This window comes from Chitinophaga sp. CC14, from assembly GCF_048957795.1.
Classification (GTDB): Bacteria; Bacteroidota; Bacteroidia; order Chitinophagales; family Chitinophagaceae; genus Chitinophaga; species Chitinophaga ginsengisegetis.
The window spans coordinates 1,038,087-1,095,757 of record NZ_JARBFY010000001.1; the positions used below are offsets into that span (position 1 = coordinate 1,038,087).

Sequence of the window (57,671 nt, forward strand, 5' to 3'; positions counted from 1 at the left end):
CTGCTGCATGCGCTCTACCTCCGCGGCAGAGTGCCCGTGTTTGCTTAAATAGGGTCTGCCGGCTTCTGAAACAGGATATATAAAAGAAGACAGGTAGCGTAAGTATATCATGGGCAACGGGTCCATATCATGCTCCGCCGCGGGCCTGAGTTGCAGCTGTGCCGCAATCCGTTCTTCAAACTGCCACCACGGATTTCCTTCCTGGCGGCTGCATAAATCAGCTATCCATTTACGGAATTGCGGGCGGAGCGATAGCAGGTATTGCATATCGGGAGCGCCATCCCTGGTGAAATAGGTAGCGAGATAGTTATTCTTTAAAATGGTATCATACCAGCTGGTCAGAATGTCTTCTGTATATGGGGCCAGGATGTTTCCTGCCATCACCAGGTATTGCTCGTCCTCATGGGTAAACAACAACATCCTTTTTAGTCTGACCAGTGTTTGCGCATCCAGTGAGGGTTGGGGGTTATCAGCGCCAGCTGTGCCTTGATGCATAGCGTCATTCATACAGTTTAAATTTTGGTTTCCTTCACGGATTGGTTATTACAAATATAATAAGGTTACCTAACTAAAACAATAATATAATGACGTATATTCCTATACGTTAGCTATTAAATATATTATTAAAAAATTATTTGTGATTCTACAATGAACTATATAGCTTTGATAATCTGGTTGATAATATCCTTTCATGATTAATAAGCTATACGCAATAACAAAAAACGGTTGGCCGCCGGTAGTGGCAGCTGTACATATACCTGCGGATGTACCCGGCAAACGGACATCGCGCACGTTGTATCTTTCCGTTGCAGCCATACTGGCGGCGGCAGCAGGCACTGTTGCCGCATGGGCCATTAGCGTTATCATCCATGCAGTTACTTCACTGGCTTATTATGGAGAAATGAGTACTGCTTCCACCGGTATTGAAAATACAGAACAGGGATGGTGGATCATTGGTATTCCGGTAGCAGGCGCACTACTGCTCGTTGCCATTGCCCGTTACACCTCTCCCCTGCTTCGCGCAATGGGATTAACCGTGGCCATTGGCGCCGGTAATCCGTTGGGGATAGAAAATGCCGCGATGTTATTTAACGGAGGCTTAGGCGCATGGATAGGTAAATTATTCCGTTGTACAAACGATGAATGCCGGATCCTTTTTACAGCCGGCGTGTGCAGCACATTAGGCAGTCTCTTTGGTGCGCCGGTAGCGGCGGTATTCCTCGCCCTGGAAGTGTTTCTGGCGGAATGGACGCCTGGCAATATATTACCGGTTGCAGCGGCGGCGGCCACCGCTGCTGCAGGAAGTTACCTGTATCGTGGTACCAGCCCGGTACTGAGCTTCACCCCCCTGCCGGCTATGAATGCAAAGGCCGTAGCAGGTTATATGATAGTAGCTTTACTGGTGGGCTTGTGGGCGAGACTAAGTATAGTATTGTATCGTCTTGTTGAAAAATGGTTCGGAAAGCTAACTAAATACAATACATGGTATCTTTTACTGGCGGCATTGCTGACAGGCATCATCGGCTATATTTCCCCGCGGATACTGGGTACCGGCGAAGGTTATATCCGTGACCTGCTGGAGGCACATGTTACGTTAGCCATCCTTTTTGCACTGGCCTTTCTGAAATGGATCGCCTGGCTTTTCTTTTCGGGCGCCAATAAAACCGGCAGCGGCATCATTCCATTGCTGGTCATAGGAGGCGCTATGGGTTTGTTGATTGGCGCACCGCTGCAAATGGCTTTTCCTTCTTTAATGATCAACGCCGGAGTAGTGGTAGTAGTGGGCATGGGCGCCATGCTGGCGGGTACAACCCGTGCGGTGTTAACGGCTATTATATTACTGCTGGAAATGACCCATGATATCAATGTGGCTCTTCCTGCAATATTGGCCTGCATACTGGCTTATGGCATTGCCATCTTCAAAAGTAAAAAAGCGCAAAACGATTAACCGCTCTGCGCTTTTTTATTTTATTCGTGTCCCGAAACAAACTTCAACCCTACAATAGATCCTATTAGTAACATCAGGAAAAAGATACGCAACATAGCGGCAGGTTCTTTAAAAAAGATCATACCGGCAATAGCAGTGCCGGCAGCGCCAATGCCCGTCCATACTGCATAAGAGGTGCCTATAGGAAGACCGCCATTAATGGCTTTATTCAAAAAGAAAAAGCTCAGACAGATACACACCGCAAAGCTGACAGAAGGCCACAACCGGGAAAAATTTTCGGAATACTTTAATGAAATAGTAAAGCCTATTTCAAACAGCCCGCCAATGACAAGGAATAACCAAGGCATAATTACTGAATTTAGAAAGTAAGAAAAAAATATTGGAAATGAATGGGTATAAAACGCCCGCTCCCTGTGGATCAGAGACCGTAATTAAACACTGCGTAAGCGATAGATGTGCCGAAAGAAGTAAAACGCATGCGGCAAAGGTAGCAAAAAATTATCTAAACAATTCTGCGAAGCGCCTCACGCCTGCTGAGTGGTGCGAGTGTATGGCTGTCAACAAATTTGCGTACACTGTTGGGATTTGTTTTGCCATACTCCCGCAATGCCCAGCCAATGGCTTTCTGGATAAAAAATTCTTTGGAGTGGGCGCATTGTTTTACATAATGGTATAACAGCTGCTCGTTGGTATGTTGCTTGTATGCGTTCTGGTGTATAATGGCCGCGCGTTGCAACCACATATTTTCGCTGTTGATCCATTGGTTGGTAATAGCCGGCGATGCTTCGTGAAACTTTTTCAGCCACGGACCTGCGAGGCATGATACTATAGCGTCCACGCTGTCCCACCACGATTTATGAACAATCATGTATTCAAAGAGATGGATATCTTCTGCTCTCCATTCTTTGTTTAACAGTTGCATAAAATCTATAGCAGCATACTGATACTCACGTTCCGGTTTTTTCCATAATGCTTTTACCAGGGCCGGCATTTCGCCGATGGCCGGCAATCCATATCCCGTTTTTAACCCTTTGTTGATAAGGCGGCGCTCCGGCGCAGTAATGCCCAGGTATTCAAACTGGTTGCGCATGTATGCTTTCATAGCAACGGCATTGGCCGGATTGGCCGCCACCAGATATGCATCCGTGATCAGGTTAAGATAGCGCATGTATCCTTAGCTTTTAGTGCCGATATAACGGTAAAGGTTAAACGTTTTTTGTTGCAGCAGTTGCTGTATTTCCTGTTGAAGAATTTGCTTGGAGATATCTTTCATACGCCTGTGCTGTATCAGTTGCCAGGCTTTTTCTGCCAGTAGCAGAACATGTTTTTGTTGCTGATGGGAGATGATGGCATGATGTTTTTCAATGGCTTCAATAATTTCGTGTATGCCTGACTGTTGGGTAGCCACCGATTTGATCACCGGGATTTCCCAGTCGCCACGATGCTTACTATGCGCAAGCAGCCGTAAATTTTTCACAAAGGCATCGGCATTATCCCGGTCTGCTTTATTCACAATAAAAATGTCTGCGATTTCCATTAACCCGGCTTTCATGGTTTGTATTTCGTCGCCGGCTTCCGGAACTACTACCACAACCGTTGTATCTGCCACGCCGGCTATTTCCACTTCACTTTGGCCCACGCCTACGGTTTCTATAAAGAGGTAGTCGAATGCGGCTGCTTTAATAAGGTCGCTTACTTCTATAATTTTAGAGCTTAATCCGCCGAGGGCACCTCTGCTGGCCATAGAGCGGATAAACACGCGCGGGTGGTTGAAGTGTTGGCTCATCCTGATCCGGTCGCCCAGCAAGGCGCCGAAGTTGAACGGGGAAGAAGGATCCACTGCTATGATAGCCACGCTTTTATCCTGTTCCAGTAATTGAGTGATGAGTGCATTCACAAGGGTGCTTTTACCTGCACCGGGAGGACCGGTGATGCCCACCACCTTGGTATGGTCATTCACAGGTATTTGTTCCAGCAGCTGTTCATATCCTGTTGCTTCGTTTTCAACAAGGGAAATGCAACGGGCCAGTGATTTGATATTTCCGTTTAAGAGTCCGGGTATATGCTGCGGGTACATTTTACTGTTTACAGAATTTAAAGAACAAAAATAAGCGGTATTCCCTGTTTACGCGATCAATGACCGGTAAATATTGAGGTATTGTTCCCCTATTTCCTCCCATCTGAAGCTATCAGCGTGCTTTTTAAGGGCAGCCATTGGTTGGGTGGCTTCGTAATGGGCCATCCCTTTATTGAAAACCTCCTGCATGTAGGCAGGGTCAAAATTTTCGAAGTAGTAGGCAAGGTCGCCGCCAATTTCGGGCAGGCTGGTTTTGTCTGAAAGAAATACCGGTTTCCCATAGTGCATGGCCTCTATTACAGGAATGCCAAAGCCTTCTGCGATAGACGGGAAAACAAAAGCGGCGCAATTACTGAAATACCAGTATTTGCTTTTTTCATCTATAGGACCAATGATTTTAACCCTGTCCTGAACGCCGTAGGCGGCTGCTTCCTGCAGGATCTGTTTTTGATAGGTGGTATTCGCATTCCCGGCTATAATCAATTCATAATCAGTGTCTTTTAACAACCGCGGAATAACATGAAAATTTTTCTTCGGTAAGATGGTACCAATTGTAAAAAGAAACGGCCGGGAAGGGCGGTAAAGCGGTTCATTAAATGATGGGAATGATTTTACATCACAGCCATTATAAATAACGCTCAGCGGGGTATCTCCTATTTCAAGATGCTGCAAAACATCTTCTTTTACATAGTTTGAAATAGTAATAAGATGATCGGCTTTGTTGATCATCCGCTGTACTTTTGCCAGCTGGCCCGATATTTTATGTTTGTAATTAGGCTTGTATAAGAAATTGAGATCATGTATAGTTAATACCCGTTTGATATCAGGTGAAGCAGGGATATAGTCGGATAACTGGTAGGTGGTATGCCAGAGCTGAATGTCTTTTGAATAGGGCATCCACAGTTTATGCCATGCTTTTTGTTTGTAATGCGCGTGGTTTGAAAAAAGTGTTTCCTTGTAGGAGGGCAGGTAGAAGTACAACTCCTCGGGAGGAGAGATCAGCTTTGTTAAAGTTTGGCCAAGTTCACTGCAATAAGTATATAGACCGTTATTCGGATATTTCATTCTTTCACAGTCTATCACAAATCTTGGCATGTTAATCAGTTTGAATAATTGTCAGGTATATATTTATATATAACTAAATGCTTAAGCGAAGATATTACAACTTTTTACGAAAAAGCGATAATTATCTTTCGGCCATTTCCAGATAAATTTATCTTCCTGGCGTATATTGGTCGTCAGTCCGATGGCGAATAATTAATACAGATGACGAATTTTATCTCCATATTTCCGCTTGGAATTGTAGTGTATCCGGGAGAGCAGTTAAATCTGCATGTTTTTGAGCCCCGGTACAAGCAATTAATTGCAGCCTGTTTGGCCGAGCAAAAGCCATTTGGTATTCCAGTTGTAATAAATAAAAAAATTATGGAATATGGAACACTCGTCCAAATAAAAAAGGTAGAAAAAATATATGAGAGCGGGGAAATGGACATAATTACCGTCGGAGACAGTGTTTTTCGCATTTTGGAGCATGTTTCCGAGATCCCGGAGAAACTGTACGCCGGCGCCATTGTAAATTACCCGGAGAATAATGAAGCCGGCAATAACCGGTTACTGCAGGAGGTATTGCACGGTGTCCGGGAGTTGCATGCTATTCTCCAGATCCATAAATCGTTTAAAAAAGAAGACAGCCAGCTCAGTTCCTACGATCTGGCGCACCATGCCGGGCTATCGCTGGATGAGGAATATGAAATGCTTCACCTTTTCTACGAAGCGCAGCGACTGGAGTACCTGAAGCGCCATTTACACAAGGTAATTCCCATGATGGCGGAGATGGAAAGGCTGAAAGAGCGGGTTTTATTGAATGGTCACTTCAGGAACTTATCTGCCGACAATTTATAATTTTTATGAAGATGCCCGTCTGACTTGCTTTTCAGGGCATCAAGACCGCAACTTTAACGTGCATTTAACAGGTGGTTTTTTGGATTTTTTTGCTTCCCGCCTTAAAAAGTAGATATTTGCAGACCCATATTTTCACTGGAATAAGGGCTTAAACTCAATTCTGATACTAAATGCATTGGACAAAAGTCAGTATTCTTTGCCTGCTTGGAAGTTTTTTTCTATTGGCAAATAAGGCTATCGCACAGGACAACTCACCATACTCCCGCTACGGATTAGGAGATCTGCATAATAACCAGAACACGGTAAACCGTGGAATGGGAGGCGTTTCTCAGGCTTATAGTGATCCGCAATCAGTCAACTTTATTAATCCGGCCAGCTACTCCAGCCTGCTGCTCACCACATTTGACGTGGGAGTGGAAGGCGGCGCCCGCTCTATTAACGACAAGGGATCAAAATTTAGTTCCGGATTCGGTACCCTCTCTTACCTGCAGCTGGGTATTCCGCTGATTACCAACAAATGGGGCTTGAACCTGGGGCTGCGCCCGGTAACAAGGGTATCCTATAACATCCAGGAATCAGGTAACGGTACTTTCTTTGACACACTGAGGGTTCCACTGACCAGCAAATACGAAGGCAGCGGCGGTCTTTACCAACTATATGCCGGTACTGGTGTGCGTTTTGGCCACTTCAGCGTTGGGGTAAACCTGGGTTATCTTTTTGGCAACATCGAAAACAATACCCGCCTCACCTTCCCGGATCCCACCATGTATGCTTCCCACCGTATGTTCCGTACTACCTACAACAGCTTTTTTTATAAAGTGGGTGTACAGTACAGGGCTAAGCTGAAATCGGATATGGACCTGACATTTGGCGCCTCCGGAAGTTTGAAGCAGAACATGAATGCCCGCCAGGAAATACTTAATGAAACCGTGCAGTTTGATGCATCTTCCAATAACTACGTTACACAGGATACCGTTAAGTATACAAAAGGCGACAGGGGAACTGTGGTATTTCCGCAGGAATTTGGCGCAGGTATCATGCTCCGTAAATTTGATAAATGGATGATCGGGGTAGACTTTAATTCCAGCCAGTGGGAGAATTATAAAAATTTCGGTAACAAAGATTCCCTGCAGAATTCCTGGAAGCTGGCTGTCGGTGGACAGTTTGTACCCAATGCAACTGCACTGAGCGGTTACTGGAACCGGGTAGCGTATCGCCTGGGTGGTTACTACGGAAAAGACTACCTCCAGCTTCAAGGTGTGAATATGCCTACTTTGGGCTTCACAGTAGGTGCTGGTTTGCCTGTGCGCCGCATGCCTTACTCCAACCAGTACAGTATGATCAACCTGGCGTTTGAAGTAGCTCACCGCGGTAATAACGAAACCGTACTGAAAGAAAACATTTACCGTATATCACTGGGCTTTACCCTGAGTGATAAATGGTTTATCAAACGTAAATACGAATAACTTTTTTGCACATATACATGCAGCGGAGATATAAGCTAAGTTTAAATACGGACTACGCTTATATCTCCGCTTCGTTTTAAAGGAAGCTGAAAGCGAATTCCTATCTTTGAAGTATTATCCATTCAAATGATTAAAAGAGCCATTTTATTTTTTATAATAGCCATTGCCGTTAGTAGCTGCGAAAACGATATTGATGCCGTGATGGAGCTGGATTCCAAAAAAGCAGCCACGGAAAACGGGCAGGATATCGTGATCATATTCAGCCAGGGCGGAAAGGTAAATGCAAAATTAATGGGCCCCACTATGGAGCGTGGTTTGGATAAGCCAACCTATGTGGCCTTTAATAACGGGCTGAAAGTGTTTATGTATAATGATAGCCTGGGGCTGGAAAGTACACTATCGGCCAAGAAGGGAAAATTTATGGAAGATGACGGAGACGTATTCCTGTCAGATAGCGTGATTGTAATTAATAAGAAGGGAGAGCGGCTGGATACCAAAGAACTGAACTGGGATCCCAAGAGAAAGATCTTCTACTCTACAAAAGAAGTGTTTATTAAAACGCCTACCGACTCGTTGCATGGATGGGGACTGGAAGCTAACCAGGACTTCAGCGAAAAGAAAATACTAAAGGTTAGTGGTCCTATTACTGTCCAGGACAGCACCGCCGCCCTCAACTGATATCACTAACGTGAATATATACACGAAAGAACCCCACCTCTGCAGGTGGGGTTCTTTCGCTTTAACCTATTTTTTAACCTAAAATTTGGGATAAAAAGTCAATAATTATGCCAGTTTGCCGGGTTTTGCGCATTGTTTACTACCGTTCATAACATTTGAATACAATCATTGTTATGTAGGCATCTTATGATACCAAAACCTCAAATAATGGAATACAGACGACTGCCCCTGTACAAAGCTTTGTTTTAAACTTGCTAACAACAACCGGGATGGCTATATTGGCCGAAAAAATTAGCGCATGGAAACTATCAGCTGGCCCGATTTTGAAAAAGTTGAAATGAGAGTAGGCACTATCCTGGAAGTAAACGATTTTCCCAAAGCCCGTAATCCTTCTTATCAGTTGGTAATAGATTTTGGCCCGGAAACCGGGATCAGGAAATCGTCTGCCCAGATTACCCGTCTTTACCGGAAAGAGGACCTGGTTGGAAAGCAAATTGTGGCGGTGGTGAATTTTCCGCCAAAGCAAATCGCAAACTTTATGTCGGAATGCCTTGTTTTGGGTGCAGTGGGCGATAACAAGGAAATTGTGTTACTTCAGCCGGATATGAAAGTGGTCAACGGGCAACGTATAGCTTAATTGGATTTATAAATAAACCCGGAAAATACTTCTTCTATCTTATTATCAGGTAGTAATAGATATTTAAATTATATAATTCTAAATTTTAATAATATTATTATTAAAATAATATAATAAGACGTTATCCATTATCATCAGTTTACGAACAATAATACATCGTTCACGGAAATGAAACCTATTACTAAAATCGGCAGTATATCTTTGTTCTAGGTTTTTCATAGGATATGGTTAAAATTATTACAAGGGCGGTATTCTTACCAGCCCTTTTTTTTGCTTTTTACCCACCAGACCCCGAAAAAGGGTAAAATAACTGTTTAAACATCTAGTTAGGCTGATAATCAATTTATTGTGGGATTATACTCGCATACCAGCTTATCATGAAGTGTTTTTTGCCCTCATACGTTCACCTTCACTTTTGATACGTTTACCGGATAAAATATATCATTCACTAGAATGGCCATCGCAGTATGATAAAAATCGGCCACCTTTGGTATAGGTTTTTCAATAAAGATATGGTTAAAATTTTTCGGGGCTGTAGTCTTGCAGCCCTGTTTCTTTTTTCTGAAGTCCTATTTTTCCCTCTGCCTTCTCTTCTCCGGTAATTTTCCAAAACTCATTAACAACATTACGGCTTGACATACAGATACAAGCGTATATCTGTATGTCAAGCCGTAATGCTATTTTATAGTGTTGTACTTACTTACTGAACAGTGCAGGATAAGGTTTATCCAGCAGGTTATTATAAATAAACCGGTAAGATTCACCGGAAGAATGCACACTTTTTAAGCCACCCCATCCGTGACGTTCGCCCGGATACAGCATAAATTCAAAATGCTTATTAAGATTTTCCAGTTTATCGATCAGCTGGATGCAGTTCTGCATGTGCACGTTATCATCCATTGTACCGTGTACAATACGGATCAGTCCTTTATATTTATCGGCGTAGGTTATTACTGAAGTAGCCTTGTAACCTTCGGGATTCTCTGCCGGGGTATCCATATAGCGTTCGGTATAGTGGCTGTCGTACAGCTGCCAGTCGGTTACCGCGTAGTTAGCCATGCCATAGTTAAATACATCGGCGCCATAGGTGAGGGCCATGCAGGTCATGTAACCGCCAAAACTGCCGCCGGTCATACATATTTTGCTACTATCGGCCCAGGGCTGGGAACGGAGCCATATAGCGGCGTCCATATAATCCTCTATTTCATGTTTACCCAGCTGGCGGTGAATATAGCTCATGCCCATTTTGCCGAGCTGTCCGCTGCTGCGGTTATCAATAGCCACCTGGATTACACCTTCCTGCGCCCACCACTGTTGTACATTACCATATTTCCAGGTATCATAAACGGTACCGGCATTAGGGCCGCCATAAATGCTGATCAGAATTGGATATTTCTTACCTGGTTCCATATGCAGCGGCATGGTAATAGTGAGTGGAAGTTCCAGTCCGTCGCGGGTTTTGTATGTTTTCAGCGTTGTTTGGGCGAGGTTGTAATCGTTAAAATTTTCTCCTTTGCTGTCGCCAAGTTCCCGCACCAGTTTACCATTATTGTCCAGCAGGGCCATTTTTGAGGGCGTTTGCAGGTTGGAATAAGTAGTAATAAAGTATTTACCTCCAGGCGCCAGTTTGATCACATTATTATAGTTACCGTTGGTTAAACGGGTAAGTGCACCGGTTTTCATGCTCACCTTATACAGGTCGAAACGGGTAGACGCTTCTTTACGGGCGGTGAAGTATACCAGCTGATTCTTATCGTCTATCTGCAGAACTTCTTTCACGGTCCAGTTGCCGGAGGTCAGTTGTTTTTTCAGGGAACCATCCATATTATGGAGGTAGAGGTGCGACCAACCGGTTTTATCGCTTTGCAGCAGGAAACCGTGATTGTTTTGCACAAAAGGAACGGCATCGAACCAATCGATCCAGGTTTTTTGTTTTTCATCATAGATTTCCTTTTTGACGCCGCTTTGAGGGTTGATGCTGTATATTTTCAGGTTGTCCTGCCCGCGGTTCATCCATTGCATCCATAGTTGCTGGCTATCGTCGGTCCAGAAGGGCGTACCAAAATACTGGTCGTCGTTTTCGTTGAAATCGGCCCAAATGGTGGCGCCGCCGGTAACGGGGACCACGCCTACTTTCACAGCTGGGTTGGGATCGCCGGCTTTAGGATAGCGCGTGTTTTCCAGGTATCCGTGCTGGCCTTTCTCGCTATAGATAGGGAATACGGGCACTTTGGTATCGTCAAAGTGCATGTAGGCGATCTGCCTGCTGTTGGGACTCCACCAGAAAGCGCGGTAATGCGTAGGCCGGCCCAGGATTTCTTCATAATATACCCAGGATGCCCAACCATTGTATATTACATCAGAACCATCGGTAGTGTAGCGGGTTTCTTTTTTGGTAGCTACTTCCACGCTGTAGAGGTCATTGTTGCGGGTAAATGCCACATATTTCCCATCCGGCGAAAGGGTTGGATTTTTTTCTTCTGCAGCATCGTTGGTCAGCCGCACGGTGCTGCCATCAGCCGCTTTATAGAACACATCTTTTTCGCGTACTTCTACACTGGGGCCATCTACCGGTGCTGTGTAAATGGTGGCTTTGCCGGTGCGTGCATCTACAGACCATGCCTGCATGCGGCCATTAGCCGCATCAGGGCGCATTTCCAGGTAATGTTCTCCATCAGCCCAGTCGCGGATGGCCGGTAATGGTTTGGTGATATGGGTTGCTTTGCCTTTAAAAGCCTGTTCATAGGTAAGGTCCTGCTTTTGCTGGGCCTTTAAACAGGGGGCAGTCAGCAGCAGTAAGCCTACACTGCTGATAGTGGTTGGTTTTAACCATTGTTCGCTTCTCATCATTTGTAAGATATCAGGTGGTTGTTTTGTTGTCGTTAGCGGACGAAAATAAGCATAACTGAAAAATAGCGCTCACAATTTACACAAACGGGCAGCCCCCGCAAACCGGCAACAGGTCAAATACCACCAGATATGAAAGATTTCCCCGCGACGGTTAATTGGGGCTGCAAATAGCAGTGGAAGCGGTTATCTTTAGTCTGGTTTTCATAGGATATGGTCAAAAAATAAGAGGGCTGTAGTCTTACAGCCCTTTTTACTATTTTTGCACTCCATTAGTGCAATTAAATTACTACATGACACAATTATCTGAGCAAGAGATTATACGCCGGGAAAAATTACAGGAACTGCATAACCTAGGTATAGACCCCTACCCTGCAGCTGAATACCCGGTTAATGATACTTCCGTAAACATAAAAGCCAATTATTCGGAAGAAACAAAGGAACAATTCCAGGAAGTATGCCTGGCAGGCCGTATTATGAGCGTTCGTGATATGGGTAAGGCGGCATTTGCCGTTATCCAGGACAGCGTAGGCCGCATCCAGGTATATATCCGCCGGGACGACATCTGCCCCGGGGAAGATAAATCCATGTACGATACCGTATTCAAGAAACTGCTGGATATCAGCGACTTTATAGGTGTAAAAGGCTACGCCTTTATCACCAAAACCGGTGAAACCTCCATCCATGCAAAGGAAATCACCATTCTGTCCAAATCACTGCGTCCCCTGCCGGTAGTAAAGGCTAAAGAAGGGGAAGTATTTGATGAGGTAACCGATCCGGAATTCAAATACCGTCAGCGTTACGTGGACCTGGTGATTAACCCCGAAGTAAAAGAGGTGTTCATCAAGCGTACCCGGATGATGCAAACGATCCGCGACTTCTATAATAACCTGGGTTACCTGGAAGTAGAAACGCCTATCCTGCAGCCTATCCCCGGCGGTGCTACTGCCCGTCCGTTTGTTACGCACCACAATGCGCTGGATATGCCGCTCTATCTTCGTATAGCCAATGAGTTATACCTGAAACGCCTCATCGTAGGCGGTTTTGAAGGGGTGTACGAGTTTGCAAAAGATTTCCGCAACGAAGGAATGGACCGTACCCATAACCCGGAATTTACCGTAATGGAAATGTACGCAGCCTACAAGGACTATGAGTGGATGATGCGCACCACAGAATCGCTGCTGGAGAAAATTGCCCTCACCTTACATGGCACCACCATTGTACAGGTAGGCGACAAAACCATTGATTTTAAAGCGCCATTCCGCCGGGTGTCTATGTATGAGGCCATACAGGAACATACCGGTTTGGATATTGCCGCTATGGATGAAGCACAGCTGCGCGACGCATGTAAGCAACTGGGTATCCACGTGGACGCCAAGTTCGGCAAAGCCAAACTGATAGATGAGATCTTTGGTGAAAAATGCGAAGGCAATTATATCCAGCCTACTTTCATCACCGATTATCCGGTAGAAATGAGCCCGCTCACCAAGAAGCACCGCAGCAAAGCAGGTTTGGTAGAACGTTTTGAGCTGATGGTAAACGGTAAGGAAATTGCCAATGCCTACAGTGAGCTGAATGATCCTATTGATCAGCGCGAACGTTTTGAAGAACAGGTGAAACTGATGGAACGCGGCGATGATGAAGCCATGTACATCGACTACGATTTCTTACGCGCCCTGGAATATGGTATGCCACCTACCTCCGGTATCGGTATCGGTATCGACCGCTTAACCATGCTAATGACAAACCAGCCATCTATCCAGGATGTACTCTTCTTCCCGCAGATGAAGCCGGAACAACAGAAATAAAATCATCTTAATAAAAATAAAAAGGCGGATGGCTATGGTCATCCGCCTTTTTGTTTTATACAATGTAAATGTGGCATTAAATTTTCATAAAGCGTTCATATACCAATGCACATCGTTAACTTTAAGTAGTGCTTATTAGTATCTTAAAATTAGCCCATATGAAAACAATTTTAGTACCTACTGATTTTTCTGATACCGCTTATAATGCAGCTACCTACGCTATTGCCCTGGGAAACAGTTTAGGGGCTACCCGCATTGTATTGTACCACGCATATGAGCTGATTGTACCTATCCCCGATGTGCCTACCATGATTCCAATGGTAAATCCGGATGATCTGAGAGATGCCAGCCTTGAAGGTCTGGAGAAAATGAAAGCAGAGCTGACGTCCCTCATCCAGGAAGGCACTACGCTGCTGGCCCGTGCAGACAACACTTTGCTGGCCGCCACTATTGAGGATGTATGTAAAAATGAAGAAGTGGACCTGATTGTAATGGGCATTACCGGTGGCAGTAAACTGGAAGAAGTACTGGTTGGTTCCAATACAATTGATGTAGTGAAAAATACGAGCTACCCGGTGCTGATCGTTCCCGGGTCTGCAAAATATAAACCCATAGAAAAGATTGTTTTTGCAGCGGATCTGCGGAAAGTGGCGGAAACCACACCGGTAGAACCACTAAAGAAACTATTGCATATTTTTAACGCGGAACTGCATGTAATCAATATAGATCATGAAAGCAGGCATTTCAGCACCGATACACCTTTTGAAACGCTGATGCTGGATACCCTGCTGGAAGATTTCCACCCGGAGTACCATTTCATCGATAATCCCAATGTAGTAGCGGGAATTGTGGAATTTGCCGAAGAGAATAAAGCAGATCTTATTCTTACAATTCCCAAAAAACACGGATTATTTGAAAGCATCTTCAAGCGCAGCCGTACTTCAAAACTGGCGTATCAAACCCATATACCACTGTTGACTTTACACGAATAATTTATACTTTTGAAAGATATTAATATTTATAATAACACTATGCTTAAACGTTCATTATTGGTACTGCTGGGCTTTTTTAGTCTGCAGGCTACCCAGGCCCAATTCCTGAAGAAGCTGGGTAAACAGCTGGAAACCGCCACAAACAAGAGTAGCAGCACAAGTACCGGTAGTGGTACTTCCCTCGCCGGGTTAACTGAATCTGATGCAGGTTCCGGTATTAAGGAAGCTTTGGCTAAAGGGGTGGCTGCCGGTATTGCAAAGCTGAATAAAAAAGATGGTTTCTTTGGAAGTGATGTATATAAGTTATTACTGCCAGAAGATGCAGTGAAAATTGGTAACACCTTACGGGCTATTGGTTTGGGTAGCCAGGTAGATAAGGCCATCCTGCAAATTAACCGTTCCGCGGAAAAAGCAGTGGGTTATGCCGCTCCTATCTTCGTAGGCGCCATCAAACAAATGACCCTCACCGACGCAGTGAACCTGGTGAAAGGTGGAAACACATCTGCCACCGATTTCTTTAAAAGCAAAACAACCGATTCGCTGAAAACCGCGTTCATGCCGGTGATCAAGAAATCGCTCGACAGCACCAGCGCTACCCGTTATTATGCGGATATCGTAAATAATTATAACAAGCTGCCTACTACCTTCAATAAAGTAAACCCTGATTTACAGGACTACGTAACCACAATGGCCGTAAATGCTTTATTTGACCAGATAGCAAAAGAGGAACTGGCTATTCGCGCCAATCCTGCAGCCAGAACTACCGACCTGCTGAAGAAGGTATTTGGTGCAAAATAATATTACTGATAAAAAAGGAAAGGGGCAGAGATCATCATCTCGGCCCCTTTCCTTTTTTATTTTGCGGCTTAATAGCTGCCGGCCAGTAATACCTGCCATGCTGCGGCTACTTTTCCTTCGTCCAGTAATTTCTTTGCATAGTAGTGCAGTTCTTTTTCCATTTCATCCGGTGTTATGCTGTAATACTGGATAATATTTTTGAGATGATCATCATTAAAGGTGGCATCCACAAAAGGAACTTCATGAACATTGCCCAGTTGCCCCAGGTTGTTACCGGTAAGGATACGGCTATTCCGGATAGCCAACGGTAACGCATCTACGCCGATACCCAGTTTGGTATTGGGTTTGGCTACCTCGAACACGGCATCACCGGAGGCGCGGCAATAATAGTCGCCGCCCATACGGGCTACCAGGTCTATTTTGTGCGGGTCTATTTTGCCGTTGATATCCAGTATGTTTTCGTTGATGTGCAGCATTACCGGTTCGCAGATCACCAGGTTGCCGGCGCCACCGCCCTGCCCTGTTTCAATGATCTCTCTTACAATACACTCCATTTGTACCGGGCTTTCTTTTACCCGGAACGGCTGTACTTTTTCAGATTTCAATGGGGTGAAGCCGGCTTTTTCAAATTCATTTACACCAGCGGGATATTCGCAGCTAGATAGAGATGCCTGCTGCACCATATCATAGCTTACCATGTTGATCACCACTTCTTTGGTGGCGTATACATTTTCCAGTGTATGCTTTACCGTATTATCGCGTACACGCCGCGATGGTGAAAAGATCAGTGTAGGAGGATTGGAGCCAAACACATTAAAGAAGCTGAAGGGCGACAGGTTTGGCTGGCCATCCGCATCAATTGTACTGGCAAAGCAAATGGGGCGGGGTGATACCGCACCCAGGAGGTAAGCATGCAGCTCACTTGTTTTTACCTGTGATGGATCTATCTGCATGGTTATGCTTTTTTCTTAAGGGCCAGCAGGGAGAAGTCTGTATCTTCTTTTACAATAGTATTGGATAAGGAGCCTAAGCCGGTTACTTCCATTTCCACTACATCGCCGGGTTGCAGCCATTGTTCGGTGTAGTCCGGATCATTCAGTTTGCCGGTACCGTTCAGTTCCAGGAAGCAGCCGGTGCCCACGGTGCCGCTGCCAATAATATCGCCGGGCAGAATGTTTACGCCATAGGCGCAACGTTCCACAATTTCAGCAAAGGTCCAGTCCATATCGCCCATATTGCCTTCGCTTACAGGGATGCCGTTTACCTTGCAGGTCATTTTCAGGTTGAAGTTATTGCCGGTATGTCCGTCTTTCGCGGGTACTTTCAAGGGTTCCAGTTCATCGGCAGTAACCAGCATGGGCCCTACTACGGTGCTGAAATCCTTGCCTTTGGCGGGACCCAGGTTAAGCAGCATTTCCTCCATCTGGAGGGTACGTGCGCTCATGTCGTTCATGATCATGTATCCGCCGATATAATCGTCTGCTTCCGCGGCGGTGATGTTACGGCCTGCCTTACAGATTACGATGGCCACTTCCAGTTCAAAATCCAGTTTTTCGAAATGGTCGGGCATACATACAATTTCGCCGGGGCCCTGGATTGCGTTATGATTGGTAAAATAGAAAATCGGGTATTGGTCGAACTCCGGGATCATGGGCACCTTGCGGTTGCGGCGTGCCGCGGCAACGTGCTGCCGGAAAGCATATCCGTCCCTGCAGGAAGTGGGGAAAGGTACGGGCGACAGCAGCTGTACGCTGTTTACGGGAATACCGATAGCAGAGCTGGGGTTTTTGCCTTCTTTCAGCAGTGCGTCTGCACGTTTGGCGATGTCTATCACATCTTCCCACATCATCAGGAACATGCCCATATTATTGGGCAGATCCGGGTATAGTTCCTGCGTATTGTATAACAGTCCGTCCACCAGGATGGCCAGTTGATCTGTTTCTTCTCTTAAATAACTTACTAGTTTCATGGTTTGGTAATTGTTCTGGTTGTATGAAGGATCAAATATAAGAATGGCGGTTAAAAGCGTTGGCTATTTTTTTGTGTGCTGCCGGCGAATTACTTTATATTTATAAACAGAACCACCAATATGCGTTGCTGTTTGCTGCTACTCCTGATGTATGGCCAAATATTCGTTGTGCAGGCACAACCCCGCACAGATACGCTGCTGAAAAACCTGCTGGACCGTGAGGCGCCTCCGGCTCTCCGGCATGTACTGCAATACCCTGATTCGTTCCGCTGCCAGCTTATTTATACGCAAATTGACCGGGATGCCCATAACAGACCTCATTTTAAGAGCTATTACCTGGAAGTGGATGGCAATAAATATTTCAATCCTGCCAGTACGGTGAAGCTGCCCATTGCTTTGCTGGCGCTGGAAAAGATGCATGAATTGCGGGCTCCCGGCCTTCACAGGAATACGCCTATGCTTACGGATAGCGCCTGGCAGGGGCAGGTGACCGTGCACACAGATAGTTCTGCCAGTAATTTGTTGCCATCGGTGGAGCACTATATCAAAAAAATATTTCTTGTCAGTGATAACGATGCCTATAACCGGTTGTATGAATTTGTAGGTCAGCAAACCATTCACGAAAAGTTATGGGCAAAAGGGTATAAAGATGTACGCATTGTGCGCCGGTTTATGCCGCTTACCGAAGAAGAAAACCGCCACACCAACCCTGTGCGTTTTGTGGATAACGGGAAGCTGGTATACGAGCAGCCGGCTGCATATGATACCCTGACCTTTGATTACAGCCGGAAGGTAACGCTGGGGCATGGTTACCTGGATAAGAACGACAGGCTGGTATTAATGCCGATGGACTTTACCAAACATAACAACCTGCCGCTTACAGATTTACAACAGATGCTGCAGTCGGTGTTATTTCCTGCCAGTGTGCCGGCGTCACAGCGGTTTGATATTTCGGAAGATGATTACCGTTTTTTATATCGTTATATGTCGCAATATCCGTCCGAAACTTTGTGGCCGAAGTACGACACTGCGGAGTATTACGACAGTTTCACAAAATTCTTTTTTTTCAAGGCCGGTAAAAAGAACATTCCGCCGTATATACGTGTATTTAATAAAGCTGGCTGGTCTTACGGTTTCCTTACTGATGTGGCCTATATCGTTGACTTTAAGAACCAGGTGGAGTTTATGCTTACAGGGAATATTTATGTAAACAGGGATGGTATTTTGAATGATGATAAATACGAATATGAGGAGGATGGACACCCCTTTTTTAAAGAAGTGGGGGAAATAATTTACAGGTATGAATTACAACGCAGGCGGAAGTATAAACCTGACCTGCATAATTTTAAGATAAACTATAAAGATTGACAGAGGGGATAAATATTATTTATAGCCTTATAGAGTAGTATAGTGAGCGAAATAATGCATGAACGTTGTATTTTTGCGTTCGATAACGACAGACATCTTCAAAATGCGCATCATTTTTGAGACGGCTGCCAGGGTAGATAAGGAAGGTTTTATTCATATCCCGTAACTGCACTCTAAAATTTGGGAGTTATGAAGTTTGAAAAGATTAAGAACAAAGGACAGGCAAGATTATTTGAGAGCCAGTATCTTGAGATGCTTACCAAAACGCATCCATTGGTGATCTGGGGGCTATATTTGCCCATTATTGGCTACATGCTTTACTATAGCCACAATACCCTCGGCTTTACACCCGGTTCAGTAGCAGGTATATTCGTTGGGGCCATGTTATTCTGGTCATTTTTTGAGTATATCATGCACCGGTTTTTGTTTCACTTTGCGAGCGACAGCCCCAGGGTGCAACGCTTTATTTATGTAATGCATGGTAACCACCATGAGTACCCGAGAGACAAGCAGCGTTTATTTATGCCTCCGGTGCCAAGCCTGATACTCGCGTCCGCCATTTTTGGTGTGCAATATATCTTCCTGCGTGAAATCACGTTTATGTTTTTCCCCGGCTTTATCCTGGGGTACTTGATCTATGGCAGCATGCACTATGCCATTCATGCGTGGAACCCGCCTTTACGGTTTATGAAGCCGTTGTGGCGTAACCATCACCTCCATCATTATAAAAGTGAGGACAAAGGTTTTGGCGTAAGTTCTTCCGTATGGGATCATGTATTCGGAACTTTCTTTGACCTGGAAAAGGAAAAGGAAGACAAGGAAAAAGTGAAGGAACTGACATTTTAAATTAAAGAAGAAGGGGTGACGCTTAGTATCACCCCTTCTTCTTTTACCATCTTTCTTCATCATCGGGCAGGTCGTTTTGTTTGTATGTGGCCCGGGAAGTAATCTTTTGCAGTTGTCTTTCTATAATGAGTGCCGCAATGGGCTTGTAAGGGTCTTCCCCTGTAGCGGCGGCATCTTCCAGTATTCCTTTTACTTTTTTTTCCGCTACATCTGTGCGGTAAAGCAGGAATATAAACCGGGAGAAGTTTTCGCTGATCAGTTGCTGCAGTTTCTCCGCCAGTATTTCTTCCAGTAGTTCATAGCTAACATTCACGGGTACACTTATTTCGAAGTTGTCCCGCGTCCAGGCCGCTGTTTCCTGGAGATATTGCGCTGGCTGTGCGGTCATTATTTCATTTGTTTTATCTTGTAGGAGGCATTGGTAACTACTTTCACCGGTACTTTCAGGTCGTGCTTTATACGTTTTGCTTTATCGGCTTTGTAGGTGTAGTTACCGGACATATCGGTATTTTGTACACAGATGCTGGGTAAGCCGCTGCTGCGGTTAATCAGGTAATTGGAAGAGGTGGTACCACTGATTTCTGCGGTAGCTTTGATGCCATCATCCAGGGTGAGCATCTGTACTTTATCGGTATTGATTTTTGAAGTACCGCCGATTTTTGCAGTTTGTGTGTCCCATGTCTGCAGATTCCAGTAGAGGTCTATCCGGCCTACCAGGCCACCGCGCAGCGGAACATTTTCCTCCCACTGTGTACCGGTTTTAATACCATGTGCGGGGTACATAATCAGCAGTTGTTCCAGCCAGCTCTGGAAAGCATCTGTTCCGAACTGGTCTTTCATCAGTTTCCTGTAGGCTTCCTGTTCATCTTTTTTAAGGGTGCTGAAAGCGCCGGCGGCATTGTCCAGGATAGTTTCCAGTCCGTCTACCTTATTAATGATCCCGGTGGTTTGTATTTCCACGGTAAAGGGTTGGTCCAGCACTTTTTTCAGTCCTGCCTGGAAGGGTTCTTCCTGTTTGGTGACCTTTGCATCTACAAAGATGTTCTGATTTTTAGCATTGAAATTGAATTTCAGATCTTTGTAACGGAAAGTAAGGATGGTTTTGCCTGGTTCCACGGAAGTTACCTCCATAGTAATGATATTGTTGTAATCGCGGGTAGTTCTTTGTACAATTTCATTCACCGTCATATAGGTTTCGCTCCTGCTTTTCTGTTCCAGTTCAAATAGCTCTCCTTTGTTGAAGGTATAGTTCAGGGCTACATATTCCTGTGCTTTAACGGATAAAGACAGTGTTACTACCATTGCAATCAGTCCCAGGATTCTTTTCATTATCATTTTTTATTTTATCAGACATATTTTTCGATCACCCCGAGGCCAAACAAGGCGAAATCATATTTGGCAGGATCGTCAGGATCCAGTTTCTTCAACTGGTGTGTAAGGGCGGTGGCTGTTTTCCAGTCGGCCTTTGGCTCGGCAATGATTCCCAGCCTGGTGGCCACTCTGCTCACGTGTACATCCATCGGGCATACCAGTTGCGAAGGTGATATGTGCTGCCAGAGCCCAAAATCCACGCCATTTTCGTCATTTCTCACCATCCAGCGCAAATACATATTCAATCGCTTGCAGGCAGAGTTCTTTGCCGGTGTGGCGATGTGCTTAACTGTTCTTTCCGGGTGTTCCAGTGCAAAAAACACTTTCCGGAATCCGATCAGTGCTTTTTCCACATTTTCATCCTGCGGGGTGATGTGGGCACTGAAGGCAAATTCCAGCGATGTTACATTGGTGTAATAATGCTGGAGGAACTCTACAAAATACAGCAGATCCAGGCCGTTGAAAGTACGGTGGCAGAAGGAAAGTAATTTCATACGATCCCGCGGTTGGTGATGACGGATAAAATCGTACGGCGAATCATCCATCATTTTCATTAGTTCCGTGCATTTATTGATAATACTGGTACGGTTTCCCCATGCCAGTATAGCTGCAAAAAGGCCGGCGATTTCGATATCCTGCAATACAGTGAACCGGTGTGGTATGCTAATAGGATCATTAGCTATAAAGTCCGGGTGATTATAGTATGCTGCCTTGGCATCTAAAAACTCCCTTAGTTTCTGGATCTTCATAAGTTTAATCACGTGTATTACCACAAGCCTTTTTACACCGGAATCTTCAATTCAGATATAAAGAGGCTCTGGACATGGTTAGGATAAATATTTACGCTCCCGGTAAAGATAATTTTTACCGCATAAGAATTAAAATCTATTACTCACCCGATGGCTTTTGCGAGGTCTTCAGTGAGGTCATCTGCGTCTTCAATACCCACGCTTAGCCGGATCAGGGAGTCTGCGAGTCCGTTCTTTATTCTGTCTGCGCGTGGAATGGAGGCGTGTGTCATGCTGGCGGGATGGCCTATCAGCGACTCTACCCCTCCCAGCGATTCTGCCAGGGCAAATAAATGTGTGTTGCTCAGGATCCGGTTTGCTGACTCTATGCTATCATCTTTTAATGTAAAGGACATCATACCTCCGAAGCCTCTCATCTGTTGTTTGGCAATATCATGATTTGGATGGTCTGTAAATCCGGGCCAGTATACTTTATCCACTCTGGGGTGGTTGCGGAGGAAATTGGCTACTATTACGCCGTTTTCACAATGGCGTTGCATGCGTACGTGTAAGGTTTTGATACCGCGGAGCACCAGGAAGCAATCCTGCGGACCGGGAACAGCGCCGCAGCTGTTCTGGATAAAATACAGCTGTTTGGCGAGGTCTTCATTTTTTACAATCACGACGCCGTGAACTACATCGCTGTGGCCTCCAAGGTATTTGGTGGCCGAATGCAGCACGATATCAGCGCCCAGGTCCAGCGGATTCTGGAGGTAAGGCGATGCAAAGGTATTATCTACACAAAGTATCACTTCACTTTTACGGGCTATCGTTGCACAGGCCGCAATATCTATGATTTTTAAAAGCGGGTTGGTAGGTGTTTCCAGCCATATCATCCGGGTTTTGGGGGTAATATGGGCTTCTATGTTCCGGGCATCAGACATGTCGATGAAATTGAACCGGATACCGTATCGTTCAAACACTTTGGTAAAGATCCGGTAGGTGCCGCCGTAAAGGTCGTTGGTGGCAATTACCTCGTCGCCGGGGCTCAGGAGTTTCATGACTGCGTCTGTAGCTGCCAGTCCGCTGCCGAAAGAAATGCCATGCGTACCGTTTTCAATGGCTGCCAATGCGTTCTGAAGGGCGTCGCGGGTAGGATTCTGCGTCCGGGCGTATTCATAGCCCTTATGCACCCCTGGCGCACTTTGTACATAGGTAGATGTTTGAAAGATCGGCGTCATAATAGCGCCGGTAGACGGATCGGGAGCTACACCTGCGTGTATGAGTTTAGTACCCAGCTTCATGTCTTAAATAGTTTAGAATGATCAATTTCTGATGGTTTCCAAATATACTCCAGTTTTTGCGATTGGAGATTGGCCAATTGATGAAGGGCAAACTTGTCCATTTTAGCATATATTAAAATATGATCGCATAAAATTCGACGCTTACGAACATTTTTATATCGTTCACCAATTAGGTACTAACGGATATGGATAAACCGGCTAAATTCGTTTCAGGTTTTTCATAGGATATGGTTAAAATTCTTAAGGCGGTATTCTTACCGCTTTTTCTTTTTACAGCAACCACTGTGTAAACAGTTTTCGTATAAACGTTACCGGGGCGGAGCAAAAGCAGGAGAACACTGCTTTTACCCCGCCCCGGCGGCATTTTATAATGTAAGGTTTATTTCTTTTTTGGAACAGCGGAACCCTCGTACCATTTAATAGGGAGGCTTACGCTTACTTTATCCCAGGCGATAATGAGATTGGCGCCCGGATCTCCTTTTTCAAACACCATCGTAAATGCTTCTACAGGCGTATCCAGCGACAATACCGGGAGGGCAGTTCTTACCACATCCTTTTTCTGATCATATTTGAAAGCTCCCCATACGTCGGTGTCTTTGTTCAGAATGATGGTCCAGGTTTTTTCTGTTGGAATGGCGTAGAGGGTATAACGTCCTTTCGGGATGTTTTTACCGGCGATGATCACGGGCCGGAAGAACTCTATTTCTGTGGCCTCGTTGGCGCCCAGTCGCCATATTTTACCGTATTCTTCCAGGTTCCCGAAGATATCCCTTCCTTTGGTTTGCGGGCGGCTGTAAATTACTCTGGCTACCAGTGTTCCGGGTTCGCCTTTTACTTTTACAACATAGGGATACATTACAGGGTAATACGCCATATCCATCGGGCTGGCATCAAGTGGAGGTAGTTTTTTATCCTGTGCAGCAGCGCTTAAGCTGATTAAACCTGCTACAAAGGCAAAAAGGAGAACTTTTTTCATCATCCTGGAAAGCTTTATTTCTTTTATAGATTATTGGCGGCAAACCTACTTTTTTTTAAGGAATCTGAAAAGCGTAGTTCTCTCATTTAACAAGCCGTTAGCGGTTTTCGGTTTGTAACAGTTCTTCCACATAAGTTTGCAGCTCAGGGAAGAAATCCTGGTAACATTCTTTCAGGGCGGCATAGTGTTCCATAAACACAGCAAATACAATGTTGCCATCGGTTTCCAGGTACCTGGCCCGGCGGGCTACTCCCCTGATGGATTTGGAAATTCCTTCTGTAGTATGGTAGTTATAGAGCCAGTTGTACGCCTGCATATGTTCAAACATCTGCAAAAAAGCCGGCGGCAGCTGGTCTGCGCGCTGGTTAATCTCACTATAAACGTAACGGGCAAACGAATACAGGGAATCGTTTGTAAAGCGCTCGGGGTCAATGGCCAGGAAATGATCATATACCAGGTCCGTGAACACGCCGCTGTATAATCCGCAGGACGGCCTGAAAAATTGTTTAGCCCTGCCCGTTACCGGATGTTGGTCAGTAAAGTTGTCGATAGCCCGGTGTATCCGGATGCCCTGCTGGATGCCTTCTGTATAGATAGCCATGTTTTTCCGGCCCTTTACAAAATCTGCAATGAGGTTACCGGTGATCAGTTCCGGTTGGCGGAAAGACAAGTAAGCATGGGCCAGGTGATTCATCATCTCAAGATACACATTTATGCGGCAATTGGCAGTGGCCGGTCAACCGCTGAAAAACCTTATCCATTTTAACAATTTCTTAACTCTCGCCCAAGCAACATTGGCAGGTTGGCACCAACAAACAGGCTATGGCTGGTCTGTATGGCCGTATGTCCGCCACCGGTCAGGCGGACGTTCATTAACGGATAGCCCAACTAATCATGTGCCCCCATCAGTAAAGTATGCCTTGACCACTGGGCACTTCCGGGTGTAGCTTTGACTTATCAAAACAAAAAAAATTACAATCACCATAAATTTTTTCCGCCATGAAAAAACTTATTTTATTAGTCAGCGCAGCGCTCGTGTTAAGTGCCAATGTGCTTTTCGCAAGCCCTTATGAAACTACTGTTAACAACAAGATCAACAGTACTTTCCATGATTCTTTCAACGGTGCTACCGATGTAAAGTGGTACACGGACGATAACAAAACCTTTACCGCCAAGTTTACCATGAGTAACACCAAGGTGACTGCCTTCTTCAAGGAAGATGGTACCCTGCTGGCTACTTCCCGGTACCTGCAGGCAGAACAGCTGCCACTGAAAGTACTCAGCAAACTGAATAAAAAGTATCCTAACACAAGCATTTACTGCGTAGTGGAATATGCGTCTTCAGATAATGTAGTATATTTTGTAACGCTGGAAAGTACTGATACCTGGACTGTCATCAAAACCGATACAGACGCCAATATGAAAGTATACAGCCGTTTGAAAAAAGCTTAGTTTTAGTAGTGTTAAAAATACAAGGCCCGGGGCATTTACCCTGGGCCTTTTTGTTTTATCCCCACGCCCTTGCCCCTGCAAAAATTATCTTAACTTTGCCACCTGTTAAGGCTTTATTAGCCAGACTGTTAATGTATAAATGATTAAATGACATGAATAAGGGACCTGTTTCTCAATTTATCCAGCACCATTACCGCCACTTTAATGCAGCCGCATTGGTGGATGCTGCCAAAGGATATGAAACACATTTACTGGAAGGTGGTAAAATGATGGTGACGTTGGCCGGTGCGATGAGTACGGCTGAACTGGGCATTTCTTTCGCGGAAATGATCCGTCAGGGTAAAGTGGATATCATTTCCTGCACAGGCGCCAACCTGGAAGAGGATATCATGAACCTGGTAGCGCATACACATTATAAGAGAGTACCTAACTACCGTGATCTGAGCCCGCAGGAAGAATGGGATCTGCTGGAGCAGGGCTTTAACCGCGTTACGGATACCTGTATCCCGGAAGAAGAAGCTTTCCGCCGCATTCAGAAACATATCTACAAAATATGGAAAGATGCTGAAGAAGCCGGTGAGCGCTATTTCCCGCACGAATTCATGTACAAGCTCCTGCTGAGCGGTGTGATGAAAGAACACTACGAAATTGATCCAAAGAACAGCTGGATGATTGCAGCTGCCGAAAGAAATATTCCTATCATCGTTCCGGGATGGGAAGACAGTACAATGGGTAACATCTTTGCTTCCTACTGCATTAAGGGCGACCTGAAAACGTCTACCATGAAAAGCGGTATTGAATACATGATCTACCTGTCTGAATGGTACCGCAACAATTCCGCTGGCAAAGGCGTTGGCTTCTTCCAGATTGGTGGCGGTATTGCGGGCGACTTCCCGATTTGTGTGGTACCAATGATGTACCAGGATCTGGAATGGACAGATGTACCTTTCTGGGGTTATTTCTGCCAGATATCCGACTCTACTACTTCTTATGGTTCGTACTCCGGTGCTGTGCCTAATGAGAAAATTACCTGGGGTAAGCTGGATATCAATACTCCTAAGTTTATCGTAGAATCAGATGCTACTATTGTGGCGCCGCTGATGTTTGCATATATCCTGGGATGGTAATTAACATTAACTGTGTTTATATAGAAGAGCAGCGGGGATATTACCTCCGCTGCTCTTTTTATTTTTTATAAGATGAATAACTCGCCGGCTATTCCGTCTGCGAACAAGCGACCGGCTTTTGTTAACCGTAATGCTTCCCCTACCCGCTCTATGCGGCCCATTTTAATATACGGTTCACTGTGCGCCAGTAAATGAATGGTATGATCGGTTCCGAACTTCTCTGCTACCCATTCCAGGTTGCATCCCGCGGAGGTCCGGAGGGACGTCATGATGTATTCGTTGAACTGCATCGCTGTAGTGAGTGACTCTATCTCAAAAGGAACCGTACCTGCCGCAATGCTTTTTATGTATTGGGCGTTGTTGGCGACGTTCCATTGCCGTGATGTGCCGTTAAACGAGTGGGCCGACGGGCCAAGCCCGAGATAGGGTTTGCCCTGCCAATAGCTGCTGTTATGCCGGGAATGCCACCCCGGTAAAGCGAAATTGGAGATTTCGTAATGTTCGTAGCCGGCGGCTCCCAGCCATTCCATCAGCATTTCAAAATGCTGTGCTGCTTTGTCCGGGTCGGTGGCGGCCATTTTCTTTTTCTTTATAAAGTGATCCAGCGCCGTTCCCGGTTCTACGGTGAGCGCATAGCACGATAAATGCGGAACGCCCAGTGCAATAGCCTGCTTCACATTTTGTTCCCAGCCTTCATTGGTGAGCGTGGGCCCTCCGTAAATAAGGTCGATGGTGATATTCTGAAACCCGAGGTCCTGCGCCTGTTTGATACAATCCAGTGCCTGCCGGCTGTTGTGTGCGCGGTTCATCCAGGTGAGGTCTTCTTCATGGAACGACTGTACGCCTATGCTCAGGCGGTTGATGCCAGCGGCTTTCAGCTGCACCAGTTTTTCGGCCGTAAGGTCGTCGGGGTTGGCCTCCAGGGTAATTTCCGCATCCTCTGCTACCGCAAACGTGGCGCGCAGGTGCGACAGGAGAGCAGTGAGTTCCTGCTCCTTCAGCAGGCTGGGAGTACCGCCGCCAAAGTAAATGGTATGTACCGGCTCCTGTGCGAGGTAATCTTTTTGCAGGGCGATTTCCTGCACAATGCTATTCACCATTGCCTCCTGCTGCAACAGCGAGGTGGAAAAGTGAAAATTGCAGTAGTAGCAGGCCTGCTTGCAAAAAGGAATATGTAAATAAATTCCGGCCATAACGTTTTATGATTGTTTACCCGTATTGGCCGCAAAGATACCTTCTTCCCTTTACTACACTCCGGTCAACTATGGACTATTTTAATATCTTTGCGATATCATAATTACGTTTCCTTTTTGTTATGTGGGCAGGACGTTGTTAATTGCCGTTGATTCCTTTGTGTGGGAAACGGGTTATTGAAAAACCGATTTAAAGTCATTGCAAAATATTTTCCTGGTGCGAAACTGGTTACTGCTGTTATTCATTTTAGGTTATTTGCCCGTTTTGGCACAAACAACAGATTCCGCCGCGGTACGGCCGGCAGTAAAGAAAAAGCCGGTGATTACCCGTACAGCTGCAGATTCATCGCGCCCGAAGGCGCGTACCGCTCCTGTTAAGAGAGACAGCACCAGGGCTGCTTTACCGGCTGTTGCGCGGGTGAAAAAGGATACTACAAAGCTATTGAAGGACACGGCAAATCTGAAAACAGATAGCCTGGCATTGGCAGCTGTACCTAAAGTAAAGCCGGTATCGGCATATGATCTTTACCTGAAGAAGATATCGCAGGAAAACGTCTTCCTGAAACCCGGCAAACCGCGGTTTGCCGATACCAACCCGATAAGGCCCTACCGTAATATGGACTGGCTCATTTACCTGATGGCGGGGGTATTGCTGGTGCTGAGCGTGATCCGGCTGGCTTACCGGAAATATTTCTCGGATCTGTTCCGTGCATTTCTGAATCCTACTTTGAGCCAGCGGCAGTTAAAGGACCAGTTGTCGCAATCGCCTTTCCCTAACATGTTGCTGAATATTTTCTTTGCTATTGCGCTGGGGCTGTATTTTTACCTGGTGCTGTACCGTCAGCAGGTATTTCCACAGGCGGAGCCCTGGTTGCTGATACCTGGTTTAATAGTGATGGTGGCCGTGGTGTATGGTTTTAAATATATTATGTTGCGTTTCTGCGGCTGGTTATTCGGGAATTCTGAGCTGGCGGATGCTTATATTTTCATTCTTTACCTGATCAACAAGATTTTGGGGGTGTTACTGGTGCCGTTCCTGGTGATAATTGCCTTCTGTAAGCCCGAAATAGCCCGTACTTTCCTATATATATCCTTGTTTTTTATTGTATTACTCATTATCTACAGGTATATTAGATCTTATTCACTGGTTAGGCAGTACCTATCTTTCAGTAAATTGCATTTTTTTCTTTACCTTTGCGCATTCGAAGTAGCGCCTGTTTTAATATTAACCAAGGTGCTGCAGAATATCTGGTTAACTGGTAATCCCTGATTATCGCCTATTGTTAACACAAGAGCAAAAAACGTATGATAAAAGGCGGGCCAAAAAAAGATTTGCAAGGAAAACAAATTCAGTCAATCCTAATTTCTCAACCTAAGCCTGAAACAGAAAAGTCACCCTACTTTGATCTGGCCAGGAAATTCAATATAAAATTGGATTTTTATCCGTTCATAAGGGTGGAAGGTTTGCCAGCGAAGGAGTTCAGAAAACAGAAAATCGACATTCTCAGCTTTACGGCGGTGATTTTCACCAGTCGTAACTCGGTAGACCACTTTTTCCGGATTTGTGAGGAAATGAAGATTAAGGTGTCACAGGACTGCAAATACTTTTGTATTACGGAAGCAGTTGCGTTGTATCTGCAGAAATTCATTCTCTATCGAAAGCGGAAGGTATTTTATGGAGCAGACGGTTCTACCAAAGGAGTGCTGGAGGTAATGAACAAACACCGGGACAATGAGAAATTCCTTTTCCCGAGTTCCGATAGCCAGAAGAAAGATATTGAAGAATGGCTGAAAGCAAACAAGTGCGACTATGCTACCGCTACCCTTTACAAAACCGTTTCTACAGATGTAAAGGAAGTATTGGCTGCTACTGCTTATGACATGATCGTGTTTTTCAGTCCCTCCGGCGTGAAATCGCTGTTTGAGAATATGCCTGAATTTGTGCAGAACGGGACGCATATCGGCGCCTTCGGCCCTACTACTTCCGCTGCTGTGGAAGAAGCAGGGTTAAGACTCGATGTAAAGGCACCACTTCCACAGGCGCCTTCTATGGCAGCTGCGCTGGAGCAGTACCTGACTACATTAATAAAGAAATAAGCAATTTTTCTGCGATAAAACTGGGCAGGGATGGCATTACGCCATCCCTGTTTTTTTGCTGCTATGGCGGTGCAGGGGCCGTTTTCAAAATATTTCTTTGTAATCCTGAAAAAATAAATTTCTTTGTAGAAGAAATAGAAGATCAATCATTATTTATCGCGTAGGGGGGAATCCATGAATAAGCTTATCAGTGAAACCAGTCCATATCTGCTGCAGCATGCGCATAATCCTGTAAACTGGTATCCGTGGGGAGAAGAGGCGCTGCAACGTGCGTTGCAGGAGGATAAACCTATATTGGTAAGTATCGGATATGCCGCCTGTCACTGGTGCCATGTAATGGAGCGGGAAAGTTTTGAGCAGGAAGCTACGGCGGCCATCATGAATGAACACTTCATAAATATTAAGATAGACCGGGAGGAAAGGCCCGATCTGGATCATATTTACATGGATGCTGTACAGGCTATGACCGGCGCTGGTGGCTGGCCGCTGAACGTTTTTCTTACGCCGGATAAAAAACCTTTTTACGGGGGTACTTATTTCCCCCCGGTGAAGGCATACAGCCGCCCTTCCTGGACGGATGTATTACTGTCACTCGCCGATGCGTTCAAGCATAAGCGGGAAGAGATTGAATCACAGGCAGATAACCTGGTGCAGCATATACAGCAGTCGGCCCAGATTGGGCAGCAGCCTGGTTTGCACCTCAATATTCCCTTTGAAGAATTATTTACCAAAGCGCAGTGTGATACTATCTGCGAAAATATACTGAAGCAGGCCGACACCCGCTGGGGTGGTTTTGGGCGGGCGCCGAAGTTCCCGCAAACCTTTACCATTGCCTACCTGCTGAGGTATCATCATGCGTATCAGCATCCCGGAGCGCTGCAACAGGCGTTGTTGTCGCTCGATAAAATGTTGCAGGGCGGCCTTTATGATCAGCTGGGAGGCGGTTTTGCCCGTTATTCCACTGATGAAAAATGGCTGGCGCCTCATTTTGAGAAGATGCTGTATGATAATGCCCTCCTCCTTGATGTGTTGTGCGATGCTTACCAGCTGACACACAACGGGGTATACGCCCAAACGATCAGGGATACAATGGACTTTATTACCCGTGAAATGACTGCTCCCGAAGGCGGTTTTTATGCGGCCCTGGACGCGGATTCCGAAGGCGTGGAAGGGAAGTTTTATACCTGGAGCAAAGCGGAGATCCATCATATCCTGGGGGAACAGGCGAAGCCTTTCTGCGAGTATTATGATGTAACGGATCATGGTAACTGGGAGGAACAGAATATTTTATGGGTACAGCAGCCACTGCTGGCCTTTGCGGCGGAGAAGGGATACGATGCGGATATTTTCGGGGCTATGTTAAAGGGTTGCCGGGAAAAACTGCTGGCAGTAAGGGCTAACCGTATCCGGCCGGGGCTGGACGATAAGATCCTGCTGGGATGGAATGCCATGATGGTACATGCCTGCTGTAAAGCTTATGCGGCATTGGGTGTACCGGCTTACAGGGAGATGGCAGTCCGTAATATGGATTTCTGTATGGCAAATTTCCGCCAGGAAGCCGCTGGTAGCGCATTTTATCATACGTGGAAACAGGACCAGGCAAAGTATCCGGCGTTCCTGGATGATTATGCGTGTTTGATCCGCGCGCTGATAGCGTTGCAGGAAATTACCGGCGACACACAGTATTTATACGAGGCGCGTGATATTACTGCGTTTGTGATAGCTCATTTCAGTGATGAAGCGGGGCAGTTTTTTTATTATACCATTGAAGGTCAGAACGATGTGATTGTACGGAAGAAGGAGATCTACGACGGGGCGGTGCCCAGTGGAAATGCGGTAATGATGCAGAACCTTTGGTACCTTTCTGTTGTTTTTGATCAGAAGGAATGGGCAAACCGTTGTGTGGAAGCCGTTTCCAGCCTGTCGCAAACGATAGTCAGATACCCTACTTCCTTTGGCGTGTGGGCGAGCCAGTTATTACAACTGGTAAAGGGTACCCCCGAACTGGCCATTGTTGGAAAAGATTTCAGGGAAAGAATGAATGAAGCGGGAAAATGGTTTATCCCGTACAGGGTTCTTGTCGGCGCAGAAAAAAATATTCCGGCAATTCCGCTGCTGACCGAACGGGAGCGGGAAAATGACACTTTGGTGTATTTATGTAAAGATTATCATTGCATTAAGCCCGTACATTATATAGAAGAAATTATTAATTTAATATAATAATTATGTAACTTGCCGTTTGTAAGGGAGGCTATTGATTCAATAAATGTTATTACGTTTATATAATAAAATGTTAAAAGGCGCGTTTAAACTAGTTACAGAACGGATATAAGGCGAATTGAAAAAGTTGGATAAAAAGTCACTACGGATTAAAATTAATTATTACATTTGCTATCTTTCATATAAACAAAGCGGGTGAAAAAATGAGAAATGTGTTCCCTTGTATACAGGCAAATCACACCAGGCTGGTTAATAGAAAAAACATATTCTGATGAAAGCTACCCTTATGAAGCTTAACTATGTAAAAGGTCTGTTGGCAGTTTTGCTGGTTTCCCTGCTGGCCAGCTGTGGCGGTAGTAAAACCCCTAAAAATGCGCAAGGGCAATTGATCGGCGTAAGTCCGAGACCGAAGTACTCTCCCCCTGTACCGTATGGGATGGTATACGTACCAGCCGGAACTTTTCACATGGGTCCCAGTGATGAGGACGTAAACTATGCATACACTGCGCGTAACAAGTCGATTTCTATTTCCGGCTTCTATATGGATGCTACGGAAATTACGAATAACGAGTACCGTCAGTTTGTGAATTGGGTACAGGACTCTATTGCACACATTTTGCTGGGTCATGTAAAATCTGATGACGGTCATGATGTAATTGACTGGAAGCAGAAGATTGTCTGGAAAGACAAAGCGACCATTGAGAAGCTGGATGCGATGGTGTATACCGAAGCAGACCGGTTATATGGCCGTAAGGATATTGACGTGGGTAAACTGATTTACCACCAGGAAACCTTTAACTGGGATAAAGCAAAGCTGAGAGAGAATTTCGGCAAGCCGCGTTCTACGTTCATTGTAAAGAAAGACGTGCCCATTTATCCGGATACACTGTGCTGGATCAGGGATTTCTCATATGCCTACAACGAGCCAATGACACGTATGTACTTCTGGCATCCGGCGTTTGATAACTATCCGGTAGTAGGTGTAAACTGGCACCAGGCAACCGCTTTCTGCGAGTGGAGAAGTAAATTCTGGGAAGACTACCGCGCCAGCAAGAAGCTGTTTACGGAAGATAAATTCCAGTTACCTTCTGAAGCACAATGGGAATATGCTGCACGTGGTGGAAGAGAGCAAACGCCTTATCCGTGGGGTGGTTACTACATCCGTAACAAAAAGGGATGTTTGCTGGCCAACTTCAAACCAGGCCGTGGTAATTATCCGGAAGATGGCGGTTTTTACACAGTTCGCGCAGATGCTTACTGGCCTAATGATTATGGTTTATATAATATGTCCGGCAACGTTGCAGAATGGACAGCAGATATCTTTTACGAAAATGCCTATTCTTTCACATCAGATATGAACCCATATCTGAGAATGGATGTACCGGATGATGCACCATTAAAGATGAAGCGTAAAGCAATCAGGGGCGGTTCATGGAAAGACGTAGGATATTTCCTTCAAACAGGTACCAGAACATATGAGTATCAGGACAGTTCGAAATCCTATGTTGGTTTCAGATGTACCATTGCCCTGAGCAGACGAGTAAAGCACAGATAGGATAATTAAAATCAGTAATAGCCTGTATTTATTAACACCAAAGAAACCTTTGTAGTATGTACACTATTATGAGTAAATCAGTGAGAATTAACTATTCCATACAGACTTTAACTAACATTTTAACCAGTAAATTTTAACCTATGGCTATGAATCCTAACAAAGCTAAATGGCTGAACTTTTTCGTATGTATTGCGGCTTCCGTGGTAATCGTAGGAGCATTGTTCAAATTACAGCACTGGCGCGGAGCTGACATCGCTCTGATCCTGGGTCTGAGTGTTGAAGCGCTCATCTTTTTCGTTTACGCTTTTGTACCTGATACCGGTGCACACACTGAAGGCCAGGTGGTAGCGGTAGCAGGAAGTCCAGCTGTAGCCGGCCTGGACAAAATGCTCCAGGAAGCAGACATCACACCTGCTAACCTGCAGCGCTTAAGCGAAAACTTCCAGAAACTGGGTACTACCGTTGACAAGATGAGAGACATCAGCGATGTAGTAGCTGCTACCGGAGATTACACACAGAAAACAAGAGAAGCTGCCAGCGCTATTGGTAATGTGGCAAATGCTTACACCACCGCTGCTGCTGCCGTATCTTCTTTCAACAGTGCATCAGAGTCTACTAAAGATTTCCATGTACAGATGCAGGGTATGACTAAAAATCTGGCTTCCCTCAATGCTATCTACGAACTGGAACTCCAGGACACCAACAACCACCTGAAAGCAATGAATTCATTCTACAGCAACCTGCAGAATGCTTCCAGTGCTATGAGTGGCAGCATTGAAGATGCCAAGAAAACACAGGAACAAATTTCCCTGCTCGCTAAAAACCTCAGCAACCTGAACTCAATTTATGGTAATATGCTGAGCGCTATGCACGGAGGAAGATAAGGTAACGCTAATAGTTTCTGAATTAACACATATCAATTAAATCTGAAAACAAACTATGGCACTACCTAAAGATCCTAGGCAGAAGATGATCAACATCATGTACCTGGTCTTGACGGCCATGCTGGCGTTGAACGTCTCTGCTGAAATATTGAACGCTTTTAGTATCGTAAATAATTCAATCAATACTTCAAATAAATCCTTAGCTGACAAGAATGACTTCATCTACAAACAATTTGATGCACAGATGAAGGATAATGCGGAAAAAACAGCACCTCTCAGAGCAAAAGCTCAACAGGTGAAACAAATATCCGCCAGCATGTATGACTATGTTGAATCTTTAAAGAAAACCATCATTACAGAAAGTGGCGGTTTTGATGAACATGGCGAAATCAAGGATAAAGCCGGCCTGGATGCTCCTACAAGGGTAATGGAGAATATGAAGAAAGGTCCTGAACTGGAAGCAAAACTGAAAGATTTACGTAACCAATTGCTCACTTTCGTTGATCCTAAAAAGAAAGATCAATTCGCAAAAACTTTACCACTGAAAATTGAAGTAGGTAAATCAAATGATGAACATGGCGGCGGTCCTAAATCATGGACTACCTACCATTTCAACATGGTGCCTACTATCGCTGCAGTAACCATCCTGGGTAAATTCCAGAATGATATCAAAAACTCTGAGTCTGCCATTATCGATGACCTGTTCCGTCAGATTGATGCGAATACTTTCAAATTCGATAAAGTAAGACCTTTTATCTCCCTGAATTCCAAAAACCTGATGGAAGGACAATCCTTAACTGCCAACATCGCAGTGGGTGCTTACAGCACTACGGTTAATCCGACTATTGTTGTAAATGGTACTACCATTGAAGCACATGAAGGTTTAGGAGTATATACTGTTCCTGTTTCCGGCATTGGTGAAAAAACACTTACCGGGTCTATTACCTTACCTAGCCCAACTGGTGGCGCTCCTGAATCCTATTCCTTTACCGAAACTTATAATGTAGGTGCTTCTGCTACCTCCATCTCCGCAGATAAAATGAACGTGCTGTATATCGGCCTGCAGAATCCTATCTCGATTTCTGCTGCGGGTGTACCTGCCGAACAGGTGTCTGCTTCTATATCAGGTGGTAATATGACCAAACGCGGTTCCGGCGAATACCTCGTAACTGTTAGCCAGCCAGGCAAAGCAGTGATTAACGTAGTCGCTAACATCGATGGTAAAACCAAATCACTCGGCCAGAAAGAATTCCGTGTAAAACGTGTTCCGGATCCGGTGTTGAAAGTGGGAGTTAATAAAGGCGGCAGCATGAAAGCAGCTGACTTTAAAGTACAGGGTGGCTTACGTGCCGACCTTGAAGATTTTGAATTTGAAGGCGTGAAATATGAAGTAATCGGTTACCGCGTAGGTATCTCTGCAAAAGGCAAAGAATACCAGGAAGGCGATGCTACTTCTGCTTATTTCCCAGGAAACGTAGCTGCATCCATCCGTTCACTGCGCCCAGGCGATGAGGTTTTCTTTGAAAACGTAAAAGTGAAAGGCCCGGATAATGTGGTTCGTTCCATGCCGAGTACTATATTTAAATTAAACTAACGGTCCATTAATTACTGAATTATGCGAGCAGTAATATTTAACAGAATTGGTTGGTGCACTCTTTTGCTGGTAATGCTGGCAACAGCTGCTGATGCGCAACGCCGCGGTGGTACAACACGCCGCAGAACTGCTACTACAGCAACACCACAGGATAGCGTAGTAAACCCGGCTACCGGGAATGCTGTAACGCCTCCTCCTCCTTCTTCTGCTCCTCCTGCTTCTCTGCGTACGGATGGGATATCAGCCCCGCTGGTAGACACTCCACGCAAATCACTGCGAGTGGATGGTGTGGTGGAAAGAAACCTTGCCAGAGAACGCACACCAATTGCCTACGACTACATCCGCGAGGATGACCGGTTCTGGGAAAAACGTGTATGGCAGGTAATCGATATCAGGGAAAAGATCAACCTCCCCTTCCAATACAACGTGGAAGATGAGTCTGGTACCAATCAGCTGTTCATCAATATTTTGCTCGACGCTATCAAGAATAAAGAAATCGAAGCTTTCAACGCTATCGACGACCGCTTTACCACTGTAATGCCCTACTCCGAAATACAAACTAAACTCGCAGGGGAAGAAAGAACCGTACGCAGTATAGATCCGGTAACCGGCGAAGAAAAAATGGTGACCACCCGCGACGACTTTGATGCACGTACCATTAAACAGTACAAAATAAAAGAAGTCTGGGTATTCGACAAAGAAGCTTCCGCCCTCAAGGTTCGCATACTGGGTATAGCTCCCATGGTATCCCGTATAAATGAAGATGGCAGCATTCGCGCATCCATTCCTTTATTCTGGGTGTATTATCCGGACTGCCGCGCTATCCTGGCCAAACACGATGTGTACAACCAGAATAACGATGCATCCACTATCAGCTGGGAAGACCTTTTTGAAATGCGCTTCTTTGGCAGCTACATAGTAAAGGAAAACAATACCTACAACCGCGAGATCAAAGACTACATTAAAGACGGTACCATGCGCCTCCTGGAAGGACAGGCCATTCACGACCGTATCTTTAATAAAGAGCAGGACCTCTGGCAGTACTAATCAAATAATGATCACCGATCAATACCGGGAAGGCAATCAGTTATGCTGATTGCCTTTCTTTTTTTATCTTTCCGTATGTCTCTCCAGCTGCTGCATAAAACCGTTTTCCAGATCATGGCCCTCCCGGATCCAGTATGGGAGGCACTGGCGGCCTGCTGGCATCCTATACAGTTTAAACGCAGGGAAGTGATGACCGCCGCCGGGGAAATAGAAAAGTATCTCTACTTCGTAACTGCCGGCGTACAGCGTGTATTTTCCCTTGAAGGCGACAAGGAGTCCACGCTGGTATTTACCTACACCGGCTCTTTCTCTGGCGTGCTCGATTCTTTCCAGCTCCAGCAACCGTCGCCCTGGTATCTGGAAACCCTCACACACAGCGAATTCCTGCGGATGTCATACACCGACTTTAACCGGCTTACCCTCGAATATCCCGTTATAGAAAGATGGGCCCGCCTCGGAACTGTTGCCGCAATGGCCGGCGTATTGGAAAGGAATAATGAATTACTGTCTTTCACTGCAGAACAGAAATTCAGGAAACTGCTTACCCGCAGCCCGCATGTGTTGCAGTTGATCCCACATAAATATCTCGCCTCCTACCTCGGGATCGACCCCGCTACTTTCAGCAAATTATTAAGTACCGTGAAACTATAAAATGTTGATCTGCACAAAGATTTTTTACCCATAACCCGCCTAGTTTTGTATTAAATCATACACAACATGAATCGTGTAAATAGTGATGAACTGCTGCAGGAATTGCGGAGAAAAAATGTGGCCCTGCAATACAAGGCAGAAAGCCGTTTCGGTGGACAACCAGATGCTGTTTTACAACATACACCCGGCCCTGGCCGGTGGAGTGCTGTACAGTGCCTGGAGCATCTGAATACTTATGGCCGGTTTTATTTGCCGGCCCTGGATCAGGCTATTACCCGTGGAGAACAGCGTAACAGCCGGCCTGCCCCCCTTTTCCGCAGCAGTTGGATCGGTGCCTGGTTTACTCGTCTCATGGAACCTGGAACAGATGGGAGTTTGCGTTCCCGCATGAAATCCCCCAAAGGACACCTGCCATCTGTTCAGCCGGATGTGGCAACTGTGCTGCAGGAGTTTATTCAACAACAGGAACGGATGGAAGATTTATTACTGCGCGCGGAGAAAGTAAATATCCAACAGCTGAAAGTACCTACTTCCTTGTCGCGTTTTATAAAATTATCTGCCGGCGATACATTTTGTTTTTTAACCGCACATATTCGCCGTCATATATTGCAGGCGGAACGGGCTATAGGCAGTATGCAGCAGGCAGAAAAGGCCGTATAGCCATTAATGTTATGCTTCTTCTTTATGGAAGTGATCCCAGATCAGTTTTGCTTTGGCGGCGCCTACTTCTTTTACCAGGTCTTCCTGTGTGAGCAGTTTGATTTTGGCTACAGAGCGGAATGTTTTCAATAGCTGTGTAGCCGTATTTTCACCGATGCCTTTAATGCTTTCCAGTTCATTTTTAAAGGTGCCTTTACTTCTCTTCTGACGGTGGAAGGTGATACCAAAACGGTGTACTTCATCACGCACCCGGCGGATGAGTTTCAGGCTTTCGCTGTTATAGGGCAGTTTGATACTTTCTGAATCTCCCGGGAAAAATATTTCTTCTTCATTTTTAGCAAGGCCCACTACGGTCATGCTGCCGATGAGGTTCAGCTCCCGGATGCTCTCCATAGCAGAGCCCAGCTGGCCTTTACCACCGTCGATGATCACCAGCTGAGGAAGGGGTTGTTGCTCTGCAAGCAGGCGGTTATACCGTCTGAAAACGACTTCCTTCATGGAAGCAAAGTCGTTGATCCCTTCCACCGTTTTAATATTGAAGTGCCGGTAATCTTTATTGGAGGCAACACCGTTTTTAAATACTACGCAGGCGGCTACCGGGTAACTACCCTGGAAGTTGGAGTTATCAAAGCACTCGATGTGTTCCGGTAGTACCGGCAGTTCCAGGTCGGCCTGCAATTGGTATAGCACCTGTTTCCGCTCCATGTCCGACTTACCTTCCAGGTGCAGGATCTTCTTACGGTATAATTCTTCTTTAAAATAATTCACATTCTTTTCAGATAATTCCAGCAGCTTCTTTTTATCGCCCCCTTTGGGAACAGTAACGGTAACATTGCTTTCCGGGTATACTAACGGAAACGGTACTACGATTTCCAGGTTGATACTTTTGAATACTTCCCGGAGGTAGGCAATAGCATAAGCCAGTACTTCCTCGTCGCTTTCTTCCAGTTGTTTTTCCAGCGTTACGGTTTTTGTATCCGCAATGGTGCCGTTCAGTATGCGTAGATAGTTTACATAGGCATGATTACCTTCGCTGATAATAGAAAACACATCCACATTCCCCATGCGGGTGTTTACGATGGTGGATTTGGCGGAATAATCTTCCAGGCTTTCTATTTTTTTCCGCATGATTTCCGCTTTCTCAAATTCCATCTTCGACACATGCTCCAGCATTTGTTCTTTGAACAGATTTACTACGGGGGTAAGATTACCTTTTAACACGTTCTTTACCTGCTGCAGTCCTTCACGGTAGTCTTCCTGTGTTTGCAGTCCTTCACAGGGGCCTTTGCAGTTCCCCAGGTGATATTCCAGGCATACTTTGAATTTTCCTTTCCGGATGTTTTCTTCTGACAGGTTCAGGTTACAGGTACGGAGGGGGATATTGTATTTGATCACATCCAGTATTTCCCTCACCCGGCCTACGGACGTGAATGGCCCCAGGTAGTCAGATCCATCTTTGATAATGTTGCGGGTGAAAAATACCCGCGGAAAAGACTCATGTTTGATAACAATGTAAGGATAGGTTTTATCATCCTTCAGATTGATATTATACCTGGGCTTGAATTGTTTGATGAGAGAATTTTCCAGTAGGAAAGCATCCTGCTCAGAGTCAACGATGGTGAACTCAATATGATGGATATGTTCAACCAGTTTGCGGGTTTTATAGTTGTCATGATTTTTTACAAAATAGGAACTTACCCTTTTGCGCAAACTTTTGGCTTTCCCTACATACAGGAGGGTGCCTGCTTCATCGTAGTATTTGTAGATACCGGCATCTCCCGGTATGGTATGTGATATTTGCTGAAACTCCGCTGCTGTCATGTTTACATCCCTGTTTTTGGTGCGATCGTTACATTTACTTCAAGTTCTTTTGGCGACAGGAAAGCAATTTTCTGATAGGTAGTCATCCGAACCTGCCTGTTTTGCTGGTAGTGCAGATCCTGCCGGAATTCATACACCATGTTACTGGTATAAGAGTGGATGTTTACCTGTTGTATGTTGCCATGTTTATCCAGTTCAAGAGTTATTTCCGAAGGATTGGTTTGTTTTCCTTTGGATTTATAGATCAGTGATCTTCTTCCGGAAAACGGATCATACAAACCAGAGGTATCATATTCGTCCCGGAGCGAGGGCTTATTCAGGTCTGCATCAGTGAAGGGCTTTAACAGGTCGTGTACCGTGGCGCTGTCGCTGCCGGGAATGCTGATGGTATCTGTTTTGCCATTGAGCGTCACGGATTTATGTAGTATAAAGCCGCCTGTGCGTATATGGGCATCCTCCTGGCCGAAGTACTCCGGCAGTTTTATGAACTTATCTGGCGTATTGTTTTTTGATGGTTTATTTGCCAGGTTACAGGCCATTAAGCCAATCATGGTAAACAAAGCGGTTGCTTGCCTGTATTTTTTCATGCTGCAAAATTAATACTTAAATACGGGTCATAAAAAATGCGCCGTAAAAACGGCGCATCGATGCATGAGCAAATCTGTCGAGAGCACTAAAAATATGTAAATCAGCGTGTTGAGCTGATATTTTTCGTGGGTAACGCTTGTTAAACGGAGGTGATAAACCAAATGTTACAGGGGTGAATAAATAAACCGGGGAAAATAGGGAGAGGATCGCCGGAGATCAGACTGATCATATGCGACTTTGAAAAGAAGAAGGGAGATAAAAGCGAATATCCGCTTATATCTCCCTAAATCATTTATAAAATCCAAAAAGTAATCCTGAAAAAAGACAATCGCCGAAGGCGGTCTCCTCTGGGGCCTACACCAACAGATTACCGGTCATTTCTTTCGGAATCTCCAATCCCATGAAATGCAGGATGGTAGGGGCAATGTCTCCCAGTTTACCATCTTTTACCGGGCCTCTGAAATCTTTATTGATAATAAAGAAAGGCACCAGGTTCAGTGAGTGGGCGGTGTTGGGAGAACCGTCGGCATTGATCATGAAGTCGGCGTTACCATGATCGGCTGTCAGGAAAACGGTATAATCGCTTGCAAGGGCAGCGGTTACCACGCGTTCCACGCAATGATCTACAGTTTCAACAGCTTTGATTACTGCTTCAAACACGCCGGTATGTCCTACCATGTCGGCATTGGCGAAGTTGAGCACTACGAAATCAGCGGATTTCGCCTGCAGTTCCGGAACGATGAGGTCCGCCAGTTCATTGGCGCTCATTTCGGGTTTCAGGTCGTAGGTGGCAACTTTTGGAGATGCCGCCATCAGCCTGCGTTCTCCTTCAAATTCTTTTTCCCGTCCGCCGGAGAAGAAGAAGGATACGTGTGGATATTTTTCTGTTTCAGCTATACGGATCTGTGTGCAATGGTCTTTTGCCAGCACTTCACCCAGGGTCATGTTCAGATTATCGTTTTCGAAGATGACGTGTACATTTTTATAGGTACGGTCGTAATCTGTCATGGTGGTGTAGTAGATATCCAGCGGTTTCATACCGAAATCCGGGATGGCTTCCTGGGTAAGCACCTGTGAAATTTCGCGGCAGCGGTCTGTCCGGAAATTGAAGCAAAGCACGGCATCGCCGTCCTGGATGGTGGCAATGGCTTTATGTTGATCATCAGTTACGATGATAGGTTTAATGAATTCGTCTGTAACGCCTTCGGCATAGGATGCTTTCACGGCGGTGAAGAGGTCCTGGGTAGGTGTGCCGATACCGTTTACCATGGCGTCGTAGGCCAGCTTTACCCTTTCCCAGCGCTTATCGCGGTCCATTGCATAATAGCGGCCGGTAACCGAAGCGATTTTGCCGGTGGTTTTTTCCAGGTGTGCGGAAAGATCTTCCAGGAAGCCTAATCCGCTTTTCGGGTCGGTATCGCGGCCATCGGTAAAGGCATGGATGTATACTTTTTCAAGTCCGTGCGCCTGGGCGATGGTGGCGAGTGCTTTTACGTGTTCAATATGAGAGTGAACGCCGCCGTCGCTTACGAGGCCAATCAGGTGAAGGGCTTTATTATTGTTTTTAGCATGTGCCAGGGTGTCGAGCAGGATCTGGTTCTGGGCCATTTCGCCATCGCGGATGGCTACATTGATCCTTTGCAGTTCCTGGTATACGATTCTGCCGGCGCCAATGTTCAGGTGACCTACTTCAGAGTTGCCCATTTGCCCGTCGGGAAGACCAACCGCTTCCCCGCAGGTTATCAGGTGGCTATGCGGGTATTGCTTGTATAAACTGCTTACAAAAGGGGTTTTTGCATGTGCAATGGCATCGGCTGTAGGAACTTTACCTTCGCCCCATCCGTCCATAATTACGAGAATGGCTCTTTTCTTTTCCATATCCTATCTGGTTATAGTTTAATATAAATTCACTCGAGAGGGTGAAAGTACTTATAAAGGGTTTAAATATTTTACAAAAATAAAGCTTCCGCGAAAAATAAGTGCTACAGGCATCTCGATATAGATTTCGTATTCTAATTATTCAAAATGAAACACATATTATCTTACCGTTATTACTTACGGCTTAATAGCTACCACGATAATGTGATTTTGTTGATTTGCAGGGTGTTTGGCATAGTTTTCGCTTTTAATTTGAGTTGGAGAAAATCACATTTTTAATAAAAAAACTGACAATGAAGAAGCTATTGATGGTGCTGGGGATTATGTTGTTGGGAGGTGCTTTTACAACACAAAAACTATCAGCCAGGTCAATTGAAATCACTGTTGCCGGCCCGTTCGATGATGTGGTGGCAGCACTCAAGAAAGGCGATGTAAGCGGTTTAGCCAGTTACCTCGATAATAACGTAGAGATCAATATAGCCGGAAAATCAAATTCTTACAGTAAGGCACAGGCCGAAATAATTCTGAAAGATTTCTTTTCAAAGAACCAGGTTAAATCATTTGAACTGGTGCATCAGGGCGGTGATAACTCCCGTTTTGGTATTGGCAATATGACTACCGGCAGCGGTAATTACAGGGTTTCTTTTTTCCTGCAGAAGAAAGGAGGAACGATGGTATTGAACGAACTTAGATTTGAGAATAAATAAAGATGCTAACATAAATTAGTTGAAAAACCATAGTGCCCCGCAATTTATTGCGGGGCACTTTTTATTTTTGAGCTATCTTTCGCGCTCAGAAGCAAAGCACCGATCTTTGCGTGAACACCAGATAATACAATCAATTATGTTAGATGAAGCAGCGCTGAATGCGTTTATCAGAAGCGCACTGGCAGAAGATATCGGAAGCGGAGACCACTCCACAATGGCTTGTATCCCTCCCACCGCCAAAGGGAAAGCGGTGCTGAAAATTAAAGAAGATGGTATCCTGGCCGGAATGGAAGTGGCGGAAGCCATTTTTAAATGGCTGGATATGTTTACTGTTTTTACACCCCATAAAAAAGATGGCGACCCCATGAAGGCCGGTGAAACAGCTTTTGAAGTGGAAGCCGCCGTACACACCCTGTTGATGGGCGAAAGGCTGGTGCTGAACTGTATGCAGCGAATGAGCGGCATTGCCACCTTAACGCACCGGTACGTGGAAAAACTAAAAGGATATCACACCCGTATACTCGATACCCGTAAAACTACTCCCAACTTCAGAATGCTGGAAAAAGAAGCAGTTCGTATAGGTGGCGGCGTTAACCACCGGATGGGATTGTATGATATGGTGATGCTGAAAGATAATCACATTGATTTTTCCGGTGGCATCACTGCTGCTGTTACCAATACCGTTGCATACCTGAAAGAGCGTAATCTGCCCCTCGAAATTGAAGTGGAAACACGTAACCTCAACGACGTGAAAGAAGTGCTGGCCGTAGGTCAGGTGAACAGGATCATGCTGGATAACTTTACCCCTGCTGATATTGTTAAAGCACTGGCATTGATTAACGGACGTTTTGAAACGGAAGCCTCCGGCGGCATCACAATAGATACCCTTGAGGAATATGCAAAAACAGGAGTAGACTATATTTCTGTGGGCGCTATTATACACCATGCAGTGAGCCTGGATCTGAGCCTGAAGGCGATTATATTATAAAACAGTTTTTTTGAAGAAGATTCTATTTATCATCAACCGCAAAGCGGGCACTGACCGTGAAAAACGATTGGAAAGCGCTATCAGCCGGCATCTGCCTGCCGATCAGTATGAGGTAAGCACTGCCTACCTGGCGTATCTTGGCCACGGTGCAGATCTGGCCAGGGAAGCTGTTAGTAACGGCGTAGATACCGTGGTGGCTGTGGGCGGCGATGGTTCTATTAATGAAATAGCACAGGGACTTGTAGGAAGCAATACCGCAATGGCCATCCTGCCGTTAGGCAGTGGCAACGGCCTTGCGCGCGCGCTGAAAATTCCGCTGGATGTGAATAAAGCGTTAAGTCTTGTTGTTGCCAATAAACAACGCGCCATCGATGTAGGCTACGCCAATGAGCACCTGTTTCTCAGCAATGCCGGCGTAGGATTTGATGCGCTTATTGCAGAACAATTCCGGCATAATACCAAACGTGGTTTATCCGGTTATGCGAAACTGGTGCTGAAAAGTTTTAACAGCTATGAACCGGCAGAATACAGGATCGATATAGATGGGGAAGTGTTGCAAACAAAAGCATTTCTTTTAACGGTTGCCAATGGCAACCAGTTTGGCTATGAATTTAAACTGGCTCCCAAAGCCAGTGTTTTCGATGGACAACTCGATCTTTGCGTAATGCCACCGGTAGGCATTCTGAGCCTGTTACCGGTAAGTATTTTTTCCCTGATGGGTAACATTGATCAAACAAGATACCTGAAACATTATACCGGCAAGGATATCACCATCAGCAGCAGCGCATTGCAATATTTGCAGGTAGACGGCGACGCAGTACCGCTCACCGAAAACGGCGTGGTACGCATCCGTATTCAAACAGAGGCAATCAATATAGTGGTAAACGAATAACCTTTAAATATTTTAGAGAGATGTCGAAAAAGAAAAATACACCAGGCAATGGAATCGTGTATTCCACCGATCCAAACTTCTCACTGGAGCCAGAGCAGGAAGAAGTAACAGAAACACTTGCCCCCGCAGAACAGATACTGAGAGTAACATTAGATAAAAAACAGCGCGCCGGTAAAGTAGTTACCCTCATCACCGGTTTTGTTGGTAAAGAAGAAGATATTGAGAAGCTTGGTAAGGAACTCAAAACGAAATGCGGCACCGGCGGCAGTGTGAAAGATGGTGAAATCCTGATCCAGGGAGATTATAAAGAGAAAGTAGTGAAGTGGCTGCTGGATTGGGGTTATAAGAAAACAAAATAATGTAAAAAGAATATCCGGATAGCGTCGCTATCCGGATATTTATACCGGGCGAATTTTACCTGTTTACCAGTTTCATTCCTCCTTCTGTATACCGTGTTCCGGCGATGGCGTTATTGCGTAAAATACCATCAATGGCCACCAGGTCATCTGCCGATAAATTCACTTCTGCAGCAGCGGCATTTTCCTGTAAATATTTTCTGCGTTTTGTTCCCGGAATGGGCACTATATCTTCCCCCTGTGCCAGTAACCATGCGAGTGATAACTGTGCGGCGGTAATCCCTTTTTCTTTGGCAAAAGTTTCCAGCGCATTTACCGTTTGTAAATTCTGTTCAAAATTTTCTCCCTGGAAACGGGGCAGGTTTTTGCGGAAGTCGCCATCTTTCAAAGCACCTGTGCTATTGATGGCGCCGGTGGAAAGGCCCCTTCCCAGCGGGCTGTAAGCCACCAGGGTGATGCCCAGTTCACGGGTAGCAGCCAGAATGCCATCTTCCACATCACGGGTAAACAGGGAGTATTCTGTTTGCAGCGCGGCGATAGGATGAACAGCATGGGCTTTTTTAATAGAGTCTACACTGGCTTCGGATAGTCCGAGATAGCGCACCTTACCTTCTTTTACCAGCTGGGCCATAGCGCCTACTGTTTCTTCTACGGGAATATTTTCATCTATCCGGTGGGTGTAATAAAGGTCAATCACATCTACCTTCAGTCTTTTCAAACTGGCTTCCACCGCTTGTTTCATATATTCCGGAGAACCATCAAAATAGTTGGTGCCATCTTCTTTAAATCTGAATCCGAATTTGGTGGCGAGGAAAACTTTATCTCTTTTAGTTGCAAGTATTTTTGACAAGAGGATTTCGTTGGCGCCCTGGCCATACATATCTGCGGTATCCCAGAAGTTAATGCCCAGCTCGAGTGCCAGTTCCAGTGTAGCCAGTGATTCTGTTTCATTAAAATCCTGTGCGGTGCCGTATGCATACGACATGCCCATGCAACCCAGTCCTATTGCGGAAATTGATTCGCCTGTTTTACCTAGTTTTCTGTACTGCATATTGTTAAAATTTAGTGATACAAATGTACGTGCAGGTACAGGCCCGGAATTGCAAGAAGCAAACAATTAATTGTAAATATCAAAGTATTACTGCGCCCGGTAAAGATGTGGAGAAACGCCGCTGTGATTTTTAAAGAAGTGCGTAAAGTTACCGGGATCTTCAAATCCCAGGCACCAGGCGATTTCAGCAATCTGCCAATCGGTGTGCATGAGCAGCAGGCGTGCTTCCAGCAGCATCCTTTGCCGGATATGTTCGCTCACAGTGCGGCCGGTGGCCTGTTTCACACACGCATTCAGATGATTGGGATGTGTATTTAATACCTGCGCAAACTCTTTGGCCGTTTTCAGCGCCAATTGATTATGGGTAAATTCAATCGGAAACTGTTTTTCGAGTTTGTCGGTAAAGCGGTGTGCGAGCGCCTGCGCAGCTGTTAACTGGCGTTTGGGTTCGTTTACCTGGGCCGACAGGCGTTTGCCTTCCAGCATCAGCAATTTCAGGTAAATAAGGATCGCTTCCTGTTTAAAGGCGGCATTCTCGCGGTATTCTTTTACCAGCTGTCTGAAAATGGATTGCAGATAATCGACCTGTTCATTTGTTAAGGTGAACACAGCCTTCGCTCCCAGCTGCAGCAGCGGGTGTTGCAACAGGTTTTCCTGATGATTAGGCTGTGATTCAAACAGCAGGTCGGTGAACAGGCAGTTGTAGCCTTCCTGCTCATCCGAGGTGGCGTGCCATGTTTTTAATTCGTAAGGATTAATAAAAAGTAAGGTAGGCCTATCGATCTCGTAACGGTTATCGCCGAGCGTAAAGATACCGGAACCTTTGGTGAAGAAACTGATCTTATAATAGTCCCGTCTGCTGGCTCTCACTTCATCCATGCAGGGGCAATCAGATCTTTCATGTACCGTAAAACTGCCATTTAACGGTGCTTTGGGAGTTACCTCCTTGTGCGTGTATAATAGCAGGTCGTCGTTAAATTCATTGAAAGTTCTGAACGTAATGGAGCTGTTTTTACTTGAAGGCATACACCAAATTTAAACAATTCTATGTTAAAATCTTTTGGTAATTCACCTGTGTATGTTAACTTTTATCCGCATACGATGTGTGTAAACCCTTACTGGTAGCTGCTTGTTTTTATAAATGAAACATAGTTGCAATTTCATTTTTGATTAATCAGAAAAAATTTCACAATTTGTTAACGCCTTTATCAACCAAAATCTTGTTATCATCAAGCCCTGATGATCGCTATGTAGAGCAGCCTGCCACATATGCCACTGAACAAGAAATTTTAAAATCTATAACGGAAATACATTGCAACATCAGCAGGTATTTCCGTTTTTTTTAATGAGTAAAATTTTTTGTTAGTGCATATGATACATCCCGCTGCCGGACAACCAGGCTATCGACGCACTTCTTTATGGTTGTTATTATCATTTATTATTATAAAGATGGTTTTCCAATACGCCGTATTAAGCCCGTATTACGAGCTTCACCGGGATGAGTACCTGCACCTGGATATGGCCAATCACCTCGCAGCAGGATATTTATCGGTGCCTCCGCTTACTGCTTTCAATTCTTTAGTAATACAATGGCTGGGCAATAGCTTCTTTTGGATAAAATTTTTTCCTGCGTTATATGGTGCACTCACAATGGTGCTGGTATGGAAGATGGTGGAAAAGCTGGGTGGCGGCTGGTTTGCGCAGGTACTGGCGGCACTGGCATTTTTATGTTCAGGTTTGTCGCGCATGAACATCCTGTATCAGCCTAATTCTTTTGATATCCTGGCATGGACGGCGTTGTTCTGGTGCCTGATGCAGTTGCTGCAAACACAAAACAACAAATGGTTATTGTGGATGGGTGTTGTTACCGGTGTGGGAGTGCTTAACAAGTACAATATTATTTTCCTGGTACTCGGAATGGCGGGCGCCTTGTTGTTGTCGTCACACCGGAAAGTATTTTTAAGTAAATACCTGTACATAGGAATGGCAGTAGCCGTGGTAATCATTTCCCCGAATATCATCTGGCAGTTGCAGCATGGCATGCCGGTGTTGCATCATATGAAGGAACTGAGTGAAAGCCAGCTGGTACACGTAAGCCGTATTTCTTTTCTGGGAGATCAGTTGAAGTTCTTTGTGGGAGGCGCTTTTATTGTAGTAGCAGCTGTTATCGGGTTAATTATTTCGCCGTCGTTCCGGACTTACAGGGTTATCATCGGTATTTACGCATTAACGATACTGTTGTTTACTTACCTGCGTGCAAAAAGCTATTATTCCGTTGGTTTGTACCCGGTGTTACTGGCATTCGGAAGTGTATACTGGGAGCGGATTTTCACCCACGACTGGACGCGTTACCTGCGGTTACTTTGGGTGGCCCTGATAGTAGTGCCTTTTGGGTTGCTGGTGAATGTTATTTTCCCGGTGATGAAACCGGTGCAGATCAGTGAAAAGGCCGGTAAATTCCGGTCGCTGGGTTTGTTGCGCTGGGAAGACGGGCAGGATCACATCCTTCCCCAGGATTTTGCGGATATGCTTGGCTGGCGCGACCTGGCAGATATGTCGTGGCAAACCTGGCAGCAGGTACCGGAAGCGGAGAAGCCATATACCTTGTTGATCTGCGACAACTACGGGGAGGCCGGTGCTTTGAATTATTATAACAGGGGAAGAAATATTCCGCTGGCCAACGCGATGGATGCGGATTATGTTTTCTGGTTCCGGGAGATGGATACCATCCATTACATTGTTAAAATTGGTAAGAAGCCGGAAGGCGCCTATATGAAAATGATAGGCATGTTGCAGCAAACCGGTGTAATGAAGGATACTTTGTCCAGGGAATATCAATGGGGCGCCGGCGCCTGGTTACTGTCGGACCTGTCACCAGACCTGCCGGCAGCGCTGAAGCGGGCTTTGCGTGAAGAGCAAAACGTTTACTCCGGTAAATAGCTACTACCGCGTAATAATAAATTCCACTTCCCCGAAGCCCAGTTGTAATATTTCTCCGTTTTTTTCCAGGCAGAGATGGCCATCCGGCAGTACATCGCGGATGATGCCTTCAAAAATTTCCCCGTCTTTGCGGTATAGCCCGGGTTGTTGCCAGCGGAAGAGCCTTGAAGTATATTCAGCGAGCAGGGTTTCGTAATTGGCGGGTTGCAGCTGCCGGATCCTTTTATCAAGGAAAGTGCATAGTTCTTTGGCCAGGTTTGCCGCCTGGTGGGTTTTGCCGGTAATTTGCCGGAGGGAAACCGCGTTGGGCAATTCAGGGGGGAAGGCGGCCTGGTTGATGTTAAGCCCGATGCCGATAATGGCATATTGCCATATATTTCCACGCAATACATTCTCAATCAGGATGCCACCTGCCTTTCTGTCACGCCAATAAATATCGTTTGGCCATTTGATGATGGTTTCGTCGCCGGCATGGGAAGTGAAGAAATCGGTGCTTCCGAGGGCTACTGCCACGCTGAGCATAAACTGCCTTGAAAGCGGTAACATAGCCGGTTGAAGGGCAATTGTGAGGGCGCTGATGTCTCCGGGTTGAGCGAGCCATTGTTTCCCGCGGGTACCTTTTCCGGCCGTTTGGTTGCTGGTGAACCAGGCTGTGCCTGATGTCACCTGGCCGGAATTTACCTGCTGCATGGCATAGTTATTGGTGCTGTCTATCTCGTCTAATATATAAAACGGGTGTCCTATCACATGAATCTTTTTTAGTCTGTATCCGGCCCGAAAAGTAATTCATTTTATTATTTAATTAACATTTTCAGGCCTCCCGCGGCGGATATTAAACATCTTATATTACTGCTTGTTTAGTAACTTTGACAATTAAAGATTATTTTTAACAAAAACGAGATTTATTGGCACCCTTAACCGTTCTGAGCACGAGAAAGAAGGCGCAGCAACGCCTGACCAGAGAAAGTGAAATTTTTACCACCATCATAAAGGCCATACAGGATAAGAAGGGGGAAAATATCGTGTCCCTGGATCTACGCCAGATTCCTGAAGCCGTGGCCGATTTCTTTATAATATGTGAAGCCAATTCCGGCACCCAGGTGAAAGCCATTGCTGATTATGTGTCAGAGGAGGTGGAGAAGCATACTTCAGAGGAACCGTACAAACACGAAGGATTTAGTTCTCAAAACTGGGTTCTGGTTGATTATGTGAATGTAGTAGTACACATTTTCCAACCCGAAAACAGGAAGTTCTATAATCTGGAAGAAATGTGGAGCGACGCGGACAGGATGGACCACACAGAAGACTGAACAAAACAGTTGTTTTAGAATTTAATTATTCATATTATTCTGATTGCAATAAACATCCGTAAAGGAGCGTAAGATTATGGAAAAAGGAGGCAATAACTTCAACAAGGGTTCAGAGAAATCACCTAAGAAAGGACCGAAGTTCAATATATACTGGGTGTATGCCTTTATTGGCGTAGCCCTGCTCGCAATGAACTTTTTTGATTTGAGATCCCCAACCAAAGAAATCAGTTTCCAGGAATTTCAGATTGATTATCTGAAACCGGGAGATGTTGATAAGCTGGTTGTTGTAAATAAAAAATATGTAGAAGTCTACATAAAACATGACCATCTTAAAGAGGCCAAGTTTAAAGACGTTAACAAAAGTAAATTTGGCGGAGAGAACCCCGGTCCTCACTTCCGTTTTTCTATTGGTAGCGAAGAAAGTTTTAAAAAGGATATAGATAAAGCACAGGAAGGCATTCCGGTGGAAAACCAGGTAAAGATCTCTTATGATGAGCGTCAGAGCTGGTTTGAACCTATCTTCCAGTTGCTGTTACCAATTATCCTGATCATTGGTTTGTGGATATTGCTGATGCGTAAGATGGGCGGCCCTGCCGGTGGCAGCGGAGGTCCTGGTGGCATCTTCAATATTGGTAAATCCAAAGCTACGCTGTTCGACAAAGGTACCCGTGTGAATATTACATTCAACGACGTGGCCGGTTTGGACGAAGCGAAAGTAGAGGTAATGGAAATTGTGGATTTCCTGAAGAATCCTAAAAAATATACTGCCCTGGGAGGTAAAATTCCTAAAGGCGCCCTGCTGGTAGGCCCTCCGGGTACCGGTAAAACCCTCCTGGCAAAAGCCATGGCAGGTGAAGCACAGGTGCCTTTCTTCTCTATGTCCGGCTCCGACTTTGTGGAACTGTTTGTAGGGGTGGGTGCCAGCCGTGTACGTGACCTGTTTAAACAGGCCCGCGAAAAAGCACCATGTATCATCTTTATCGATGAAATTGATGCGATCGGCCGTGCAAGAGGTAAGAATGTAATGATGAGTAACGACGAACGTGAAAACACCCTGAACCAGTTACTGGTAGAAATGGATGGTTTCGGAACAGACAGCGGTATCATTATCCTGGCTGCTACCAACCGCCCCGATGTACTGGACAGCGCTTTATTGCGCCCGGGCCGTTTCGATCGTCAGATCTCTATCGATAAACCAGATCTGGCTGGAAGGGAAACCATTTTTGAAGTGCACTTAAAGCCTATCAAAACTTCTCCCAACCTGGATGTGAAAAAACTGGCTTCCATGACGCCAGGCTTCGCAGGCGCTGATATTGCCAACGTATGTAACGAGGCGGCACTGATCGCTGCGCGTAAAGGCAAAACGCAGGTGGAAATGGACGACTTTAATGACGCGATTGATCGTGTAATTGGTGGTCTGGAAAAGAAAAACAAAATCATCTCTCCGGAAGAAAAAGAAGTAATTGCTTACCATGAAGCTGGTCACGCTATTTGCGGCTGGCATCTGGAACATGCTAACCCGTTGGTGAAAGTAACCATCGTTCCCCGTGGTGTAGCGGCGCTCGGTTATGCTCAATATCTTCCGAAGGAACAATATCTGTACAACACCGAACAGTTGCTCGATGATATCTGCATGACCCTCGGTGGCCGCGCAGTAGAGGAACTGGTTTTTGGTAAAATTTCTACCGGCGCACAAAACGACCTGCAGGTAATTACCCGTATGGCGTATGCAATGGTAACCGTGTACGGTATGAACGATAAAGTTGGTAACGTATCTTTTTACGATCCGAACAGTGATCAGTCATTTACCAAACCTTACTCAGAAGAAACATCCAAGATGATTGACGATGAAGTAAGAAAACTGATTGCCACCGCTTATATCAGAACTAAAAACCTGCTCACATCCAAAATGGATCAGGTGAAGGCACTGGCGGAAGAACTGCTGAAAAAAGAAGTTTTATACCAGGCCGACCTGGAAAGATTGATCGGTAAACGTCCTTACGATACCCACAAAGAGCACCAGCTGGGTAAAGAAGGCGCTCCTACTGAAGGAGTACATCCGTCAGATATCATCAATCCTTCTCCATCACCAGCTAATGCGTAAATAGTGATATGAAGATTTCTCCTGCTAAGGAAAATATTCTGAAGAGAGTACGGAATGCGTTAAGTCAGTCAGTACAGTTGCCCTTCCCGAATTCGGAGGGCAACTTGTCTGTTTTCAGAACCGAGAACGAGAGCCTGGAATTAAAGTTTGCAGAAGAATTTACCCGGTTGCAGGGAAAGTTTGTTTACTGTACAGGGAAAGGTGAGTTGATGGATAGCCTTCGTGCGCTTTGTGAACACAAAGAATGGCACAATGTGTTTTGCCAGACTCCTGCCCTGCTGAAAATAATTCATCAGCAGGAATTACCTGTGTTGAACCAGGGCACTATGCACGAAGCAGATGCCGCCATCACGGATTGTGAATACCTGGTAGCCCGCACCGGAACATTGGTGCTGAGTTCCGCACAACCCAGTGGCAGGGCCTTACCGGTATATGCACCAGTGCATATCGTGGTAGCCTATACGCACCAGTTGGTATTTGACCTGAAGGATGCGCTTAATAAGCTGAAAGATAAATACGGCAACGATATCCCATCAGCAATATCCTTTGCAACGGGGCCCAGTCGTACCGCAGATATCGAGAAAACACTGGTGGTAGGGATTCATGGTCCCAAAGAAGTATACGTATTTTTAGTAGACGAATAAATAAATGGCTTTTAGTCTTTAGCTGTTAACTTTCAGTGCCTGGGCGACGTATCGTTTCTTTCACTGAAGGTTAACTGTTAAAAGCTAAAAGCTTCATAATTTTAAGAATGGATATTGCATTACCGGCCAATAAGAAAATATATTTTGCCTCCGATTTTCATCTTGGCGCTCCCAATCCTGCCGCCAGCAGGGAGCGTGAAAAGCTGCTCCTGCAATGGCTGGAGCAGGTGGAACCCGACGCGCAGCATATTTTCCTGGTAGGTGATATCTTCGATTTCTGGTTTGAATATAAACATGTTATTCCCAAAGGATATACCCGCATTTTAGGAAAGCTGGCAGCACTAAGCGACAAAGGGATCGGGATCTCTATTTTCATTGGTAACCATGATATGTGGATGGATGGATATTTTGAAGAAGAGCTGAATATCCCGGTGTACTATGAGCCGCAAACCTATACCATTGGCACTAAGCGGTTTTATATAGGCCATGGTGATGGTTTGGGTCCCGGCGATCACGGTTATAAGATGCTGAAAAAAGTTTTCAGGAACCCGTTTTGCCGCTGGATGTTTTCTGCTATCCACCCGGCATGGGGCATTGCACTTGCCAATTATTTCAGCCGTAAAAGCCGCTCTGCCACCGGGCAGGAGCTGGAACACTTCCTGGGAGCGGAAAATGAGTGGCTGGCCATCTACAGCAAAGAAGTGCTGCAAAAAGAACATTTCGATTATTTTATCTACGGACACCGGCATCTGCCCCTCGATATTCCCTTATCCAATGGCAGCAGGTATATCAACCTGGGCGATTGGCTGAATTATTTTTCCTACGCTGTTTTTGATGGGAATACGGTAGACCTGAAGTTTTTTACCGAAGATGGCGCAAAGGCCGCCAGGCTGGGGCAGCAGATCAGGCATCCAGAATCTCATGTAAAATAGGCGGGGAATGCATCTCCGTAAAATCGGGTAAGTGCAGCCGGAAAAATTCCAGGTACGCATACAGTAATTTTCTTCTTCTTTCTTTATTCATCGTAATCGCCGCCAGGTGCTCTACTGCTGTGCATTGAAACAGCTGGTCTGTTAATTCGCTGCTGTGCGTGTCGAGGTGATGGGCATGGTGTGGCGGCAGGTCAGAGAAGGTGCCTTCCTGCAAATCGAGGTAAGGGGTATATTCAGAAAATCTTCCATTGAGCCGGAAACCCAGGTGCTCCCCCATTTTCAGCGTAAAATATAACGGCAGGTTTGCCACCACCGGCAGGCCGGAGATGTCCAGCAGCTGCAGGATATTTTCTGTAAAGAAATAGAGATCGGTTTGTTGCTCCGGTTGTTTCAGGCATTTCTGCAGGAGTTCTATCATGTAAAGGGCCACCGTATTTTTCACCACATTCAGGTGTACAGCGTTATACAGATATCCCAGTTTGTATTCAGAAATGCGCTGGAGGTTTTTAATTTCGTTGTGATATACCACCAGCTCCAGGATATTACCGGGTTGCAGCAGGTTGCCTTTGGCAGCTTTGGGTTTGGAAGAACGGGCGCCGTTCACAATATACGATTGCACCCCGAAGAGTTCAGTAAATATACTCACGATCAGGCTGGTGTCGCCATACTTTACCGTGCGTAATACGATGCCGCGTGTTTTGTGAAGCAATTTTTCCTGGCTTTTGCTGTTAGCAGTTAGTGAAAGAAACCGGAATGCAAGTTACACAAACGAAGGGATTGAACGGCTAAAAGCTAAAACCTGACAGCTGGCAGCTAAAAGGAGTCGGCTCATCGCGGTCTGTTAACAGCTAATAGCTATTTTAATTACCTTTACGCCCATTACTAAAAAGGAAATCCTTATGTGGCAACGTTTAGCAGGCTTTGTGCTAAAATATCGATTATTGCTTCTTCTTTTACTGCTTGCCGGTACCGGCGTGATGGGTTATTTTGCCAGTAAGGTACAAATGTCATACGAGTATGTGTCCAGTATACCTCACGATAACCAGAAGTTTCTTGAATTCCAGGAGTTCAAGAAGAAGTTTGGTGGAGATGGAAATGTGCTTATGCTCGCTGTACAAACGGATAAATTTTTCCAGGCAGATTTTTTCAAGGACTATGTTCAGCTGAACAAGGACATGAAGAATGTGTTTGCGGTGGAGAATATTATGAGTGTGCCGATGGCTATCAACCTGGTGAAGAACGACAGCACGCAGAAGCTGGAGGCTAATTTACTTTTCCAGGGTGATTTGACGAACCAGGTGGTGATTGATAGTTTATCCCGTGTTTTTAACACGCTCCTTTTTTACAAGGGATTGCTGTACAACCCGGATACCCATGCTTACCTCATGGCTATTTATGTAAACAAGGATGTGTTTAATTCCCCGAAACGTACGGCAGTAGTGAACGAGATCACGAAGCTGGCCAATGCTTTCCAGGAGAAACAGCATACAGAAGTACATTTGAGTGGTTTGCCCCTTATTCGTACAGCCATGGCCGTTAAGGTGGCAGATGAACTGAAGCTGTTCCTGAAAATATCTTTCCTGTTAACCGGTTTGATCCTGTTCCTGTTCTTCCGTTCATTTGGCGCCGTATTGATGTCGATGATTGTAGTGGCTATCGGCGTAATCTGGTCAGTGGGCACTATTGTCCTGATGGGATATAAAATTACCCTGCTTACCGGAATTATCCCTTCACTGATAGTGGTGATAGGGATTCCCAACTGCGTATACTTCCTGAGTAAATACCATACGGAATACGCCAAAGACGCCAATAAAACGAGGGCATTAGTGCATATGATACAGCGGATGGGGATTGTAACCCTGTTTACCAACCTTACCGCTGCCATTGGTTTTGGAGTATTCTGTTTTACCAACAGTGCTCTTCTGAAGGAGTTTGGTGTAGTAGCGGGGCTGAATATCATGTTCATCTTCCTGATCTCTTTTATTTTCCTGCCATCTGTTTTAAGTTATTTACCTGCGCCAAAGAGCAAGCATACTACTTACCTGGATAACCGTTTCTTTGGAGCGATACTTGATTTTCTGACTACGCTGGTGTTTAAATACCGGCCGTGGGTATATGGGGTAACTGTTGCGCTGGTGATAGTGGCCATTGTGGGAATGGGGCGTTTGCAATCTGTAGGATATATGCTGGATGATATTCCGCATACCGATAAATTGTATACGGATCTGAAGTTCCTGGAAACGAATTTCAAAGGGGTGATGCCGCTGGAAATTGCAGTGGATACGAAAAAGAAGAATGGTGTGATCAACCTGCAAACGCTGAATAAGCTGGATGAGCTGACACAGCTGATTGCCGCACAGCCTGATTTCGGTCGTCCGTTGTCGGTAGTGGAAGGGATTAAGTTTGCCAAGCAGGCGTATTATAATGGAGACAGCTCCAACTTTGCGGTGCCTAATCAGTTTGATCTGGGATTCCTGGCGCCTTACCTGCGGATGAAGGGCGGCAATACTGCCGGGCCGGCTTCTACTTTTTCAAAACTGGTTTCTTCCTTTATGGACAGTACCAGGCAGGTGGCCAGGCTGAGTGTGAATATGAAAGATGTGGGATCGCAGAAACTGCCGGTATTGCTGGATTCCTTACAGCCTAAGGTAACCGCCATTTTTGATACGGCGCATTACAAGGTTACGTTTACCGGTACCAGCGTGATTTTCCAGGAGGGTACCCGCTTCATTATTAACGGGCTGATGGAGAGCGTTATCCTTGCTTTCGTGTTAATTATGATTTGTATGCTGTATCTGTTCCGTTCGTGGCGGATGCTCATCATATCATTGATTCCAAACGTGATTCCGCTGGTGGTTACTGCCGGTGTGATGGGATGGATAGGTGTTCCGTTGAAACCATCTACAGTGTTGGTATTTAGCGTGGCGCTTGGTATAGCCATTGACGTTACGATCCGTTTCCTGGTTAATTTTAAACAGGAATTGCCACGTCATGATTTGGATATCAGTGCTACAGTGAAGCAAACGATCCATGAAACAGGGTTGAGTATTATTTATACATCTGCCATCCTGTTTGCCGGCTTCATGATTTTCAGTTTTTCAGAATTTGGCGGTACGAAAGCATTGGGCTGGCTCACTTCCCTGACACTGGTGATAGCGATGATTACGAATCTGACCATTTTGCCGGCTTTGCTGTTGTGGATGGAAAAGGCATTGTTGAAGAAAGCGAAGAAGAAAGAGTTGTGGAAGCCGCTGGATGAGGAAGA

General features: G+C 45.5%; 52 protein-coding genes and 1 pseudogene (2 of these 53 cut by a window edge). 31 read left to right on the forward strand and 22 right to left on the reverse strand.

Going from position 1 to position 57,671, the window contains the following annotated elements; genetic code table 11:
- Positions 1-507, reverse strand: the 5' portion of a protein-coding gene (locus PV783_RS04380; protein WP_420987243.1) for a protoglobin domain-containing protein. It extends 72 nt beyond the left edge of the window; only the first 507 of its 579 coding nucleotides appear in the window; the start codon lies at positions 505-507; its stop codon lies off the left edge, out of view.
- A 184-nt stretch (positions 508-691) separates the two neighbouring features.
- Between PV783_RS04380 and PV783_RS04385 the strand changes: the two genes are divergently transcribed.
- Positions 692-1,948, forward strand: a complete 1,257-nt coding sequence (locus PV783_RS04385; protein WP_420987244.1) for a chloride channel protein — start codon at positions 692-694, stop codon at positions 1,946-1,948.
- Between the two features lie 20 nt (positions 1,949-1,968).
- Here the strand turns inward: PV783_RS04385 and PV783_RS04390 are convergent, their stop codons facing one another.
- The 4 genes from PV783_RS04390 to PV783_RS04405 all read right to left on the reverse strand — a co-directional run bounded on the left by PV783_RS04390 (position 1,969) and on the right by PV783_RS04405 (position 5,120).
- The gene (locus tag PV783_RS04390) at positions 1,969-2,295 is read right to left on the reverse strand and encodes a DMT family transporter (RefSeq protein WP_079471732.1); all 327 of its coding nucleotides are present in this window, start codon (positions 2,293-2,295) and stop codon (positions 1,969-1,971) included.
- A gap of 155 nt (positions 2,296-2,450) precedes the next feature.
- Entirely contained in the window at positions 2,451-3,116 is a 666-nt protein-coding gene (locus PV783_RS04395) for a DNA alkylation repair protein (protein ID WP_420987245.1), read from the reverse strand.
- A 6-nt stretch (positions 3,117-3,122) separates the two neighbouring features.
- Positions 3,123-4,025, reverse strand: a complete 903-nt coding sequence (gene meaB, locus PV783_RS04400) for a methylmalonyl Co-A mutase-associated GTPase MeaB (protein WP_420987246.1) — start codon at positions 4,023-4,025, stop codon at positions 3,123-3,125.
- 48 nt (positions 4,026-4,073) lie between these two features.
- The gene (locus PV783_RS04405; RefSeq protein WP_420987247.1) at positions 4,074-5,120 is read right to left on the reverse strand and encodes a glycosyltransferase family 4 protein; all 1,047 of its coding nucleotides are present in this window, start codon (positions 5,118-5,120) and stop codon (positions 4,074-4,076) included.
- A 171-nt stretch (positions 5,121-5,291) separates the two neighbouring features.
- Between PV783_RS04405 and PV783_RS04410 the strand changes: the two genes are divergently transcribed.
- The 4 genes from PV783_RS04410 (at position 5,292) to PV783_RS04425 (ending at position 8,708) form a co-directional block, all read left to right on the forward strand.
- Complete coding sequence (locus PV783_RS04410; protein WP_079471736.1) at positions 5,292-5,927, forward strand: LON peptidase substrate-binding domain-containing protein; 636 nt, start codon at positions 5,292-5,294, stop codon at positions 5,925-5,927.
- A gap of 170 nt (positions 5,928-6,097) precedes the next feature.
- Positions 6,098-7,393, forward strand: coding sequence for a hypothetical protein (locus PV783_RS04415; protein WP_133256123.1), 1,296 nt, complete (start codon positions 6,098-6,100; stop codon positions 7,391-7,393).
- Positions 7,394-7,519: 126 nt separating this feature from the next.
- Complete coding sequence (gene lptC / locus PV783_RS04420) at positions 7,520-8,071, forward strand: LPS export ABC transporter periplasmic protein LptC (RefSeq protein WP_079471738.1); 552 nt, start codon at positions 7,520-7,522, stop codon at positions 8,069-8,071.
- A 298-nt stretch (positions 8,072-8,369) separates the two neighbouring features.
- Positions 8,370-8,708 carry a tRNA-binding protein gene (locus tag PV783_RS04425; RefSeq protein ID WP_079471739.1) on the forward strand — a complete coding sequence of 113 codons (339 nt, stop codon included), beginning with the start codon at positions 8,370-8,372 and terminating at the stop codon, positions 8,706-8,708.
- A 696-nt stretch (positions 8,709-9,404) separates the two neighbouring features.
- On the opposite strand, the gene PV783_RS04430 is transcribed toward PV783_RS04425, so the two are convergent.
- A complete protein-coding gene (locus PV783_RS04430; RefSeq protein WP_420987248.1) occupies positions 9,405-11,555 on the reverse strand; it encodes a DPP IV N-terminal domain-containing protein in 2,151 nt (716 codons plus the stop codon).
- A gap of 293 nt (positions 11,556-11,848) precedes the next feature.
- Here PV783_RS04430 and lysS point away from each other — a divergent pair, with 293 nt between their 5' ends.
- The 3 genes from lysS (at position 11,849) to PV783_RS04445 (ending at position 15,153) form a co-directional block, all read left to right on the forward strand.
- Positions 11,849-13,363 (forward strand): lysine--tRNA ligase, encoded by a 1,515-nt coding sequence (lysS, locus tag PV783_RS04435; protein ID WP_079471741.1) that lies wholly within the window; start codon positions 11,849-11,851, stop codon positions 13,361-13,363.
- Positions 13,364-13,521: 158 nt separating this feature from the next.
- Positions 13,522-14,355, forward strand: coding sequence for a universal stress protein (locus tag PV783_RS04440; protein ID WP_420987249.1), 834 nt, complete (start codon positions 13,522-13,524; stop codon positions 14,353-14,355).
- A gap of 39 nt (positions 14,356-14,394) precedes the next feature.
- The gene (locus PV783_RS04445; RefSeq protein WP_079471800.1) at positions 14,395-15,153 is read left to right on the forward strand and encodes a DUF4197 domain-containing protein; all 759 of its coding nucleotides are present in this window, start codon (positions 14,395-14,397) and stop codon (positions 15,151-15,153) included.
- Between the two features lie 515 nt (positions 15,154-15,668).
- On the opposite strand, the pseudogene PV783_RS04450 reads toward PV783_RS04445, so the two are convergent.
- Positions 15,669-16,106, reverse strand: a pseudogene (locus tag PV783_RS04450) (flavin reductase family protein); the annotation flags it as partial.
- A gap of 2 nt (positions 16,107-16,108) precedes the next feature.
- A complete protein-coding gene (locus tag PV783_RS04455; protein ID WP_420987250.1) occupies positions 16,109-17,122 on the reverse strand; it encodes a fumarylacetoacetate hydrolase family protein in 1,014 nt (337 codons plus the stop codon).
- 120 nt (positions 17,123-17,242) lie between these two features.
- Here PV783_RS04455 and PV783_RS04460 point away from each other — a divergent pair, with 120 nt between their 5' ends.
- Together PV783_RS04460 and PV783_RS04465 are read left to right on the forward strand one after the other, a co-directional pair.
- Positions 17,243-18,490, forward strand: a complete 1,248-nt coding sequence (locus tag PV783_RS04460) for a serine hydrolase (RefSeq protein WP_336387777.1) — start codon at positions 17,243-17,245, stop codon at positions 18,488-18,490.
- A 189-nt stretch (positions 18,491-18,679) separates the two neighbouring features.
- Complete coding sequence (locus PV783_RS04465) at positions 18,680-19,336, forward strand: sterol desaturase family protein (protein ID WP_079471745.1); 657 nt, start codon at positions 18,680-18,682, stop codon at positions 19,334-19,336.
- A gap of 43 nt (positions 19,337-19,379) precedes the next feature.
- Here PV783_RS04465 and PV783_RS04470 read toward each other — a convergent pair whose 3' ends face one another.
- The 6 genes from PV783_RS04470 to PV783_RS04495 all read right to left on the reverse strand — a co-directional run bounded on the left by PV783_RS04470 (position 19,380) and on the right by PV783_RS04495 (position 24,412).
- Positions 19,380-19,724, reverse strand: coding sequence for a hypothetical protein (locus PV783_RS04470; RefSeq protein ID WP_079471746.1), 345 nt, complete (start codon positions 19,722-19,724; stop codon positions 19,380-19,382).
- The gene (locus PV783_RS04475; RefSeq protein ID WP_420987251.1) at positions 19,724-20,665 is read right to left on the reverse strand and encodes a DUF6263 family protein; all 942 of its coding nucleotides are present in this window, start codon (positions 20,663-20,665) and stop codon (positions 19,724-19,726) included. The genes PV783_RS04470 and PV783_RS04475 overlap by 1 nt, the downstream gene beginning before the upstream one ends.
- A gap of 17 nt (positions 20,666-20,682) precedes the next feature.
- Positions 20,683-21,456, reverse strand: a complete 774-nt coding sequence (locus PV783_RS04480; protein WP_111577076.1) for a TIGR02757 family protein — start codon at positions 21,454-21,456, stop codon at positions 20,683-20,685.
- Positions 21,457-21,599: 143 nt separating this feature from the next.
- Positions 21,600-22,739: a cystathionine gamma-synthase gene (locus tag PV783_RS04485; RefSeq protein WP_420987252.1), complete on the reverse strand. Its 1,140-nt coding sequence runs from the start codon at positions 22,737-22,739 to the stop codon at positions 21,600-21,602.
- 379 nt (positions 22,740-23,118) lie between these two features.
- Entirely contained in the window at positions 23,119-23,715 is a 597-nt protein-coding gene (locus PV783_RS04490; protein WP_336387779.1) for a DUF2911 domain-containing protein, read from the reverse strand.
- A gap of 97 nt (positions 23,716-23,812) precedes the next feature.
- Complete coding sequence (locus PV783_RS04495; RefSeq protein WP_420987253.1) at positions 23,813-24,412, reverse strand: ACP phosphodiesterase; 600 nt, start codon at positions 24,410-24,412, stop codon at positions 23,813-23,815.
- A 302-nt stretch (positions 24,413-24,714) separates the two neighbouring features.
- Here PV783_RS04495 and PV783_RS04500 point away from each other — a divergent pair, with 302 nt between their 5' ends.
- Positions 24,715-25,167, forward strand: coding sequence for a hypothetical protein (locus tag PV783_RS04500; RefSeq protein WP_079469912.1), 453 nt, complete (start codon positions 24,715-24,717; stop codon positions 25,165-25,167).
- A 152-nt stretch (positions 25,168-25,319) separates the two neighbouring features.
- Positions 25,320-26,294 (forward strand): deoxyhypusine synthase family protein, encoded by a 975-nt coding sequence (locus PV783_RS04505; protein WP_079469911.1) that lies wholly within the window; start codon positions 25,320-25,322, stop codon positions 26,292-26,294.
- 65 nt (positions 26,295-26,359) lie between these two features.
- Here PV783_RS04505 and hemW read toward each other — a convergent pair whose 3' ends face one another.
- Entirely contained in the window at positions 26,360-27,487 is a 1,128-nt protein-coding gene (hemW, locus tag PV783_RS04510; RefSeq protein ID WP_420987254.1) for a radical SAM family heme chaperone HemW, read from the reverse strand.
- 217 nt (positions 27,488-27,704) lie between these two features.
- On the opposite strand from hemW, the gene PV783_RS04515 reads away from it, so the two are divergent.
- The 9 genes from PV783_RS04515 to PV783_RS04555 all read left to right on the forward strand — a co-directional run bounded on the left by PV783_RS04515 (position 27,705) and on the right by PV783_RS04555 (position 38,195).
- Positions 27,705-28,757, forward strand: coding sequence for a DUF4271 domain-containing protein (locus PV783_RS04515; RefSeq protein ID WP_420987255.1), 1,053 nt, complete (start codon positions 27,705-27,707; stop codon positions 28,755-28,757).
- A 35-nt stretch (positions 28,758-28,792) separates the two neighbouring features.
- A complete protein-coding gene (locus tag PV783_RS04520) occupies positions 28,793-29,584 on the forward strand; it encodes a uroporphyrinogen-III synthase (protein ID WP_079469908.1) in 792 nt (263 codons plus the stop codon).
- Between the two features lie 174 nt (positions 29,585-29,758).
- A complete protein-coding gene (locus PV783_RS04525; RefSeq protein ID WP_420987256.1) occupies positions 29,759-31,804 on the forward strand; it encodes a thioredoxin domain-containing protein in 2,046 nt (681 codons plus the stop codon).
- 271 nt (positions 31,805-32,075) lie between these two features.
- Positions 32,076-33,359, forward strand: a complete 1,284-nt coding sequence (locus PV783_RS04530; RefSeq protein WP_227024431.1) for an SUMF1/EgtB/PvdO family nonheme iron enzyme — start codon at positions 32,076-32,078, stop codon at positions 33,357-33,359.
- A 146-nt stretch (positions 33,360-33,505) separates the two neighbouring features.
- The gene (gldL, locus tag PV783_RS04535) at positions 33,506-34,243 is read left to right on the forward strand and encodes a gliding motility protein GldL (RefSeq protein WP_420987257.1); all 738 of its coding nucleotides are present in this window, start codon (positions 33,506-33,508) and stop codon (positions 34,241-34,243) included.
- Positions 34,244-34,298: 55 nt separating this feature from the next.
- The gene (gldM, locus tag PV783_RS04540) at positions 34,299-35,837 is read left to right on the forward strand and encodes a gliding motility protein GldM (RefSeq protein ID WP_079469905.1); all 1,539 of its coding nucleotides are present in this window, start codon (positions 34,299-34,301) and stop codon (positions 35,835-35,837) included.
- A gap of 21 nt (positions 35,838-35,858) precedes the next feature.
- Complete coding sequence (gldN, locus tag PV783_RS04545) at positions 35,859-36,884, forward strand: gliding motility protein GldN (protein ID WP_079469904.1); 1,026 nt, start codon at positions 35,859-35,861, stop codon at positions 36,882-36,884.
- A 75-nt stretch (positions 36,885-36,959) separates the two neighbouring features.
- Positions 36,960-37,535, forward strand: a complete 576-nt coding sequence (locus PV783_RS04550) for a Crp/Fnr family transcriptional regulator (RefSeq protein ID WP_420987258.1) — start codon at positions 36,960-36,962, stop codon at positions 37,533-37,535.
- A 66-nt stretch (positions 37,536-37,601) separates the two neighbouring features.
- Positions 37,602-38,195: a DinB family protein gene (locus PV783_RS04555; RefSeq protein ID WP_420987259.1), complete on the forward strand. Its 594-nt coding sequence runs from the start codon at positions 37,602-37,604 to the stop codon at positions 38,193-38,195.
- Positions 38,196-38,204: 9 nt separating this feature from the next.
- Here PV783_RS04555 and uvrC read toward each other — a convergent pair whose 3' ends face one another.
- The 3 genes from uvrC to gpmI form a co-directional block, all read right to left on the reverse strand.
- Positions 38,205-40,016 carry an excinuclease ABC subunit UvrC gene (gene uvrC, locus PV783_RS04560; protein ID WP_079469902.1) on the reverse strand — a complete coding sequence of 604 codons (1,812 nt, stop codon included), beginning with the start codon at positions 40,014-40,016 and terminating at the stop codon, positions 38,205-38,207.
- 2 nt (positions 40,017-40,018) lie between these two features.
- Positions 40,019-40,603: a hypothetical protein gene (locus tag PV783_RS04565; RefSeq protein WP_363431885.1), complete on the reverse strand. Its 585-nt coding sequence runs from the start codon at positions 40,601-40,603 to the stop codon at positions 40,019-40,021.
- 355 nt (positions 40,604-40,958) lie between these two features.
- The gene (gpmI, locus tag PV783_RS04570; RefSeq protein ID WP_111577068.1) at positions 40,959-42,482 is read right to left on the reverse strand and encodes a 2,3-bisphosphoglycerate-independent phosphoglycerate mutase; all 1,524 of its coding nucleotides are present in this window, start codon (positions 42,480-42,482) and stop codon (positions 40,959-40,961) included.
- 293 nt (positions 42,483-42,775) lie between these two features.
- Here gpmI and PV783_RS04575 point away from each other — a divergent pair, with 293 nt between their 5' ends.
- From PV783_RS04575 to PV783_RS04590, 4 genes are all read left to right on the forward strand, one after another.
- On the forward strand, positions 42,776-43,189 hold the full coding sequence (locus PV783_RS04575; protein ID WP_079469898.1) for a DUF4783 domain-containing protein: 414 nt from the start codon (positions 42,776-42,778) through the stop codon (positions 43,187-43,189).
- A 136-nt stretch (positions 43,190-43,325) separates the two neighbouring features.
- Positions 43,326-44,177 (forward strand): carboxylating nicotinate-nucleotide diphosphorylase, encoded by an 852-nt coding sequence (gene nadC, locus PV783_RS04580; protein ID WP_420987260.1) that lies wholly within the window; start codon positions 43,326-43,328, stop codon positions 44,175-44,177.
- A gap of 10 nt (positions 44,178-44,187) precedes the next feature.
- Positions 44,188-45,069: a diacylglycerol/lipid kinase family protein gene (locus PV783_RS04585; protein ID WP_079469895.1), complete on the forward strand. Its 882-nt coding sequence runs from the start codon at positions 44,188-44,190 to the stop codon at positions 45,067-45,069.
- 20 nt (positions 45,070-45,089) lie between these two features.
- Complete coding sequence (locus tag PV783_RS04590) at positions 45,090-45,428, forward strand: translation initiation factor (protein WP_420987261.1); 339 nt, start codon at positions 45,090-45,092, stop codon at positions 45,426-45,428.
- 55 nt (positions 45,429-45,483) lie between these two features.
- On the opposite strand, the gene PV783_RS04595 is transcribed toward PV783_RS04590, so the two are convergent.
- Positions 45,484-46,476, reverse strand: a complete 993-nt coding sequence (locus tag PV783_RS04595; RefSeq protein ID WP_420987262.1) for an aldo/keto reductase — start codon at positions 46,474-46,476, stop codon at positions 45,484-45,486.
- 87 nt (positions 46,477-46,563) lie between these two features.
- Positions 46,564-47,502, reverse strand: coding sequence for an AraC family transcriptional regulator (locus tag PV783_RS04600; protein ID WP_420987263.1), 939 nt, complete (start codon positions 47,500-47,502; stop codon positions 46,564-46,566).
- Between the two features lie 345 nt (positions 47,503-47,847).
- On the opposite strand from PV783_RS04600, the gene PV783_RS04605 reads away from it, so the two are divergent.
- Positions 47,848-49,416: a glycosyltransferase family 39 protein gene (locus PV783_RS04605; RefSeq protein ID WP_420987264.1), complete on the forward strand. Its 1,569-nt coding sequence runs from the start codon at positions 47,848-47,850 to the stop codon at positions 49,414-49,416.
- 3 nt (positions 49,417-49,419) lie between these two features.
- Here PV783_RS04605 and PV783_RS04610 read toward each other — a convergent pair whose 3' ends face one another.
- Positions 49,420-50,163 (reverse strand): biotin--[acetyl-CoA-carboxylase] ligase, encoded by a 744-nt coding sequence (locus tag PV783_RS04610; RefSeq protein WP_420987265.1) that lies wholly within the window; start codon positions 50,161-50,163, stop codon positions 49,420-49,422.
- Between the two features lie 158 nt (positions 50,164-50,321).
- Between PV783_RS04610 and rsfS the strand changes: the two genes are divergently transcribed.
- From rsfS to PV783_RS04630, 4 genes are all read left to right on the forward strand, one after another.
- On the forward strand, positions 50,322-50,726 hold the full coding sequence (gene rsfS / locus PV783_RS04615; RefSeq protein ID WP_079469889.1) for a ribosome silencing factor: 405 nt from the start codon (positions 50,322-50,324) through the stop codon (positions 50,724-50,726).
- Between the two features lie 76 nt (positions 50,727-50,802).
- Positions 50,803-52,830 carry an ATP-dependent zinc metalloprotease FtsH gene (gene ftsH, locus PV783_RS04620; RefSeq protein ID WP_420987266.1) on the forward strand — a complete coding sequence of 676 codons (2,028 nt, stop codon included), beginning with the start codon at positions 50,803-50,805 and terminating at the stop codon, positions 52,828-52,830.
- Between the two features lie 8 nt (positions 52,831-52,838).
- Positions 52,839-53,474: a LutC/YkgG family protein gene (locus PV783_RS04625; protein WP_420987267.1), complete on the forward strand. Its 636-nt coding sequence runs from the start codon at positions 52,839-52,841 to the stop codon at positions 53,472-53,474.
- A gap of 107 nt (positions 53,475-53,581) precedes the next feature.
- Positions 53,582-54,406, forward strand: a complete 825-nt coding sequence (locus PV783_RS04630) for a UDP-2,3-diacylglucosamine diphosphatase (RefSeq protein WP_079469886.1) — start codon at positions 53,582-53,584, stop codon at positions 54,404-54,406.
- On the opposite strand, the gene recO is transcribed toward PV783_RS04630, so the two are convergent.
- A complete protein-coding gene (gene recO, locus PV783_RS04635) occupies positions 54,378-55,115 on the reverse strand; it encodes a DNA repair protein RecO (protein WP_079469885.1) in 738 nt (245 codons plus the stop codon). The genes PV783_RS04630 and recO overlap by 29 nt on opposite strands.
- Before the next feature lie 190 nt (positions 55,116-55,305).
- Here recO and PV783_RS04640 point away from each other — a divergent pair, with 190 nt between their 5' ends.
- Positions 55,306-57,671, forward strand: the 5' portion of a protein-coding gene (locus PV783_RS04640) for an efflux RND transporter permease subunit (RefSeq protein WP_079469884.1). 43 nt of this gene lie beyond the right edge of the window; 2,366 of the gene's 2,409 nt are visible here — the first part of the coding sequence; the start codon lies at positions 55,306-55,308; its stop codon lies off the right edge, out of view.

Bases quoted from the DNA above. Each gene is read 5' to 3' on its own strand.
- PV783_RS04460 (WP_336387777.1), top strand. From the start codon at position 17,243: ATGCGTTGCTGTTTGCTGCTACTCCTGATGTATGGCCAAATATTCGTT.
- lysS (WP_079471741.1), top strand. From the start codon at position 11,849: ATGACACAATTATCTGAGCAAGAGATTATACGCCGGGAAAAATTACAG.
- gpmI (WP_111577068.1), bottom strand. From the start codon at position 42,482: ATGGAAAAGAAAAGAGCCATTCTCGTAATTATGGACGGATGGGGCGAA.
- PV783_RS04530 (WP_227024431.1), top strand. From the start codon at position 32,076: ATGAAAGCTACCCTTATGAAGCTTAACTATGTAAAAGGTCTGTTGGCA.
- PV783_RS04495 (WP_420987253.1), bottom strand. From the start codon at position 24,412: ATGATGAATCACCTGGCCCATGCTTACTTGTCTTTCCGCCAACCGGAA.
- PV783_RS04480 (WP_111577076.1), bottom strand. From the start codon at position 21,456: ATGAAGATCCAGAAACTAAGGGAGTTTTTAGATGCCAAGGCAGCATAC.
- PV783_RS04415 (WP_133256123.1), top strand. From the start codon at position 6,098: ATGCATTGGACAAAAGTCAGTATTCTTTGCCTGCTTGGAAGTTTTTTT.
- PV783_RS04390 (WP_079471732.1), bottom strand. From the start codon at position 2,295: ATGCCTTGGTTATTCCTTGTCATTGGCGGGCTGTTTGAAATAGGCTTT.
- meaB (WP_420987246.1), bottom strand. From the start codon at position 4,025: ATGTACCCGCAGCATATACCCGGACTCTTAAACGGAAATATCAAATCA.
- PV783_RS04550 (WP_420987258.1), top strand. From the start codon at position 36,960: ATGTCTCTCCAGCTGCTGCATAAAACCGTTTTCCAGATCATGGCCCTC.
- PV783_RS04425 (WP_079471739.1), top strand. From the start codon at position 8,370: ATGGAAACTATCAGCTGGCCCGATTTTGAAAAAGTTGAAATGAGAGTA.
- PV783_RS04445 (WP_079471800.1), top strand. From the start codon at position 14,395: ATGCTTAAACGTTCATTATTGGTACTGCTGGGCTTTTTTAGTCTGCAG.
- PV783_RS04440 (WP_420987249.1), top strand. From the start codon at position 13,522: ATGAAAACAATTTTAGTACCTACTGATTTTTCTGATACCGCTTATAAT.
- PV783_RS04565 (WP_363431885.1), bottom strand. From the start codon at position 40,603: ATGAAAAAATACAGGCAAGCAACCGCTTTGTTTACCATGATTGGCTTA.
- uvrC (WP_079469902.1), bottom strand. From the start codon at position 40,016: ATGACAGCAGCGGAGTTTCAGCAAATATCACATACCATACCGGGAGAT.
- PV783_RS04600 (WP_420987263.1), bottom strand. From the start codon at position 47,502: ATGCCTTCAAGTAAAAACAGCTCCATTACGTTCAGAACTTTCAATGAA.
- gldM (WP_079469905.1), top strand. From the start codon at position 34,299: ATGGCACTACCTAAAGATCCTAGGCAGAAGATGATCAACATCATGTAC.
- PV783_RS04500 (WP_079469912.1), top strand. From the start codon at position 24,715: ATGAAAAAACTTATTTTATTAGTCAGCGCAGCGCTCGTGTTAAGTGCC.
- PV783_RS04520 (WP_079469908.1), top strand. From the start codon at position 28,793: ATGATAAAAGGCGGGCCAAAAAAAGATTTGCAAGGAAAACAAATTCAG.
- gldL (WP_420987257.1), top strand. From the start codon at position 33,506: ATGAATCCTAACAAAGCTAAATGGCTGAACTTTTTCGTATGTATTGCG.
- PV783_RS04605 (WP_420987264.1), top strand. From the start codon at position 47,848: ATGATACATCCCGCTGCCGGACAACCAGGCTATCGACGCACTTCTTTA.
- lptC (WP_079471738.1), top strand. From the start codon at position 7,520: ATGATTAAAAGAGCCATTTTATTTTTTATAATAGCCATTGCCGTTAGT.
- PV783_RS04525 (WP_420987256.1), top strand. From the start codon at position 29,759: ATGAATAAGCTTATCAGTGAAACCAGTCCATATCTGCTGCAGCATGCG.
- PV783_RS04405 (WP_420987247.1), bottom strand. From the start codon at position 5,120: ATGCCAAGATTTGTGATAGACTGTGAAAGAATGAAATATCCGAATAAC.
- PV783_RS04505 (WP_079469911.1), top strand. From the start codon at position 25,320: ATGAATAAGGGACCTGTTTCTCAATTTATCCAGCACCATTACCGCCAC.
- PV783_RS04575 (WP_079469898.1), top strand. From the start codon at position 42,776: ATGAAGAAGCTATTGATGGTGCTGGGGATTATGTTGTTGGGAGGTGCT.
- gldN (WP_079469904.1), top strand. From the start codon at position 35,859: ATGCGAGCAGTAATATTTAACAGAATTGGTTGGTGCACTCTTTTGCTG.
- PV783_RS04625 (WP_420987267.1), top strand. From the start codon at position 52,839: ATGAAGATTTCTCCTGCTAAGGAAAATATTCTGAAGAGAGTACGGAAT.
- PV783_RS04595 (WP_420987262.1), bottom strand. From the start codon at position 46,476: ATGCAGTACAGAAAACTAGGTAAAACAGGCGAATCAATTTCCGCAATA.
- PV783_RS04470 (WP_079471746.1), bottom strand. From the start codon at position 19,724: ATGACCGCACAGCCAGCGCAATATCTCCAGGAAACAGCGGCCTGGACG.
- ftsH (WP_420987266.1), top strand. From the start codon at position 50,803: ATGGAAAAAGGAGGCAATAACTTCAACAAGGGTTCAGAGAAATCACCT.
- PV783_RS04430 (WP_420987248.1), bottom strand. From the start codon at position 11,555: ATGAGAAGCGAACAATGGTTAAAACCAACCACTATCAGCAGTGTAGGC.
- PV783_RS04465 (WP_079471745.1), top strand. From the start codon at position 18,680: ATGAAGTTTGAAAAGATTAAGAACAAAGGACAGGCAAGATTATTTGAG.
- PV783_RS04395 (WP_420987245.1), bottom strand. From the start codon at position 3,116: ATGCGCTATCTTAACCTGATCACGGATGCATATCTGGTGGCGGCCAAT.
- PV783_RS04410 (WP_079471736.1), top strand. From the start codon at position 5,292: ATGACGAATTTTATCTCCATATTTCCGCTTGGAATTGTAGTGTATCCG.
- nadC (WP_420987260.1), top strand. From the start codon at position 43,326: ATGTTAGATGAAGCAGCGCTGAATGCGTTTATCAGAAGCGCACTGGCA.
- PV783_RS04490 (WP_336387779.1), bottom strand. From the start codon at position 23,715: ATGAAAAAAGTTCTCCTTTTTGCCTTTGTAGCAGGTTTAATCAGCTTA.
- PV783_RS04485 (WP_420987252.1), bottom strand. From the start codon at position 22,739: ATGAAGCTGGGTACTAAACTCATACACGCAGGTGTAGCTCCCGATCCG.
- PV783_RS04590 (WP_420987261.1), top strand. From the start codon at position 45,090: ATGTCGAAAAAGAAAAATACACCAGGCAATGGAATCGTGTATTCCACC.
- PV783_RS04555 (WP_420987259.1), top strand. From the start codon at position 37,602: ATGAATCGTGTAAATAGTGATGAACTGCTGCAGGAATTGCGGAGAAAA.
- PV783_RS04455 (WP_420987250.1), bottom strand. From the start codon at position 17,122: ATGAAACTAGTAAGTTATTTAAGAGAAGAAACAGATCAACTGGCCATC.
- hemW (WP_420987254.1), bottom strand. From the start codon at position 27,487: ATGGCCGGAATTTATTTACATATTCCTTTTTGCAAGCAGGCCTGCTAC.
- PV783_RS04630 (WP_079469886.1), top strand. From the start codon at position 53,582: ATGGATATTGCATTACCGGCCAATAAGAAAATATATTTTGCCTCCGAT.
- PV783_RS04385 (WP_420987244.1), top strand. From the start codon at position 692: ATGATTAATAAGCTATACGCAATAACAAAAAACGGTTGGCCGCCGGTA.
- PV783_RS04475 (WP_420987251.1), bottom strand. From the start codon at position 20,665: ATGAAAAGAATCCTGGGACTGATTGCAATGGTAGTAACACTGTCTTTA.